This window comes from Aneurinibacillus terranovensis DSM 18919 (genome assembly GCF_000430625.1).
GTDB lineage: Bacteria > Bacillota > Bacilli > Aneurinibacillales > Aneurinibacillaceae > Aneurinibacillus_B > Aneurinibacillus_B terranovensis.
The window spans coordinates 35,769-93,009 of the sequence record NZ_KE387175.1 but is presented as its reverse complement, the minus strand read 5'-3'; the positions used below and the strand labels follow the sequence as shown (position 1 = coordinate 93,009).

Below are 57,241 nucleotides of genomic sequence, written 5' to 3'. Positions count from 1 at the left end.
TGTCTCGTCGCATACGGACGCTGGTCTTCCTTTGGGGAGCCGTCTCTTCGCCACCGCTGCAAGGTCCGTTGGGTCAGTCCTAACTCTAAGCAGGCCAGTCGTTCCTTGGCACCAGCTTGTACCGCTTCTTGGATCAGTGTAATGGCATGCTGTCGATCTGAGGCACTGATCATGCGTCCTCTTGGTCCCCCCAAATCGACTGGGCCTTTTTTCGCAGCACGAGTAGGGCTGCTGTCTCCGCTAATGCGGCTTCCTTCCGCTTCAACTCACGGGTTAGCGTCTTCATTTCCCGCTCTTTATTCCGAAGTTCCTTTTGCAGTTGAGACGCCTGCTGGGCAATCCCGCCATTGGCTTGCATACATGCATCACGCCAAGCTTCAATCTGCTCGGCAAACAACCCTTTAGCACGACAGTACTCGGACAACTCGATTTCGCTTAACGTAGCGGTCTCCACCACGATAGAAAACTTATCCCGACTACTCCATCTGTCTGGCTCTAAACCGCCTCCGGGAACAACGAACCCATTGGCTCTGGCTTCCTTCTGCCACTTATATAACGTTCCTTCTGACAGGCCACTGTCTCTAGCGATTTGACTTACAGGTTCATTATTTGGGGGCATCATTCGAAGTTGCATTTTCTGCTTTAATTCATCACTGTATCTAGCCATCGTCCGTCACCTCAACCTCTCTTTTTTTACTATACGTATTCATGAGGGGTACGACAACTATTGTGACACAGGGGGATCCCCAGGTTTGAAAATCTAGCAGTGTTTAACAAGGAACTGCTTGAGAAATGTGAGGCGGATGCACAAAGAGAACATTACCGCAAGGATGCTACCATAGAACAACTCTACAAACAAGATCAGGCAGCCCTTCTTAGCCTCCCTGCCGTACCGCTAGATGTTAGCAAATATACGACCATGAAAACCAATGGATATGGCCGGTTTTACCTGAACCATGGTTTGCATGAATATTCCGTATCGCCTAAATATGCTAATAGCAAAGTGCTGGTAAAAATTACAGCCAATGAAGTCATCCCTTTAGACGAAAGTCATCGGGAAATCGTTAGGCACGAGAGATTTTACGGCAATACCAAACAGCAAAGCATGAAATGGTTACCGTACCTTACCCAACTGGCTCGCAATCCCGGAGCGTTAAAATATACCGGTATATTCGAAATGCTGCCCGAATCTGTGAAGAGTTACCTGGATCGATGCAATAAGAGTGATAAGGGCAAAGTCTTACAAGCCATAGCTAGCCTGACGGAAAAGAGTGGATTTGAGTCTGCTGTAGAGACCGTGGATCATGCCCTACAGTATGGGGCAACGGACACCGACAGCCTGATTAATCTGCATCGTCGGCTTTATGGAAATGTAGTGGAGCTTGCCCCCATCCGTTTGGCTGGCAACATACCTGAGTTGACCAAGGTAATCCCCAACCTGGCAGCTTACGATGCAAAGCTTGGAAAGGTAGGTCGTTAACTAACTATGCTGACTCATGAAATAGCAGCCTATTGTAAGGCGTTGCGTTTAAGCCAAAACATTGCGGAGATGTCTGAAAAACTGCAAGCAGAGAGTCATCAGGAATACCTCTTGCAACTGTTGAAATCGGAGCTGGAGCACCGGGAACAGGCTCGGAAGGATAAACTGCTTAAAAATGCAGGTTTTTATAGCCTGAAAGTTTTTGAAGACTTCCGGTTTGATGAAGTAACCTTACCAGCAGGAGTGACACCTGAATACTTAAAAAACGTTGAGTTTCTGAATACCAAAACCAATCTCGTGATGTATGGCAATGTGGGGACGGGGAAAACCTTTCTGTCTATTGCGCTAGGGGTTGAGGCTTGTAAAAAAGGCATTGAAACACGATTCTTTCGAACAGCTGCCCTGGTTAATAAGCTTTCAGAAGCCAAGAAGAGCGGCACTTTGTCCGCATTCATGAAGCAAATAGCCAAAGCAGAACTTGTGGTCTGTGACGAGTGGGGTTACGTTCCCCTTGACAGGGTTGGAGCCCAGCTATTGTTTGAAGTGATCTCCGAATGCTATGAGCGGAAGACGCTGATCATCAACACGAATATTCAGTTTTCGCGGTGGGTTAACGTATTTTACGATGAACAAATGACAGGAGCCATATTGGATCGAGTATTGCACCATTGCCATCTGCTCTTGTTTCCAGGCTCAAGTCATCGAATGAGAGAATCGGGATTAGCACAATAAAAAATTGAGAGGGAAAAGCAATGAAAACAAAGAAAACAAAGAAAACAAAGAAAACAAAGAAAACAACCCTAACTAACCATTCAGAACCTATGATGGATGAAAACACACTGGAATGGATCCAAGACGAAGATACAGAAAAGCTCATTTCAGCGCTTGTAGGATACGCTAGGAGCCTTGAAATACAGGTTGTAGAGTTGCGTTGTCGAGTAAATAGGCAGATGGCTCTCTCCGGTCAAAAGATCCCCTTCCCTGAGCCATACAGCGACCTTTATGAGGCGTTTGATGATTATGCTGCCTATCCAAAATTCAAGCATCTCTTCAAATTGCTAGAGTAATGAACAGGTCGAATTGCCGTATGAAAGGGGAGCGAAATCGGGAAAGCGAAATATTTCCTTTCCTCTCAATCCTCAGTAAAAGCAAGAGATAGGAATAAGTTATCCACATGTAAATATTCAGGAGATAAACTTTCACACATGTGGATAACATCCAATTTCCAATGTAGATAATTCTTACAAATATGGAATATGAAATAACTACTTGAATACTGAAAAAATCATTGGTGACCCTGTAATGGTGAATAAAAAATTCCCCACCCTACACTGGGGAAAAACATTTGCAAAAATGAGGAATTTTCACTTGCAAAAAACACCAGGCATTCGTTCTAAGGCCGTCTTCTTCCACTGTCGTAGCTGATTCACATGGATCCCATGTTCTGAAGATAGTTCATTTAAGGTCTTTTTTTGGAGGTCCTTTTGTTGCGGGTTGGATTGGCAAATGGGGAGGCCTGACTGGTGGTTTTTGTTTTCTGGCTTCATTAGCCTGATTGGAGCCATACTTTCTTGGCGTATAAGAAAGCATACATTTTCTTACACGTACAAGGGCAGCTAAATCTTGAATTAATGAACAGAAACATCCTCTCATCCAATGATTGGATGTTTTTTTTAATATATATGAATTTCAGCCAACGGGGAATGTTTCTATGTGCATGCTCCAAATAACAAATATATTGAGCTTCAAAAAACTTTTAAAGTGGAATTTTTAAAAGTTTTTTTACATTTTTTTTATTGAAAAAAATAAAATAATCGGGTAGGATAAATTCATAGCAACTGATTAAGCGCTTCCCCAAAATTTATAGATCTGGGGTAAACGCTTATATTTGGAGATGGAATGTGAATCTGGCTATACATCCAAGTAAGGATTCGGGAAGGAGAATTGTGTTTTGGCGGAATTACTGAGACTAAAAAATATTTGTAAAGGTTTTGCCGGAATTCCTGTCTTGAAGAATATTGATCTCGACATTCAAGTGGGCGAGGTTCATGTGTTGCTTGGTGAAAATGGAGCCGGCAAATCGACTATGATTAAGATTATGACAGGAGCCTATACCAAGGATGAGGGGGAAATGTTTTGGGAAGGCAAAAAAGTGGAAATTAAAAATCCTTCCGATGCGATGAACATTGGAATTGCAACGATTTATCAAGAATTAAATGTAATTCCCGAACTAACAGTCTATGAAAACATCTTTCTTGGAAGAGAACTTAAACAAAATAGCAAGTTTTCGTTCTTGAATCGAAAAGACATGAAAAAGAAAGCGGTTCAATACTTACAACGTTTGGGTCAAGATATTTCCCCGGATGCCAAGGTTTCTTCGTTGGGGATTGGGCAGCAACAAATAGTGGAAATTGCTAAAGCGCTTACCATAGATGCGAAATTGATTGTCATGGACGAGCCAACGTCCAGTTTAAGCGCTTCCGAAGCTGAACAGCTTTTAGAAACGATTATGGAATTGCGTAAACAAGGAATCGCCATTGTATATATCTCTCACCGATTGGAGGAACTTAAACGGATCGGTGACCGCGTTACGATTTTGCGGGATGGAAAAACCATTGAGACTCTGCCTGTCAAAGAAACCAGCACAGATAAAATGATTCAACTGATGGTGGGAAGAACATTGGACGATAAGTATCCAAAAGAAATCTTCCAGTTGGGCACGGAAGGGCTGAGAGTGGAGAATCTTCGTTTGAAAGGATCACAAAAAGCAATCAGTTTTACTGCTTATCAGGGTCAAATCTTAGGGATATCTGGTTTGGTTGGGGCGGGTCGAACCGAATTGGCACGAGGCATTTTTGGGGTTAATCCCGTCGAAACCGGGAAGGTGTTTGTCTTTGGGCAGGAAGTGAACATTAAATCTCCGAAAGATGCCATTCAAGCGGGTCTGGCTTTTATCACTGAAGATCGAAAAGGCGAAGGATTGTTCTTGGATCAAACGCTCGAATTCAACATGTCGATCTCTAGTTTGAAAAAATTTAGAAAAAGCCTTTTCCTCCAACGGGAACAAATGAAAAAAAGCTCAGAGGGTTATATTCGCGAGCTGCAGGTTCGCCCTGGAGACATCCATAAACATGCCAGAAAATTAAGTGGTGGAAACCAGCAAAAGATTGTTATCGCAAAATGGTTGTGTACCGAAGCCAAGGTCTTTATTTTTGATGAGCCGACTAGAGGTATTGACGTGGGGGCCAAGGTAGAGGTATATCGCCTGATTAATTCCTTAGTGAAAAATGGATGCGTTGTCATTATTATATCTTCAGAATTACCTGAAATTCTAGGAATTTGTGATCGGATTCTGGTCATGAGTGAAGGGGAAATTACTGCGGATATCATGAGGGAAGAAGCTAATCAGGAGAAAATCATGAAAGCTGCTACAGGAGGGGTTTAAATATGTCAGAATTAGCGATGGATAAAAAGAAACCGTTTTCAAACAAGTTTTCCAAGGAACTGCTGAGCAAATTTGGCGCCTTGATTGGATTAGTTGGATTAGTCATAATTTTATCAATATTGAATAGCCGGTTTTTAACGATCAACAACATGATGAACATTGCTAGTCAATCTTCGATCAATGCCTTATTGGGTGTCGGAATGCTACTCCCGATTTTAACTGCCGGGATTGATTTGTCCGTCGGCTCCATTTTAGCCATTTCTATCATGACCATGGGAATTGTGGTTGTCAATTGGGGGATGAATTCCTTCCTTGGCATTCTTGTCTGTTTAGCAGTGGGGACGTTGTGCGGCTGGTTGAATGGAATCATGCTAACGAAACTTCGTCTGCCTCACCCATTTATCTCGACTTTGGGAACGATGAATGTTGCTCGTGGAATTGCTCTCATTGTTACGGGAGCGGCACCGATCGCTGGATTCCCTTTCGCGGTTCAATATGTGGGAAATCAATTTGTTGGTCCTGTACCTGTTAGTTTTCTGCTCGTTATCGTGACTTATGTCGTGTTTCATCTCTTTTTAACCCGAACAGCAACGGGCCGATACATCTATGCGATTGGCGGAAACAAAGAAGCGGCTCATTTATCGGGGATTAATGTGAATAAAATTCTTGTGATTGTCTACAGCTTAAGCGGTTTGATGTCCGGTTTGGCAGGTTTAGTCATGGTTGGACGAGTGAACTCCGCGTTTCCGCTGGCTGGTCTCGGATATGAGTTGGATGCGATTGCTGCGGTTATCATCGGAGGAGCCAGTTTCTTTGGTGGTGTGGGAACGGTTTGGGGAACGCTCATCGGAGCGATGATCATTGCCGTACTAAGAAACGGATTAAATCTGTTAAATGTTTCGGCTGATTTACAAATGGCTATTATTGGTCTAGTGATTATCGCTGCGGTATATGTGGATGTTCTCCGCCAACGCTCGTCGAAGAAGTAGCTAGGAAAAAACATACCTATCTAGGAGGAAACCATGAAAAAACAAATTCGTTGCGCAGTACTTGGATTGGGACGATTAGGATATTGGCACGCTGAAAATCTGGCGACAAAAATCAAAGGAGCCACATTGCAATGTGTTGCGGATCCTTTTGCAGGACAAGCGGAAAAAGTAGCGAGAGAACTGGATGCGAAACAATGGACACGAGATCCGAATGAAGTATTTGAAAATTCTAATATCGATGCGGTTATTATCGCCACGCCGACCAGTACGCATGCAGATATGATTCAAAAAGCAGCCAAGAACGGAAAGCATATTTTTGTAGAAAAGCCGTTAACAAATGATGTAAAAGAAGCGGATGAAGTCATCCGAATCATACAAGAAAACCAGGTCTTATGTCAGGTAGGTTTCATGAGAAGGTTTGATCCGGCCTATGTGGAAGCGAAAAGAAGGGTTTTGGCGGGAGATATCGGTACACCAATTTACTTTAAAGGGGTTTCAAGGGATCCGGGGTCGCCTCCAGCAGAATTTATTAAAAATAGCGGCGGGATTTTCTTTGATATGTCCATTCACGATTATGATGTCGCTCGATTCCTGCTAGGAGCGGAAGTAACGACCGTATCCGCCCATGGAAACGTTTTAGTCAATTCCTTCATGGAAGAATTTCATGATGTAGATCAATCGCTTACCTATATCACGTTTGATTCGGGAGCTGCTGCAGATGTGGAAGCCAGCCGAAATGCATTCTATGGCTACGATATTCGGGGAGAAATCATGGGAACGGAAGGCACGATTGTCATCGGATCTCTTCGTTACCATGATGTCCAAGTCTTAAACAAGAACGGCAGCACGCATGATATTGTTCCCGCTTTCCCGGAGCGGTTTAACAATGCCTATCAATTGGAAATGGCTCATTTTATCGATTGTTTAAGAAAAAACGAAGCGCCTGCCGTCACAGCGATCGATGGAAAAATCGCTTTAGAAATTGCCGCGGCCGCCAAAAAGTCTTTTGAAACTGGGCAAAAAGTGCATCTTCATTCTATCGGGTCAATGGTTTAACCGCTTGTTAGAAGCGTTAAATAACTAAATGAAACATAAAACAAATGGGGGTTTATCATGAAAAAATTTACAGTTCTTTCGATGGTATTAGCTTTATCTCTTTCCGGTTTAGTTGGTTGCAGCAGTTCGCAATCTTCTCAAGCCAACATTCCTTCCAATGGAGCTGGCGGCAGCAATAAGCCAAAGGTAGTTGTCGTGCTGAAAACGTTAAGCAGTCAGTATTGGAAATTTGTACAGGCTGGTGCGGAAAAGGCTTTCAAAGACCTGAATGTCGATGGTAAGGTTCTTGGACCTGCTGCTGAGTCTCAAATTATGGAGCAAGTCAATATGATGCAGGATGCGCTTAACCAAAATCCCAATGCTTTAGTGGTATCCCCAAGCCAGCCTTCTGCAGCGATACCGACGTTGCAGCAATACAAACAAAAAGGGATTCCGGTTTTACTTGTTGATACCGATGCGAAATGGGATGATAAAACCACATTTATTGGGACGGATAACCTGACAGCAGGGAAAAAAGCCGGTGAATTATTAGCATCTAAGCTGAAAAAGGGAGATAAAGTGGCTTTGATTGGGGGAGCTCTGGGTAATCCGGCTATGGATGACCGTGCAAAAGGTGCCAAGGAAGCTCTGGAACAATCTGGGATGGTAATTGTTGCCCAACAACCTGCGGACAGTGACAAAGCGAAAGCAATGACTGTCATGGAAAATATTCTGCAAACCCATCCGGATGTCAAGGGGGTTTATGCCGGTAATGATGATATGGCAATCGGTGCTTTACGAGCAACTAAAGATAAAGGATTGAATATCCCCGTCATTGGAACGGATGGTACCGTTGAAGCGGTTCAATCTATCTTGGATGGAGGTTTAGCAGGTACGATTGCTCAAAGTCCTTATGATATGGGGTATAAAGGCGTAGAGGATGCTGTAAAAGTGATTAAAGGTGAAAAGATCGATAAGCGAATCGATAGCGGTGTGGATGTGATCACGAAAGATAATGCTCAAAAGAAACTGGACTTTTTGAAAAGTATTTCTAAATAATTAATCGTCGTTCATGTCCAGTATACTGGGTATGTAGGGTAAGCGTTTAGCCCTATATACTTTAGTAGGTTTCAACATTGGACAACGATAAAGGTAGGGGATGGAGAATGGAAACAGTCAAAATCGGAATTATTGGAGCAGGAAGAATAGGTAAATTACATGCAGAAAATCTGGTGCGGATTCCGCAGGTGGAAATTAGAGCGATTTCAGATATTTTTCCCGATCAAATCCAATCCTGGGCAGAAAGCTTTGGCATCCCGAAAGTGATCAAGGATTATCAGGATATTTTGAATGACCCTGAAATTGATGCGGTTTTTATTTGCTCTCCAACGCATACGCATGTTTCCGTAATCACCGAAGCGGCGAAAGCGGGGAAACACATTTTTTGCGAGAAGCCAATCAGCTTTGATTTGGAGCAAACCCTACAAGCTCTTCAAGTGGTTCAAGAATGCGGGGTAAAGTTCCAAACCGGCTTTAATCGCCGATTTGATCATAATTTTAAACAAGTTCGCGAAATCGTAGAGGCTGGAAAAATAGGGGAACCTTATGTAATCAAGATTACCTCCAGAGACCCGGAAACTCCTCCAAGTGAGTATATTAAGGTGTCTGGCGGGATGTTTATCGATATGAGCATCCATGATTTTGATATCGCTCGCTTTTTATCCGGTAGTGATGTAGAGGAAGTCTATGCCCAAGGGGCGGTATTGGTCGACCCTGTCTTTGCGGAATATGGAGATGTTGATACGGCGATCATCAGCCTAAAATTTAAAAATGGTGCCCTTGGCATCATTGATAACAGCCGAAAGGCGGTTTATGGGTATGATCAGCGCGTAGAAGTATTTGGTTCCAAAGGCTGTGTTAACATTAAGAATGATCTGCCCAGCACTGCCGAAGTAAGTACAGTTGATGGGGTTATTGCGGATAAGCCGAAGTATTTCTTCCTGGAACGATATCGAGAGGCCTATGTAGAAGAAACCAAAGCGTTTATTGACAGCGTGTTATATGGTAAGGATGTTCCTGTGGACGGAAATGATGGTTTACAGGCGGAACTGATTGCTCATGCTGCGAAAAAATCGTTAGTAGAAGGCCGTCCGGTGAAGATCGCGCAAGTGACCCCGAAGGAAATTAACTTGGGTTAACGCTCCCTTGATTTCTTCAAAGAAGTTCCGCTTTCCTTTAAGCAAAGCGGAACTTCTTTCCTTCTTGACTTTCTTGCAGAGGGTCATGAAGAAAAAGGCTTCTTAGTTTTTAGATATATTATTGGTACTCCATGTACTTTCTCAGCTTTTATGATACCGTAATTTTTAAAAAAAACTTTATTTTTAAGAAAGTTAATCATATAATAGGTTAAGCGCTTACTCTTTAAGGAGGGGAGAATCTATGGAAAAGGTTCGATTGACAACCGCTCAAGCCTTAATTCGCTTTTTAAATCAGCAGCATGTTGAATTTGATGGAAGAGAGGAAAAATTCATAAAAGGAATCTTTACCATATTTGGCCATGGGAATGTACTCGGCCTTGGTCAAGCGTTAGAAGAAAATCCGGGAGACCTGGAAGTTTACCAAGGAAGAAATGAGCAAGGAATGGCGCAAGCCGCTGTCGCTTTCGCGAAGCAAAAGCATCGCAAGCAAATCATGGCCTGTACCTCTTCAGTTGGTCCAGGGGCAGCCAATATGGTGACCGCTGCGGCAACAGCTTCTGCGAATAACATTCCGGTTTTACTGCTTCCCGGCGATACATTTGCCACCAGACAACCGGACCCTGTTCTTCAGCAAGTGGAACACTACCATGATTTAACCATCACGACAAATGATGCATTCCGAGCAGTCAGCAAGTATTGGGATCGTGTGAACCGTCCGGAACAATTGATGACAGCTATGATCCAGGCTATGCGTGTTCTCACGGACCCAGCTGATACGGGAGCGGTAACCATTGCCCTTCCACAAGATGTACAAGGAGAAGTGTATGATTTTCCTGAGTATTTCTTCAAAAAGCGTGTGCATCGGATCGAACGCCGCATTCCGACCGTTTTAGATGTAAAAGATGCGGTGGAATTGATTAAAGCAAAGAAAAAGCCGATCATCATCTGCGGGGGGGGGAGTTCGTTATTCCGAAGCCGCGTACGCACTTAAGCGCTTTACCGAAAAGTTTAATATCCCATATGGCGAAACTCAAGCCGGAAAAAGCGCAATCGAGAGTTCGCATGCCTACAACCTGGGTGGGATCGGCGTCACCGGAAATCTGGCTGCCAACCTGATTGCAAAAGACGCAGATTTGGTAATTGGGGTGGGCACGCGCTATTCCGACTTTACGACGTCATCCAAGCAATTGTTCCAAAACTCTGAAGTGCAGTTTCTGACGATCAATGTTTCCGAATACCATGCATATAAGCTCGATGCGGCAAAAATCGTGGCGGACGCCAAATTGGCGCTGGAAGCCCTCGAATCCGAACTGGAAAAGATCGGATACCGCTCTCGCTACACGCATGAAATCGAAGCGGCGAAAGACGCGTGGAAGGCCGAGTTGAACCGCCTGAAGCAAATCCGCTATACAGGTCCGGGGTTTAAGCCGGAAGTAGCCGGCCATCTCGATGATGTGCTGCCCGAATTTGCCGAAGCGCTTCAATCCTGCCTAACGCAAACCGAAGTCATCGGCTGCGTGAACCAATTGATTGACGACGACGCGATTATCATTGGAGCATCGGGAAGCTTGCCGGGAGACTTGCAAAGAATGTGGGAGTCTCGCCGGCCTAACACCTACCATATGGAATATGGTTATTCCTGCATGGGCTATGAAATTTCTGGAGCCCTGGGGGTGAAAATGGCAGAACCGGACAAAGAGGTCTATGTGATGGTCGGGGACGGAAGCTACCTGATGCTGCATTCGGAATTGGTGACCAGCCTCCAGGAAGGGAAAAAAATCAATGTGCTCTTGTTTGATAATGCGGCGTTCGGGTGCATTAACAACCTCCAAATGGAGAATGGCATGGGCAGCTTCGGAACGGAATTCCGATATCGGAACCCTGATACCGGCCAACTGGATGGAAGATTGATCCCAATCGATTTTGCCAAAAGCGCGGCGGGCTATGGCGTGAAAACCTATAAGGTCAAGACTCTGGAAGAATTGAGGACAGCTATCGAAGACGCGAAAAAGCAAGCGGTGTCTACGTTGATTGATATCAAAGTACTGCCCAAAACGATGACCAGCGGGTATGAATCCTGGTGGCATGTGGGGATTGCGGGTGTATCAGGCAATGTAAAGGTTCAAAAAGCGTACCAAAATAAAGAGGACAACTTGAAGAAGGCAAGGCAATATTAAATTCCGAACGAGACTAAGATGTAGGCCCCTCGGTGCTTGAAAACTGAGGATCAAAATAAAGGGAAGTAGAGCGATAAAACATGTTTAAGAAAGATACCATAAAACTTGGGATTTCCCCCATCGCCTGGACTAATGATGATATGCCAGAGCTTGGAAAAGAAAATACATTTGAACAATGCATCAGCGAAATGGCACTTGCTGGATTTGTGGGAAGTGAAGTAGGAAACAAATATCCCCGGGATACCCAAGTGTTAAAGAAAGCGCTAGGACTGCGTCACTTGGAGATCGCGAGCGCTTGGTTCAGTTCTTTCGTAACGACGAAACCGCTTCAGGAAACAGTGGATGCTTTTATCCCACACCGTGACTTCCTTTATGAGATGGGAGCGAAAGCCATTGTGGTCTCAGAACAGGGACATAGCATACAAGGGCTCATAGATGTCCCGTTATTTCAGGAAAAACCGGTGTTTACAGAAGAAGAATGGAATCGTCTTGCCAACGGCTTAAATTACCTAGGCGAGTTAGCGAAAGAAAAGGATATGAGGATCGTTTATCACCATCATATGGGAACCGGTGTTCAGACCACCGCAGAAATTGATCGATTAATGGAGATGACTGATCCGGAGTTCGTCTACCTGTTATTCGATACAGGGCACCTTGTCTTCTCTGGAGAAAATCCTATGCACATTTTAGAAAAGCATATGTCGCGAATTAAGCACGTTCATTTAAAAGATATCCGACAGGAAGTCGTGGATCGTGTAAAGGCAGAAAATATAAGCTTTTTGCAAGCGGTAAAAGAAGGAGTCTTCACGGTGCCTGGAGACGGAGTGATCCATTTTGCACCGATCTTTACCTTTCTTGCCGAACAGGGATACGAGGGCTGGTTCGTTGTCGAAGCGGAGCAGGATCCTGCCAAAGCCAATCCGTTTGAATATGCTGTAAGGGCTCGCCGATTCATTCGGGAGACAGCCGGTATCTAGGATAAGTAACCAATAAGGAATATTTATCTCAACTATAAACACATTTTCAAATGGTGATAAAGCGCTTAATCATAAGAGCCAGTTTAAGTTGTCCCACCAAAATAGAAAAAAGGGGTGTCATAATGTCAAAACTCATTGTTCCTAGTCTGTTTGAACCTGATCATGATGGAAATGTGCTTACCATCACACCCGAGTTGGCAGGATGGAAGTATGTTGGATTTGAGGTTTACTTTTTGAAGAAGGGTCAAACATTGAAAAAGGAAACAGGGAATCAAGAGGCTTGCCTCGTTCTTCTAAGTGGAAAAGCAACCGTGGAGACAGCCAAAGAAACCTGGGAAAACATCGGACAGCGAATGAATGTGTTTGAAAAAATTCCTCCTTATTCTGTCTATGTTCCTTCCAACGACCATTACGAAATTGAAGCGGTCACGGATTTGGAACTGGCGATTTGCCTAGCTCCCGGTAAGGAAACCTATCCGGCCCGATTGATTGCCCCTGGACATGTGGGTGTTGAGACTAGAGGAGCGGGAAATATTGAACGGCAAATTCATAACATTTTGCCGGAAGGAAAAGAAGCGGACAGTTTACTCGTTGTGGAAGTGTTTACTCCGGAAGGACATTGGTCCAGTTATCCCCCGCATAAGCATGATGAAGATAACCTGCCGCATGAATCTTACCTGGAAGAAACTTATTACCATCGAATAAACCCGGGAAATGGGTTTGCGGTGCAACGAGTGTACACGGATGATCGATCTTTAGATAAGACGATGATCGTGAAAGATGGCGATGCCGTTCTGGTTCCGAAAGGCTATCACCCGGTATCGGCTCCTCCCGGATATGAAGTTTACTATTTAAACGTAATGGCGGGTCCTGTACGCACTTGGAAATTCCATAATGATGCCGATCATGAATGGATTCTGAAGCGAAACCATGTGACCAAGTAGTTTAAAAAAGAGGGAGATAGAACGATGAATCCTTTACGATTTGATACAGCAAAACCAACTGATTTGATCGCGATTGGACGATTATGCATCGACTTGAATGCCAATGAAACGAATCGTCCAATGGAAGAAACGATGACCTTCACCAAATATGTAGGCGGCTCACCTGCCAATATCGCCATTGGGGTGGCTCGATTAGGGAAAAAGGCCGGATTCATTGGTCGAGTCGCGGACGACCAGATGGGACGATTCATCCGAAACTATTTGAATAAGAATCAAATTGATATTTCTAACGTCGTTACAGATCAATCGGGCGCGGTAACCGGGCTTGCCTTTACGGAAATCAAAAGCCCAACGGATTGCAGCATTTTGATGTACCGTGATAATGTGGCTGACTTGAAGTTGGAATCGAAGGATGTCTCAGAAGAATATATCAAAAATTCGAAAGCCCTCCTCATTTCCGGAACCGCCCTGGCGAAAAGCCCATCCCGCGAAGCCATTTTTGTCGCCTTGGATTATGCGAGAAAGCATGATGTCGTTGTCTTCTTTGATATCGACTACCGCCCATATACCTGGACTTCTCCGGAGGAAACGGCGGTGTACTACAATCTAGCGGCAGAAAAATGCGACGTGATTATTGGAACTCGGGAAGAATTCGATATAATGGAATGCTTTGATCACAATCCCAACCGGGATGATACGGTTACTGCGAAGAAATGGTTTGATTATCACGCGAAGCTAGTAGTAATTAAACACGGAAAAGACGGATCGGCTGGCTATACGAAGGATGGAAAGATCTATCCGGGAACTATCTTCCCCGCGAAAGTCCTGAAAACCTTTGGAGCAGGTGATTCTTATGCATCCGCTCTCATCTATGGCCTAATGCAGGGTTGGAGTGTCGACAAAGCGATGGAATTCGGCAGTGCTTCCGCATCGATTGTTATTTCTAGCCACAGCTGTTCTGATGCGATGCCGACAGTGGAACAAATCAAAAGCTATATGGAAAAGTGCAAAAACGGAGAAATTGTCACGATTTAATCATTAAAAATGAAAATCAGAGAGGAGATTTTAGATCATGACATCTACAACTACAATACAAACCTTGAAAAACTTTATTGGCGGACAATGGGTAGAATCCACTTCCGGAAAATTGGATCCAGTTTATAACCCGGCAACTGAGGAAATCCTTGCATATGTTCCGATTTCTTTGAAGGACGATTTAAATCAAGCCGTTCAAGCAGCCAAGGAAACTTTTAAAACCTGGAGCCGGACTGCTGTACCTCGCAGAGCCCGCATCCTGTTCAAGTATCAACAGCTATTGGTGGAGCATTGGGAAGAACTTGCTCGCCTGGTTACACTGGAAAACGGGAAAAGCTACGGAGAAGCCTATGGAGAAGTGCTACGCGGGATTGAGTGTGTGGAGTTTGCAGCAGGCGCTCCTACCCTCATGATGGGGAAACAATTGCCGGATATTGCAACGAATGTGGAATCCGGGATGTATCGCTATCCGATTGGAGTCGTAGGGGGAATCACGCCATTTAACTTTCCGATGATGGTTCCTTGCTGGATGTTTCCATTAGCCATTGCCTGCGGAAATACCTTTGTTTTAAAGCCTTCCGAGCGGACTCCTCTATTGGCGGTTCGCCTGGCTGAACTGTTCAAAGAAGCTGGATTGCCGGATGGCGTTCTGAATATCGTTCATGGGGCTCACGATGTGGTAAACGGATTGTTGGAGCATCGCGATGTGAAAGCTATCTCGTTTGTGGGATCTCAACCGGTTGCGGAATATATCTATAAAACTGGTGCGGCTTATGGCAAGCGTGTGCAAGCTTTGTCGGGAGCGAAAAACCACTCCATTGTGATGCCGGATGCCAATTTGGATGACGCTGTAAATCAAATCATAAACGCCGCATTTGGTTCCGCCGGTGAACGATGCATGGCTTGCTCCGTCGTCGTGGCGGTTGGAGACATTGGGGATCAGCTTGTTGACAAGCTAGTACAAGCGGCAGATGAACTTCAAATCGGGGACGGACTGGAAGAAGGAGTCTTTCTTGGTCCTGTGATTCGGGACAGCAATAAAGAAAGAACTGTGAAATATATTGAGATCGGTAAAAATGAAGGAGCGATCTTGTTACGCGATGGACGTCAAGATGCAGCGACAAATGGAAAAGGATATTTTGTCGGACCCACGATCTTTGACCAAGTTTCCACCGACATGAAAATTTGGAAAGACGAAATTTTTGCCCCCGTCTTATCCGTTGTTCGTGTGAACACGCTGGAGGAAGCTATTGAGTTGACCAATCAATCCGAATTTGCGAATGGGGCTTGTATTTTTACCCAGAATGGTAGCAACGTTCGTCAATTCCGCGAAACGATCGATGCCGGTATGTTAGGAGTGAACTTGGGCGTTCCTGCACCGATGGCGTTTTTCCCGTTCTCCGGTTGGAAAAATTCCTTCTATGGGGATCTTCATACCAATGGTTCGGATGGTGTCGAATTCTACACTAGAAAGAAAATGGTGACCGCTCGTTGGTAATCGCCTTTTCTAAAACCGGGGGTTTCCCCTGGTATTCCTATACCTAAAGGATGTGGAGAATGAAACCAACCATTTACGATGTGGCCCGAGAAGCAGGCGTCTCTATTGCTACACTGACGATTCCCGATGATTTATCCCTTGTTGGATTTGACAATACCAATTTAGCGAAAAGCGTCGAACCTCCTTTAACCACCGTATCTCAACCGATCCGGGATATGGGACATCAGGTGGTTGATTTATTGATCCAACGGATTGAAGGAGTATGCACGATGAAAAGGCGGGTTGTCTTACTGCCGGAATTGGTTTTACGGAGTTCAACCCAAGCGTTTGTCTCCAAAGAGCGAGTGTGGGTTTAATTTGCACTGATAAGGAAGTGAGGATAAATGCCTTTTGTCTCAATGAAAGAGATGTTAAAACAGGCCTTAGAAAACAAATATGCGATAGGTCATTTTAACGTCAATAATCTCGAATTTGCCCAAGCGATCTTGCAGGCGGCACAGGAAGAAGAATCTCCCGTGATCCTTGCTGTCAGTCCGGGGTATATTCCCTATTTGGGGGGATTGAAAGTCGTGTCATTGATGGTCCGTGCACTTATCGAAGAATTAAAGGTCAGCGTTCCTGTTGCGTTGCATTTGGATCATGGTTCCTCGCCGGAAATGTGTATTCAAGCCATGGATGCCGGATTTTCTTCGGTGATGATTGATGCTTCACACCACCCTTTGGAACAGAATATCGCCACAACGAAAAAAGTGGTGGAGATTGCGAAGGTTTTAGGGGTTTCCGTGGAAGCAGAGTTAGGGCGAATCGGTGGACAAGAAGATGATTTAATTGTGGATGAAGCGGACGCAATGTATGCCATTCCGGAAGAGTGTGTTCGATTAGTCCAAGAAACAGGGGTAGACTGCATCGCACCGGCATTAGGTTCGGTTCATGGACCCTATAAAGGGGAGCCACGGCTGGGATTCTCCCAAATGGAGAAAATCGGGAAATTAACAGGTGTTCCCCTTGTACTACATGGCGGTACTGGTATTCCTACCCAGGATATTCAACGAGCTATTTCTTTAGGTACCGCCAAAATCAACGTGAATACAGAAAACCAACTGGCTTGTACGGAAACGATACGCCGTTTCCTATCAGAAAATTCAACGGATTATGACCCGCGAAAATATTTAGGCCCTGCAAGAGAAGCGGTAAAAGTAACGGTGAAAAGGAAAATGCGTGAATTCGGCTGCTCTCAAAAAGCATTCGGTTTAATTCCACTAGAGTTATAGAAAATTTTAGATACTTATCGATCTCCCCCATCCGATGGTAATCCACTAGATGGGGGGTGTCATTCATGAAGATAGGGAGATACGAAACAATGTATTATTCATAGGAAGAAACGAATCATCTTTAAAGCTTTTTCAAAATTAGTTCAATGAGGTAGCTATATGAAGTTAACTGTAAAGAAAAAATTAATCAGTGGATTTTTCGCCATTACAATTATTCTCGAGATTATCAATGGTATTTCTTATTCCTATATTAAAAAAATAAATGCCTCTTATTCCGATCTAGTAGATAGACGGGCACATATTTTAAGTCTTGCAAAAGATATTCAATATGATATTGCTCAAGAGGAAAAGTCTTTAACTGAGTATCTCTTAATGCCCAGCCAAATTGATTTGCTAAGTTTTCAAGAAAACAGTGAAAACCTAAATAAACATGTCAGTCAAGCATTAACATTGACAAAAGAAGATGTTAATATGCAGGGATTTAGAAAAATAGAGGAATTAAACCGTCAATACCAGAAAAACGCACAACAAGCCGTTGGAACACTTAAAACCAATCGTGTTGAAGCAATCCTGTTACTAAATTCAAAGGTTGATCCGATTAATCAAGAAATGACAATACAATCCTTTATGATTGCAAATGATGAACAAAAATTAATGGACGAAGGCTCGAAAAAAAACACGGAAACGGTGAATAAAATTGCTATGACCATTCTATTCATCAGTGTTATTGCGTTCATGTTAGCTATTTTAACAGGTTACTTGATCTCAAGATCCATATCTAAGCCCATTGTTTCCATGGCAAAAGAGGCGGAACGAATTGCTTCGGGTGACTTGTCTATTGAAGACATTCAAATTAAAAAGCGGGATGAAATCGGGAATTTAGCCCGTTCTTTTAATAAAATGGCCAAAAATCTGCGTGAGCTTATCTTAGAAATTAGTTTTAGTGCTGAACATGTGGCTTCCTTATCGAAAGAATTAACAGCAAGTGCCGAACATTCGAGCAAGGCAGCAGAACAAATTGCAGCTTCTATTCAAGAAATCGCCAGTGGTTCAGAAAGCCAAACACAGGGAGTAGAACAAAGTTCCAAATCCTTGAGTGAGATTACGCAAGGTGTTCAGCATATGTCCGAAAATGCCTCTATGATATCAGGTGCATCTATTCATACGATGAAACAAGCAGAGGAAGGTGGGGAATCCGTTGAAAAAACTTTGGCTCAAATGAATTCTATTCATCAATCGGTTTCTGAAACAGATATGACTATCCAATCTCTGCAACAACGTTCCGAGGAAATTGTGAAGATTGTAGATACCATTACGGGGATTGCAAGCCAAACCAATCTATTGGCTTTGAATGCAGCGATTGAAGCAGCTCGTGCGGGGGAATATGGGCGGGGTTTTGTTGTGGTTGCCGATGAAGTTCGTAAATTAGCTGAAGAGTCAAATATCTCCGCCAAACAAATTGTCGAACTCATCCAAGAAATTCAAAGGGATACCCAACGCTCTGTTCAAGCGATGAGTCATGTAAAAAATGAAGTCCAAGTCGGTATGGATGTTGCTTATGAATCCGAAGAAAAATTTAATCTTATTTTAGATTCCATGAAACAAATTACCCAGCAAATTCAAGAGATTTCAGCCACAGCCCAACATATATCGGCCGGTTCCAAACAGGTGGCATCTTCTGTGACAGAAATGACGCAGATTGCAAAAGAAGTATCAACCAATTCGCAAAATGTGGCAGCTTCAACTGAAGAACAATTATCTTCTATGACAGAAATCTCTGCCTCTGCCTTGTCTTTATCTAAAATGGCAGGAGAGTTGCAAATGATGGTAGGAAATTTCAAAATATAAACGACTGTGTATTCAACTGTTTTAGATCCGGGAATGTTCTTTCCCTGTGTCTATGTAGATGAACATCATTAGCTTCTTTATCATTTGGTTTGTGAAGGGATTGTTCATCTTCATCTATGAAATTCGGCAAAAAATAGCCCCTACCATTTTTATAGTTATAGTGATTTGGGGTGCCTTTATAGCTTTAGAATATGTGAATGAACCGCCTTAATTTATATAAAGCCGGTGCATGGAAGAACTTCTCATAACCAGTTATAATAGAGAGGTAATCTGGGGCTTTTCCCCGTATCCTAATGTAAAAAGTGGTGTGAGATGAAACCAACGATTTATGATGTTGCAAGGGAAGCCGAAGTCTCTATTGCTACGGTTTCGAAGGTTATTAATAATACCGGAAGAATCAGTGATAAAACGAGAAAAAAAGTGATGGACGTGATGGACAGACTTGGCTACCGACCCAGTATCGTGGCGTCTGCACTCACGGGAAAACGTACGTATACAATTGGCTTGCTTATCCCCGACCTTGCAAACCCTTTCTTTGCGGAAATTGCTAGAAGTGTGGAGAATCGAGGGCATGAATTAGGTTTTAGCATTGTCCTATGCAGTACCGATAATGATTCTAATAAGGAAGCGAAGTATATTGCTCTTTTACGGCAAAAAAGCGTGGATGGCATTATTCTGGCAGCCGGTTTTAACAATGATGAGATTTTAAAGCAATTAGTCGATGAGAAGTTTCCGATTGCTGTCATTTCGCAGGATATTCCATCGCTTGCCGCCGATAGTGTAACCGTGGATGACTATCTGGGGGGATATAAAGTCACTGAACATTTAATATCCTTAGGCCATAAAAGAATTGCAGTTTTTGCAGAGAATGCGCGAAGTAGCAAGGAACGGATTCGAGGCTATCGACAGGCGTTGACCGATGCTGGTCTGGACTTGGACGAACGTTTCATCTATGTCTGTGATTCGACCATTGAAGGAGGCAAACAACAAGCTCGGGAAATGCTTACGATTACAGAACGGCCTACTGCGATTTTTGCATGTAATGATTTATTAGCCGTGGGCGTCATGCAGGCGGCGCGAGAATACGGCCTTACTTTTCCAGATGATTTGTCGATTATTGGATTCGATAACACAATTCTTGCAACAAGCGTTAATCCCCCGCTAACGTCCGTGGCTCAACCGATTGAAGAAATGGGTCGCCAGGTCATGGATTTATTAGTACAGAGAATTGAAGGCGCGACAAACATGAAGAGACGAGTTGTGTTATTACCGGAAATGATTTATCGAGGTTCTACGAAGCCGCCCGTCATCCATTAATTGAAGAGAGTAACGAGCAAAGAGTGGATGGAGCGGCTGCTATGTATGCCGTTCGTGCGAAATAACGAAACATACGGAAAAAACCCGGAAGACGGCTACATTTCTCCGCCTTCCGGGTTTTTCTCATGTGCTGGCCATCATTACCGGGTATGAATTAAAAAAGAATATAAGCCCCAGGGCCAATGAGAGCCACGCCAATGGCAACGGCAATCAAAATAAGGTTATATTCAAAACCGTTTTCGGTTGCCCAATATCCATTTTTTCCGTGAACCGTAAAGATAGCGACTAACATCGTTACGACAATGAGAAAAGCACCAACTGGAGTCAAGACTCCGGCAGCAAACAAAATCCCTCCGACCAGTTCACCTGCTCCAGCCAAAAAGGCCATCAATACACCTGGTTTCACTCCGATGGATTCCAACCATCCTCCGGTTCCTTTTAACCCATATCCGCCAAACCAACCAAACAATTTTTGTGCACCGTGCCCCATAAATGTTAACCCTATGACCAAACGAATAAGTAAAAGTCCAAGATTGATCATCTTTTTGCCCTCCTAAATCTATTTTTGAATAGTTACTTACTATATACAATTATAATAAATTATTAACTTACTTTTGTAAAGTACAAATAAACAATTTAGAGACAAAATCCGCAGCCTGGCGAAAGTGCAGCTACCCCTATGCAGGTCTTTAATCATAAATAAATCTAATTCTAATAGTAAATTAATCTTTTCGACTTATAGTAGACACGTAATACATATAAAGTAAAGGCATCAAAAGGTTTAAACCAAAAATGAAATATATGGGAGGAAAGCAAAATGAAAAAGAAAGTAGTGGCTTTTGCTGTATTTGCGTCTTTATCCGTGTTATCTTCTTCTGTATTTGCTGATTCAACGAACGGAACAGCGGTTAATAATGCAACTACAATCATTACTTCTGATGTATCTACTGCTGATGGTGCAACCACTCCTGCCCCCCCAATTACAGTAACTCTGCCGAAAGCTGGTAAAACAGTTAACCCACAAGTTCAAGCCATTAAACAAATTTATGCCCAAATTGTTCAACTTCGCCAGCAAGACAAACAAATGGATACCCAATTGAAGGCTCAAACAACAAAAAATGAAGATTTACTCAAAGGGCAGAAGGCTGCTCACAAAGACGACCATTCTGCTATAAAAACTCAGCTTCAATCTTTAGCTCAGCAAGGAAAGAGCATTCGTGATGACCTAAAAGCTCAATACGATTTAGCAAAGGCAGCCAAAAAAAGCAAAGATAAAACTGCACTTGCTGCCATTCAGGCTAAAATTAAGGATGACAACAATCAATTAAAAGCTTTAAGAAGCCAATATCAACAAGTTTTGGCTTCTCGAAAAGATGGGGTTAGCGATAACAAACAATCTTTTGCCTCTATACATACCTTATGGGTACAGGAAAAAAATCAATGGGCTTCTATTAAACCATTAGAAGCTAAAAAGAAATCCCAATGGGATACGTTCCGTCAAGCAATGAAAGCAAAAAACTATGCCGCAGCTGCCACCGCGCTTAACCAAATCGTTGAATTAAAACAACAAATTTTAACTAGTAAGCAGCAAATTCTAACAACCAAGCAAAGTGTAACGGCAGCTTTAAATGTAATCATTAGTGGTTCGGCTACTACAGAACCAGCTCCGACTCCAGCTCCCCAGCCTACTACAGCTGATTCAATCAATGTACAACCAGCTGCCACAACACAGAATTAAGAGATAACTAAAAAGCCGTTCCATACACGGAACGGCTTTTTAAATTGCCCGCAATAATCTCTTTTTTGCAGAACGTATATTAATAAAGGTGTACTGGATTGAAGCATTAGCTTAACATTTATTTAGTAATGTCTTAAAGTTTTAGGAAGATAAAATGTGATAAGATTTTTTTATTGTTAAATATATAACGAAAGGTTGGATTTTATTTTGAACACTATTCAAACTTTGATTTTTGCAATCATTCAAGGAATAACCGAATTATTTCCAATTAGTAGTGTAGCCCATGGTGTGCTGACACCATATGTGTTTCACTGGAATTTGGATCAGCAATTTCTCCAAGAACATTTCCTGCCATACGTTGTTATGCTTCATTTAGGAACAGCGATTGCCTTGCTTTTGTTTTTTTGGAAAGAGTGGGTTGAGATCATTAAATCTATTTTTAGCGGCAGTAAAAAAGTTTTGTTCATGGTTATTGTTGCAACAATACCTGCAGCCTTGATAGGCCTTATCTTTGAAAAACCGCTACGACATATATTCAGTAACGTAACCAGTGCATCTATTTTTTTGATTATCAACGGCTTTCTCCTTTTTTTCGGAGAGAGGCTTCGTTCGAAAGGCAGTAAAGAAATTGAGGATTTAACCGTTGGACAAGCTGTTATGATTGGCTTATTTCAATCGCTTGCCCTAATCCCAGGCTTTTCTCGTTCTGGATCTAGTATGACGGCCGGTTTTTGGATGGGATTAAAGCATGAAGCGGCTGCGCGTTTTTCTATGTTGTTAGCCACTCCAATCATTGCAGGAGCTAGCATAGTTGAGATTCCTAAAATTTTAAAATCTGGTACGCATGGCTTGCTGCAAATGTCTCTGCTTGGCGGTTTGATGTCCGGGATTTTTGCTTTTCTAAGTGTTTGGATTTTAATGCGATGGTTCAAGACGCATGAAATCAATGCAATGCGCCCGTTTGCGTACTATTGTTGGGTAGTAGGTATTTTGGTATTACTTAGTACATGGATTTAGAAATGCGTTTCTCGCCTGTAAAACAGCTCTCAGCCAACGATGATGCCTTATTTGCGGAAGGCAAAATCAAACGGCGCGTTTATCATTGCGATTGATCCGCGTGTGACAGGGACAACCAAAATCGCCGATCTCCACCTGCAGATAAAGCCGGGAGCAGACACAGCACTCGTGAACGGCATGTTGCGAATCATCCTTGAGGAAGGGTACGATGACCACCGGTTCATTGCTGAACATACAACCGGATGGGAAGAACTGCTTGCTTATCTTAAAACCGTTCGGCATTCTTAACAGTTAATGGTAAGCAGCAACGTAGTAGTGTAATTACGCTCTATTTATAAGCGGCCAAAAATTTGAATTACCTAAAAAAGCAAGCCGAAATATCCGGCTTGCTTACAATGTTTTTCCAGAGGCATTGCCGGGCTTCGCTATTTCGCTTGCTTGGGAACGCATCCGCAGATTTACGATTACGAACCACAGAACAAGGAACATAAAGATGATAACCCCAACAATTTCAAAATCTACCTTGGAATTCGGATAGAAGTATGTAAACGCTTCATAAAGAGAAACCCCATAGGCGAGTGCCACAATTACCCATCCCATGATTCGTGAGGTCGATTGCCCCAGTTTATTCGATTGGGTCATCATTCGATAGACAATCATCGAATCGATTGTATCCGTAATCATCATTCCAACCATAAACGTAACCCCTAAAATATAAGGCATATATTTGGTTGAATGTCCGGCTGCAAGCGCCCATACCGATGTTTGGCTTACCGTATCAGCGGCTAACGCGAACAGGCCCCCAACGAGAATGACGAGAAAAGGGTTGGACGTCTCCTGAATGAAACGGGGGAGAAATTTCCCCTTGATTCCCTTCGGTTGAAAGTTTGTTTGAGCCGATTTTCTGCTTACAAGATTGTAGACGTTTAATGTGCCAATAAGAAGCAGGGAAATTACGGAAATCCACGTGACCATACTGTCGAAGTAATCCGGAAACGTGAATTTTCGGCTGAACATCGCCAAAATAATGGATACGCTTGCAACAACGAGACCGTGTCCGAAAGAAAACAGCGTGCCTACCCAGCGGGATATGGAACTCCCTATCCGCCAGTTATAGCGGGTTAGCCCGTCAATGCAGGCCAGATGATCCGCGTCCAATCCGTGCCTGAGCCCTAATACAAATACGAGAAAAAGCAGCGATACATTTTCCATAAACTACTTACACCTTTCCTTTCCGCGAAGGTTGTTTGGCGTGGGCATCTAGGTAGGTCTCCTGGCTCCCGGATCATCGAACTCTAATCGCCTTCCCCAGTGGTCGAGTGGCATCGTTGAAAAGAGAACTCCCCGGTTACAGTGGCGGGACCGCTCGGGATTTTCACCCGATTCCCTGTTACGCCTTGTTTTTACAAAGGCACCTAGCCGCCTGCATTTTCTAATTTTTACATTTGATTTTTGGCGTGAGCCAAGTTGTCTGAACTAGTTTGTCTGTTCTCTCGGATAGGATAACAGAAAAAATTTCATTTTGCTAGGAAAATTTAGGACGACAATTTAGCAGTGGACAAAACGAAAGCTTTTCTCCTACAATGAACCGTATTACAACGGCATACGGTTTGATACGGATACTTGAAGAACGGGGAAGGGAAGTGTCAGAATGAAAGCAATTATGCTGCAAGGAACCTCGTCGGATGTGGGGAAAAGTGTTTTATGTACGGCGCTGTGCCGGATTTTCTATGAAGACGGCTGGAGGGTGGCTCCGTTCAAATCACAAAATATGGCTTTGAATTCTTATATCACGAGAGACGGCAAGGAGATTGGGCGTGCGCAGGGAGTTCAGGCGGAGGCTTGCCGGGTGGAAGCGACAGCGGATATGAATCCAATTCTGCTAAAACCGAAAAAAGATATGGTGGCTGAAGTGATTGTAAGGGGCGAACACTATGCGGATATGGAAGCGAGTGCCTATCGCAACGACTATGTACCAAGAGCTCTTCCGATTCTGCAGGAATCGCTCGGGCGCCTCGCAGAAGAGTACGAAGTCCTCGTCATTGAAGGAGCGGGCAGCCCTGCTGAAATTAACTTAAAGGACCGCGATATTGCTAACATGCGGGTAGCGAAGCTTGCCGATGCGCCTGTCATTCTTGTGGCGGATATCGACAGAGGCGGGGTTTTTGCTTCACTGGTGGGAACGTTGGAATTGCTCGATGAAGAAGAACGCGCTCGGGTAAAAGGGTTTATCATTAATAAATTTCGCGGAAAATTCTCTATCTTGGAGCCGGGACTCGCCTGGTTGGAAGAGCGGACAGGCATTCCGGTACTGGGTGTCATCCCGTATGCAATGACCGGGATTGATGCAGAAGACTCCCTTGCCCTGACATCTTTACAGCTGAAAAAGCAGGATGAGGCTGCGGACGCATTAAAGGTAGCTATTATCAGGCTGCCGCACATCTCCAATTTTACAGACCTTGACCCGTTCTATGACGAGCCGGGAGTTACCGTTCGGCTCGTCTCTTCCCTGGCGGATTGGAAAGCCGCGGACGTCATTATTATTCCGGGGACAAAAAACACAACCGATGATTTGCACTGGTTGAAAACGACGGGGATTGCGGCCTTCATTCGTGAAGCGGCGAATGAAGGGAGGTGTGTCGTGGGCATTTGCGGCGGTTACCAAATGCTCGGACTTACTTTACATGACCCCGATGGCATCGAATCAAACCATGCCAAAATGAATGGGCTTGGTCTCCTTCCCATCCATACCACCTTTCAGGCGGGAAAACGAACCGTCAGAGTGCAGGGAAAAGTGTGCACAGGTTTTGCGGAAGGGTGCCATGTGGAAGGGTATGAAATCCATCTTGGGCAAACGGTTAGGGAGGCTGGAAGTTCTCCAATGTTTGCGTTGGAAGGTGAGCGGACCGATGGAACGATAACGGAAAACGAAAAGGTATGGGGAACTTACCTGCACGGGATTTTTCACAACCGTTCGTTCACGCGCGCATGGCTGAATACCATCCGGACCGATAAAGGATTGCCTGTCGTACAGGATGAAGTGGAAGCGGAGTCCGTCCGCAGGGAGGCCAGCTATGCTTCGCTTGCAGCCCTCGTACGACAGCATCTCGATATGGAGAAGGTATATGAGATTATGCGCATGACAAAAAGTAAGAGGCCGATGACAACAGCATCTCCTGTAGACAAATAGAATAATTATGAATTATGATTAAGTACATAAAAATGAATAGATAAGCAGTAGAGGAATGTAATGCACATTCACACAGGGAAGAACGGTGCAAATCCGTCGCGGTCCCGCCACTGTAAAAGACGAGCGATTCATAAGGCCACTGGAGAAATCCGGGAAGGCATGAATCGCGTTTGAGTCTTAAGCCAGGATACTTGCCTGCTGCTGGATGGACCCATCCTACGGGGATATAGGAGAGGTGTTCTGCTACATTTCTGTGTATAAACTGCTTGTAACGTTTAAACATACGAAAAAGGACGTCTCTTCCGGGAGGCGTCCTTTATTATTTTTTCCAAAAAACCTTGAGGTGAGAAAATGGAAAACAAAAGAGGAAAACTGCTCATCATCGGATTCGGACCGGGAAGTTTTGACCACATTACCGAGCGAGCGCGGAAAGCGATTGAAGAAAGCGAAGTGATCCTCGGGTATACCACGTACGTTGATCTTGTGCGTGGGCTCCTGCGTGAGGATCAGCAGATTGTTCAGACAGGGATGACGGAAGAGGTAAGCCGTGCACAGGAGGCCGTCCGCCAGGCGGAGCTTGGAAAGGTCGTTGGCGTTATTTCCAGCGGGGACGCCGGGGTGTATGGAATGGCCGGACTTGTGTATGAAGTTCTCATGGAAAAAAACTGGTCGGAAAGGGACGGCGTGACCGTTGAAGTGATTCCCGGTATTTCTGCGATTAACTCCTGCGCGTCCCTATTGGGTGCCCCGGTGATGCACGATGCCTGTACGATTAGCTTAAGCGACCATTTAACACCGTGGGAGCTTATCGCCAGGCGGATCGAAGCGGCAGGGGAGGCTGACTTCGTCATTGCGCTCTATAACCCGAAGAGCGGACGGCGGACCCGCCAGATTGAGGAAGCGCAGAGAATTCTTTTACAATACCGTTCGCCCCGGACGCCTGTCGGTCTTGTGAAAAGCGCCTACCGTGACCGCCAGTCGGTCATCGTTACTGATCTGGAGCATATGCTTGACCATGAAATCGGGATGCTGACCACTGTTATCATCGGGAACAATTCAACCTCAGTGTATGACGGAAAAATAATCACCCCGCGCGGATACCAGCGAAAGTATACACTGGATGCCGAAAAACAGACGCTTGCCCCCCACCAGCGCCTGCGCGAAGAGAACGAGCCGTGGGCACTGCATACAGTGGGGGCGGATAAAAAAAACGAAAAGAGTTCCCCCCGTTTCCTGGCTGAGGAAGCGTTAAGCAGGCTTCAGGGGACGAAAGGAGCTTCAGTATCTGTCCCGGCTGTTCCTGCTGCCCCGCGGGCTTTCGTTCAGGAATCGATTTTTGAATTTGCCGTGTCACCTGGCGTGGCAAACAAGAAGATAACGTCCGCCCAACTGATCGCGCTGGCTGAAATCGTTGGGGAAAATGGCACGATGGAATATACGCCGCACCACCAGATTAACGTCAGTGTTCCGACGGATTGTCCTGAGGTGATCACCGGGAAATTGCGGGAAACGGGGCTGATTGTCCTGCCGGTGGGAGACGTGGTGAGCATTAAAGCGTGCGATTTTTGCAACGGTGAAAAAACGGATGCGATGCCATATGCTGAAAAGCTGCAGGAACTTATGGGCGGCATGAGTGTGCCGAAAGAATTAAAAATTGGAATTAACGGCTGCGGCATGTCCTGCTACGGGGCGGTCACGGAGGATATCGGCCTTGTTTATCGCAAGGGAAAATTTGATTTGTTCCTCGGGGCAAAAACAACCGGCCGTAATGCCCATGTGGCACAGCCGGTAGCGGAAGGGATTGAACCGGATGAAATCGTTGAAACGTTGGAAAAAATTATGCGGAAATATAAGGCAGAAGGGCATCCGAATGAGCGGTTCTATAAATTTTTTAAGCGAGTAAAAGAAATTGAAGGGTTTAGACACGAGGACGCGCCGGTTCAGGTTTTAGTAGAAGCTGTGTGCGGGGATTAAAAAAATTGATAAAGCGAGGGGAACCGATGAAAGCTGTATTATTTGTGGGGCATGGAAGTAAGGATCCGCAGGGAAATGCAGAGATTCTTGCGTTTGTTGAAAAGTTCAAAGGTGAACTGGATGTTCCAATCATTGAAACGTGTTTTCTTGAATTTGCACACCCGGGGATTAACGAGGGAATTGACAACTGTTTGAAGCAGGGGGCTGCTGAGGTTGTCGTGATTCCGATGATGCTTTTCCCCGCCGGCCATTCCAAAATCCATATTCCGGCGGCGATTGACCATGCACGCGCACACTATCCGCATGTTTCGTTTACGTATGGCCGGCCGATTGGCATTCATGATGGAGTGTTTTCCATTCTGGAGGCGCGTCTGAATGAAGCCGGCTTTAACACAGAAGAAGAATCAGGCGATACAGCGATTCTTATCGTTGGCAGGGGAAGCAGTGATCCGGATGCAAACGGTGATGTATACAAACTTTCACGCTTATTGTGGGAACGCCTGCACGTACGGTGGGTTGAAACGTGTTTTATCGGTGTCACGGCTCCTTCCGTCGAAGAAGGAATCGAGCGGTGCCTGGCACTTGGGGCCAAGCGGGTCGTCCTCGTTCCTTACCTGCTCTTTACCGGCATCCTGATGAAGCGGATGGAAGAGAAGCTGGTAACGTTCCGGTCCGCCTATCCTGACCGTGCGTTTGTGATGACGGAATACCTGGGCTTCCATCCAGCCCTGCATGAGATTTTTCTTGAACGGGCCCGTGAAGCGCTCCAGGATGAAGTGAAAATGAACTGCGATACATGCCAGTACCGTTTATTTGCGGTCAAACAGTTGAATTTACACCATGACCATGATCATGACCATGGTCACTACCATCATGATCATGGTCACCACCATCATCACGGGGATCACCATGATGATCATGCCCATGAACTTCATCATGAACACGACCACCACCACTCCCATCAGGACCCCGAACGTTCCGGTGATGCAAAAGAAAAGGAGACGGTCTAATATGGTCCTCGTTCTTGCGGGAACAAGTGATGCGAGAGAATTGGCGCTCACGATTCAACAAGCAGGCTACGAATTGCTTACAACCGTGGTGACGGACAGTGCGGCAAAGAGCATGCAGGAGGCCGGGTTGCCCGTGCGTGTCGGGCGAATGAATGCGGACGAAATCCGGCAGTTGATACAGGAAAAAGGGTTTACGTGTGTGGTGGATGCGAGTCACCCGTTTGCCGAAGAGGCGTCCCGCAACGCACTGGAAGGCGCTCATGCAGCAGGAGTCCCTTTCATTCGCTACGAGCGCGCTTCAGCGGATGGGAGCATTCACCCGCTTGTGACTGTGGTGGAGGATTATGAAGCAGCTGCCGAACTGGCTGCCCGGCACAAGGGAGTTGTCATGCTAACAACCGGAAGCAAAACGCTGCAAATTTTTACGAAAAAATTGCTTGGGCTTCCTGATTTGACACTCGTAGCCCGTATGCTGCCGCGCAAAGATAACATGGAGAAATGCGAACAGCTTGGGGTCGAGCAGAAAAACATTATCGCCTTACAGGGGCCCTTTTCCAAAGAACTCAACATGGCGTTGTATAAGCAGTACGGCACGACTCTTATGATTACGAAAGAAAGCGGCAAAGTAGGTTCTGTCGATGAAAAGGTGGAGGCTGCTGTTGAATTGGGTATCCCGATTGTTATGATTGCCCGGCCAAAGATCGATTACGGCACGGTGTTTTCCGGCTTTGACGATATCTTGTATGCTTTGCGCGAAAAAATAGGGGAGGGGAAAAACCATGAACTTTCATACAGACTTTACACCGTTAACCGTACAACCGCAGGAGATTGAAGGGAAAAGTTTTGAAATGATTACCGAAGAGCTCGGGACGCATCCTTTCACCGAAGAGCAGTATCCCGTTGTACAGCGGGTTATCCACGCATCCGCCGATTTTGAACTGGGAAGAAGCCTCGTGTTTCACCCCGAGGCGATCGAAGCCGGGATTCGCGCCATTCGCGAAGGCCGGAAAGTAGTAGCCGACGTGCAGATGGTGCAGGTGGGAATCAGCAAGCCGCGCCTTGAAAAGTTTGGCGGGAGTGTCCATGTGTACATTTCGGATCGTGACGTGATGGAAGAAGCGAAGCGCCTGAATACGACGCGCGCGATTATCTCGATGCGCAAAGCAGTGAAAGAAGCGGACGGCGGCATCTTTGCCATCGGGAATGCGCCAACAGCCCTGCTTGAATTGATTCGTTTAGTCAAAGAAGGTCAGGCGCGCCCGGGCCTTATCGTCGGTGTGCCGGTCGGTTTTGTCTCGGCTGCCGAGTCGAAAGAAGAACTTGCCAAGCTCGATATCCCCTATATCACGAATATCGGCCGCAAAGGTGGAAGCCCGGTCGCTGTCGCCGCTGTCAACGCCCTCTCGATTTTAGCGGAAAAGCGGGGATAGACATGGAAAAAGATCCGGCAAAAATGCGGCATGGCTATACAACGGGATCGAATGCAACGGCTGCTGCGAAGGCCGCCCTCCTGTCGTTACTTCATCAGGAAGAAATCAAAGATGTAAAAATCATTCTTCCGACGAACGACATTGTTGGTTTTCATATGGAAAGTGTCGAGTTTACAGAGGAAAGCGCATCAGCAGGTGTCATTAAAGACGCTGGCGATGACCCGGACGCTACCCATCGTGCGCTGATCGTTTCGACGGTAAGCTGGCGGAATGAACCAGGTATTGAGATTGACGGCGGCGTAGGGGTTGGCCGCGCTACAAAACCCGGTGTGCCTGTACCGGTTGGCGAAGCTGCGATTAATCCTGTTCCGCGTAAAATGATAGAGGAAACGGTGCTGTCCGTACTGAGGGACTATGAAATCAGCCGGGGTGTGCGCGTGATTGTTTCGGTTCCGAAGGGGGAAGAAATTGCCAAGAAAACGATGAATGCGCGCCTTGGCATTATCGGCGGCATTTCGATTCTCGGAACGAAAGGAATTGTTTATCCTTTCTCCAGCGCGGCTTATAAAGCGAGCATCGAACAGGCTGTAAATGTTGCTGTACTTGCCGGCTGTGAGCACCTTATCGTAACAACCGGTGGCAAAAGCGAGAAATTCGCGATGCAACTGTATAAGGAATACCCGGAAGAAGCCTTTATCGAAATGGGAGACTTTGTCGGTTTTACATTAAAAGTGTGCAAATCGCACGCGGTCAAGCGGATTACACTGGTCGGAATGATGGGTAAGTTCTCTAAAGTCGCACAGGGGGTTATGATGGTTCATTCCAAGAGCGCCCCAGTCGATTTCGGCTTTTTGGCCCGCCTGGCGGAAGAGGCCGGTGTGCCTGAAGAGATCGTCGCGCAGGTGAGGGACGCAAACACCGCCTCACAGGTAGGGGACATGATGCAGCAACTGGGGTACCCGTCGTTTTTTGAAAAGTTGTGCCATTCTATTTGCGAGTCCTGCCTGAAGGAAATGGGCGGCGGAGTGGACGTGGAAGCCGTCGTGATTACCATGAAAAGTGAAATGTTGGGAAGGGGGAGGATCCCTTGCGATCGACCATTAGAGTCATAGGAATAGGAGACAGTGGAAGCGACAGTTTGCTTCCTTTATATAAGAAGTGGATTGAAGAAAGCGAACTGCTTGTCGGAGGAGAAAGGCATGTAAGTTTTTTTCCTGACTACCATGGAGAAATTCTTCCGATCAAAGGCGGGCTTACGGCTATTGTGGAACGAATCGGGAAAGCCGGTAAAAATACTGTCGTCCTCGCTTCCGGAGACCCGCTGTTTTATGGCATCGGTTCTTATCTCGCGAAAAAGCTGCCTGTTGAAATTTACCCGGGCATAAGCTCGATCCAGCAAGCTTTCGCCTTGATGAAGGAAAGCTGGCACGACTGCACGTTTCTTAGCGTGCATGGGCGGAGCATGGGAGGGCTTGCCCAGAAAGTGGACGGCCTCGATAAAGTGTGTTTGCTTACGGATGCGGAAAACAATCCAGGAGCCATCGCACGCTACCTGCTTTCTTTTGGTATGACCGAATACAACGCGTTCGTTGCCGAGAACCTGGGCGGGGCGGGTGAGCGGACTTCGTGGATGACCATTGAAGAAATGTCCGAACGGGAGTTTTCGCCCCTGAATCTTGTTGTGTTAAAGCGTGTCTCCCCGTCACCGTACTGGCCGCTCGGTATCCCTGATGAAGCGTTTGCCCAGCGAAAGCCGGACAAAGGACTCATTACAAAAAAAGAAATCCGGGTGCTTAGTTTGGCTGCTCTGGAATTGAAAAACGACAGTACGGTTTGGGATATCGGAACATGTACGGGGTCGATGGCGATCGAAGCCGCACGTTTGTGCAGGGAGGGTTCCGTATTTGCGATCGAGAAAAATGAAGCCGACCTGGAGAACTGCCACGAGAATATGCGCCGTTTTCGGACGGACTTTACCGCTGTTCACGGGAAGGCGCCGGCCGGGCTGGAAACGTTTGACGACCCGGACGCGGTTTTTATCGGTGGCAGCGGCGGCGAAATGAAAGAACTGCTCCATGTTTGCTGTTCGCGCCTGAAACCTGGCGGGCGTATTGTGCTGAATGCAGCAGCGATTGAGACACTGTATGAAGCGATGCAGACGTTTGCGGAAGAAGGCTATCAAACGTCGGTCACACTTGCCCAAATCTCAAGGAGCAAACCGATTTTACATATGAACCGATTTGAAGGATTGAATCCTGTTTATATCATAACGGCATCCCGTAAGGAGGAGATGTAGGTGGCGACTGGCACAGGAACATTGTATGGAGTAGGTGTGGGGCCGGGTGACCCGGAACTCATTACCGTAAAGGCGTTTCGCATCATGAAGGAATCGCCGGTCATCGCGTATCCGAGAAAGCGCAAGGGAAGCAAAAGCTACGCGTATCTTATTGCCGAGCAGTATATCGATCAGCATGAAAAAGAAATGCTTGGTCTTATTTTTCCGATGACGAAAGATCAGGCCGCTCTGGATCGCGAGTGGAATCATACGGTACAGGAGGTATACGAGCGCCTGGCTAAAGGTCTGGATGTCGCGTTTATCACCGAAGGAGACCCCCTTCTTTACAGTACGTTTATTCATATGATGCGTTTGATGCAGGAGCAGCATCCGGACGTAAAGGTTGTTTCGATTCCGGGTATTTCGTCCGTAAATGGGGTCGCTTCGCGGCTTGGCCTTCCGCTTGCCGACGGGGATGAGCATGTCGCCATCATACCGGCAACGGATGATAAAGAGAAGATGAGAGACGCTCTGACAAACCACGATTGTGTTGTTTTTATCAAGGTGGCGAAAGTCATCGATATGATGGTTGACTTGCTGCAGGAATTAGGGCTGGCAGACAAAGCGTCGGTCGTAACGAAAGTCACGTCCGGCGAAGAAGTGATATGGCCGGATGTAACGGAACTCAAGGGGCTGGAACTGGAATACTTAACGTTAATGGTGGTGAGAAAATGAAAGTGTACATCATCGGGGCAGGTCCGGGAGATCCGGACTTAATTACGGTCAAAGGTTTAAAGCTTCTCCAGCAGGCGGATGTCATTCTCTGGACGGACTCCCTTGTGAATGAAGCGCTGATCAACCGGGCGAAGCCGGACGCCGAGGTGTTGAAGACCGCCGGCATGACACTTGAGGAAATGGTAGACATTATGGCTGAGCGGGTAAAGCAGGGGAAGGTCGTGGTTCGTGTCCATACCGGGGATCCTGCCGTATACGGCGCGATTCTTGAACAAATGGTACTTTTAAAGCAGCAGGGAATCGAGTATGAAATCGTCCCCGGTGTTAGCTCCGTATTTGCCGCGGCAGCTGCGCTCGGGGCCGAATTAACCGTGCCGGATTTAACGCAGACATTAATTTTGACGCGCGCGGAGGGACGCACGCCCGTGCCCGAGCGGGAAAAATTAAAGGATTTGGCTTCCCACCACTGCACAATCGCCCTGTTCCTCAGCGCGACCCTTGTAAAAAAAGTCGTGGAAGACTTCCTTGCAGCCGGGTGGAGGCCGGACACTCCGGTTGCTGTCGTGTACCGTGCAAGCTGGCCGGACCAGAAAATTATCCACTCCACGCTTGAGCAATTAGCTGACGATATGCGGGAAAACGGCATCCGCTCCCATGCGATGATTCTGGCTGGCTGGGCGCTGGATCCGGAGATTACGGACAAAAATCAATTCAGATCGAAATTGTATGATGCGGCGTTTACCCACCGCTTTCGCCGGGGTGTTTCATCATGAAAGAAGCCACAACCGGAACCACAATCATTCCATTAACGGAAGGCGTCATTCCGTCCGTCAAACAGACAGGGAAATACGCGATCGTAGCGATTACGCGCCACGGGGTGGAGATGGCGCGTTCGCTTTATTCCAGGTTTCCCGATGCGGACTTATACTATATGAACAAATTTGAACGGGGAGATGAAGCGGACAAAGGAATTCAACTGTTTTCCGGCAGTGTGCGCCTTCTCTTCCCGGCGCTTTTCCCCGTTTACGATGGATTGATTGTGTTTATCTCTCTCGGTGCGGTTGTCCGGATGATTGCCCCTTTATTGAAGGACAAGAAAGTCGACCCCGGTGTCGTCGTGGTTGATGACCGCGCCGAATTCGCAATCAGCGTGTTATCCGGCCACCTGGGCGGTGCGAACGAATTAACGCGGGAAGTCGCAGCGATGCTTGGTGCGCAACCGGTGATCACAACCGCTTCGGATGTGCAAAAAACGATACCGGTTGATTTGTTCGGCCGGCGGTTTGGCTGGGAGTGGGACCCCGTGTCCGAGAAAAAATTAACGCCTGTTAGCGCGTCTGTCGTTAACGAAGAACATGTAGCAATCGTGCAGGAATCGGGGGAAAAGAACTGGTGGATGCATGAGACGCCGATGCCTGCGTCACTAAAACGATACGGCTCGATAGAGGATGCCCTCGCCGCCCAGCCGAATGCGGCGCTCGTTGTCACCCACCGCCTGCTTTCGCATGACGAAGAAGCAATTTTGCATAACGGGGTGCTGTACCGGCCGAAGGTGATTGTGCTTGGCATCGGCTGCAACCGGGGGACTTCAGCGGATGAGATTGAAGGGGTTATCCAACGTGCGCTGGATGATTTGCAGTTTTCTATTCGGAGCGTAAAGGCTATCTGCACCATCGATCTCAAAAAGAATGAAGAGGGATTGTTGGAAGTTTGCAGAAAATATGGCTGGGAATTCGTCTATTATACGCCAGAACAACTGAATGAAATGCATATCGAGCAGCCGTCGGAAACGGTTTACAAGTATACCGGTGCCTTTGGGGTGAGCGAGCCGGCCTGCAGGAGGTATATCAACAACAACGATCCGCTAGAACTAATCAAACGAAAATCCGGGAATGTAACGATATCGGTTGGCGTTCTTTCTTATTAAAATATAGGAGTGGAATCTTTGGGTAATAAACGTATAATTATTGCAGGGACAGGAAGTGGAGCGGGCAAGACGACGATCACACTCGGCTTAATGGCAGCGTTAAAAAGAAAAGGGTTCGTCGTACAGGGATTTAAATGCGGACCGGATTATATTGACCCTGCTTACCATACTGCAATTACAGGCCGGCCCTCGCGCAACCTCGATAGCTGGATGCTGTCGGAAGACGTGGTTCGACGAGTTTTCCATAACGGAAGCAGTGAGGCCGATATTTCCATTATTGAAGGCGTGATGGGCCTGTATGACGGCAAAAGCCCGACAGAGGATACCGGGAGTACGGCTGAGATTAGCATCATAACCCGAACGCCTGTTGTGCTTGTGATAAATGTCCACAGCATGGCGCGCAGTGCGGCCGCCGTGGTGAAAGGATTTCAACTGCTAAATCCTGCCGTTTCCATTGCCGGTGTCATTGCCAATCATGCAGGGAGCCTTGGACACGGTCAACTGATTAAACAGGCGGTTGAACAGGAGTGCGGCATTCCATTACTGGGCACTATTGTACGGAACCCGGACATTCAAATTCCCGAACGGCACCTGGGTCTGCTTCCCGCGGTGGAACGCGGGGAACTGCAGCCGCTGTTCGACCGGGCCGGCGATATTATTTCCGAACAAATTGATTTGGACCGGCTCCTGGAAATAGCGGATACCCCGCCTTTGCCGGTACCGGAATCCGCCCGGCATACGGCTTCGGAAGCAAAATCGCCTGTTGTCCGGATTGCGGTAGCCAAGGATGCCGCCTTCAATTTTTACTATCCGGAAAATATCGAGATGCTTGAAGCTCATGGAGCCGAGGTTATATATTTTAGCCCGCTGGCCGGGGACACCGTACCTGATGATGCGGACGGACTTTATATCGGAGGCGGCTTTCCGGAAGAGTTCGCTGCCGTGTTAGCGGAAAAAAGCGAGAGCCGGGCTTCCATACGCATGGCCATCGACCGCGGTACGCCAACGTTCGCCGAGTGCGGAGGATTTATGTTTTTAACGGATGAGATTGTGACAAGTGACGGCCAAACGTACCCGATGGTCGGTATGATACCCGGACGCGCGTGCATGCAGGCAAAGCGGGCTGCACTCGGGTATCGGGAAGTTACGGGGACGGAAGGAAATTTTTTGCTCGGACCGGCGCAGACGGCGCGCGGCCACGAATTTCACTATTCTACGTTTGAGCCTGCAGGGCAGCTGCCGGCGGCCTATGAAACGAAAGGTAGATTTGGCAGCAAGCCGGAGGGAATACTGAAAGAAAACCTTGTCGCCGGATACACGCACATTCATTTCGCTTCTCAACCTGAACTGGTTACGCGCTGGATTACAGCATGTTTAACGTTTAAAAAAGCGCATCCTCAACAGAATGCATGGTAGAAGGGGAAAAAGATGAAAACAGGCAAAGTTTACTTAGTCGGGGCAGGACCCGGAGATGAAAAATTAATGACCGTCCGTGGAATGGAATGTTTGCGGCAGGCTGACACGATCGTGTATGACCGCTTGGCCAATCCCCGCCTGCTTACATATGCGAAGCCGGGTGCAGAATTTATCTACTGCGGAAAGCTGCCCAAGCGGCATACCCTACGGCAGGAAGGAATCAACGCCCTCCTTGTTGAAAAAGCAAAGGAAGGAAAAAACGTTGTCCGGCTAAAAGGCGGGGATCCTGCGGTGTTTGGCCGTGTTGGCGAAGAAGCTGCGGAACTTGCCGCCAGCGGGATTGCGTACGAAATCGTGCCCGGCATTACGGCCGGGATAGCAGCTCCAGCGTACGCCGGCATCCCTGTCACGCACCGCGAATACGGGACAACTTTTGCGATGGTTACAGGCCACGATAAGTCGATCGACGGGCGCCCTTCTATCCATTGGCCTTCCCTCGCTAGGGGCATCGATACGATTGCTTTCTATATGGGGGTTTCCAACCTGCCATACATTTGCGAACAGCTTATTATGCACGGGAAAAGTCCCGAAACACCGATCGCCCTTATCCGGTGGGGGACAATGGGCCGGCAGCAGACGCTGGAAGGGACACTGGAAACCATCGTGAAAAAAGTCGCGGAATCTGACTTTACGAATCCGGCCATTATTATTGTGGGTGAAATTGTAACCTTGCGTGAAAAAATAAAGTGGTATGAAAAAAAGCCGCTTTTTGGGCGGCAGATACTCGTTGTGCGAACCGGAGGTGTAGCGGGCCGGATCGCGGAAGCATTATTGGACCAGGGAGCGGATGTTATCGAGTACCCCTACTTCTTCACCCGGCCCACATGCGGCGAAAAAGCGGAAGAAGTATTCGCCAGAATCGGCATGTTTGAACGAATTTTATTTACGTCCCCTGACAGCGCCGCTTTCTTTTTCAAAGTTTTTTTTGAAAGCGGCAGGGATATCCGCTCTATGCAGGCACAGCTGTATACTCTTTCTGGTCGGACGAAGAAGAAACTGCGCGCGCTCGGACTTGCTTCAGAAGACGCGGCAAGCATGGCGGGAGAGGGTAAGCTGCTAATCGTAGGAGATACCTCTTCCCTGTCGGATGAAAAGCGGTATCGTGCGGCGTGGGGGGGATGTGAAATGCTGGCTGTTTATGAAAAAGAAGAGTCTAAAGAATACGGGAAAAGGATGCTTTGGCTGCTTCAGGAGGAAAACGTGGACACGGTTATTTTCCCCAGCGCGGCTTCTGTTCGGACGCTTACCGATTCCCTCAGCCGTTCGGGCATGCGTGTGGATGATGTTCTATCCACCGCCGAGATCGTGTGTATGGGGGAAAAGTCAGCCCAGGCTGCGAAAGAAGCTGGATATCATGTGGAGCATATCCTGCGATCTCCCAACCTCGATGATTTGGTCGCATATCTTACAAATAAGTAGTAAATTCGAAAACCAAACATATCATTATGTTTGGTTTTTGTTTATTAATAAATAAAATTGCAACTTTTTTTAGAAACGATCGAGGAAATTTTCTAACTGGTTTGGATCTTGAAAATTACCAAATAATAACTTGTGAAAAGAATAAAAATAATATGATAATATTGAAGTATTAACCGGAAAGGATGAGAATGATGGTAATATGCCCGACCTGCGGAAAAAGAGATGACTATGCACGTACCGCTAACCAATGCACTGAATGTCATACGATATGGTGCGATTCTTGTACGAATCCTTTGGATGGGAGTCCGGTTCATGAATGTCCTAACTGCAAAAATAAAGCGCATACAAGAGTTTATGTTGATTCAGTAGCCGTAAGAGCGAGAGTAAAAGTGTAAGTATGAAAGAAAAGTGACATATGAACTTTGTCTGGTCAGACTAAACGGTCGCCCGACCAAGAGTTTAAAAACATGGTGATTCAATCGCAGGTATTCCTGCTTGCTGAATCACCATGTTTTTTTATAAACGAAAAAATGGCTAAAACTTTAGAATTCCTTTACATGAAATCAATCTTTAGAAGGGAATGAACAAGTACAATAAATGTAGATAAACAAGGGGAACACCGACTCATTATTTGTATTTGGAGGAATGAATCGTGTTAAAAAAACGCGAGTTATCGGATTGTCGTGTTTTGTTTGAATTAATGAGTGACCCCGCCGTCTTTCCCTTTGTACGTCATCGGGCCAATTCCTATGAAGAATTCTTATTTATAACAAAACAAATCATGGAACAGGAAGAGCTGGGTGCATTGATATCCCGCACCATTCTTGATGAGTATGGGCATCCAATTGGACTTATTAATTTATATGATATTCAGAACCGGGCGGGATTTCTGGCTACATGGATTGGCAAGGAATATTTCGGAAAAGGGTATAATCAATTCGCTAAAGAGGCTTTTTTAAACGAACTGTTCTATGAACATCAGATTGAAACGGTTTATATGCGAATCCGTAAAGAAAATGTGCGTTCCCGAACAGCTGCGGAGAAGCTGCCTTACTGCGAAAGACATAATGAAAAGCCGGAGCATTTATGTATGAATGATAATGCAAGTTTGAATCAATACGATTTATATCTTATTCAAAAATCCAGTTATATCATGCATTTAGAAGGTCAAGCAGCCATGATTGATGTTGTATGACATCAATCATGGCTGCTTTTTGTTATATGGTTTGAATAATTCGCATCCCGCTGGAAAATCTGCTACGATAAACATATACATAGGGATGTGAGGAGGAATAACATGAGCAAAGAGAATTCGTTTGATGTTGTGTCCAAAGTTGATTTGTCGGAAGTAACGAACGCCGTCAATCAGGCGATGAAGGAAATTGAAACGCGCTATGATTTTAAAGGAAGCAAAAGTGATATTACGCTTGAGCAGGATGAACTTGTCGTTGTATCTGACGATGAGTTTAAACTTGAGCAGGTGAAGGATGTATTAAACGGAAAATTAATTAAACGCGGAATTTCGCTAAAGAGTGTCACATACGGAAAAGTAGAGCCGGCTTCAGGTGGCACGGTTCGCCAGCGCGGTAAAATCGCGCAGGGAATTGATGCGGAAAATATGAAAAAGATTAATAAAATCATTAAAGATTCAAAGGTAAAGGTAAAAAGCCAGATTCAGGATGACCAGATTCGTGTAACAGGCAAAAGCCGGGACGAGCTGCAGCAAATCATCGCGCTGTTAAAAGGTGCGGATCTGCCACTTGATCTTCAGTTTATTAATTTTCGCTGATTTCATTGTCATGATTTACCAGGAAGCTTCTTTATTTTCCTTGGCGCTTAAGCGAACACTAAGCTGAAGCGGAAAATCAAAAAGGGAAAGGTGGTCCATCATGCTGACAACTACTGAGAAGCCGGTGAAGCAATTGAGCAAGCCGTTCGAACCTGACCTTGTGTTTTTCGAGCCGGGGGCTTTGGATTACCCGCTCGGAAAAAGATTGATGAAACGCTTCGAGATGCTTGGTATTCCTATTCGCATGACTACTTCTCACAATCAGGTGAGGGGAATCCCCGGGGAGAACGACCTTCAGCAATACCGCAACGCCAAGCGCACGCTTGTGGTCGGGGTGCGAAAAACACTAACCTTTGATACCTCCAAGCCGTCTGCCGAGTACGCAATCCCGATCGCCACCGGGTGCATGGGGCACTGCCACTACTGCTATCTGCAAACCACGATGGGCAATAAACCGTATATCCGCGTATATGTGAACATCGATGATATTCTTGCGAAGGCAAAAGAATACATGGAGAAAAGAAAGCCACAAATTACCCGATTTGAGGCGGCCTGTACATCCGATCCGGTCGGAATTGAACACATTACAGGAAATTTAAAACGCTGCATTGAATTTATGGGACAGCAGGAATATGGCCGTCTTCGGTTCGTAACGAAATTCGCGCATGTGGATCCTTTACTGGATGCCGTTCATAACGGAAAAACCAGGTTCCGATTCAGCATTAACGCGGATTACGTAATTAAAAACTTTGAACCTGCCACATCCCCCTTCCTGGAGCGGATTCAAGCGGCCGGGAAAGTGGCGGGTGCAGGGTATCCGCTCGGTTTTATTGTAGCGCCGCTGTACCGTTTCGACGGCTGGCAGCAAGGCTACCGGGAGCTGTTTGAGCGCCTTAGTGACACCCTGCCCGACGAAGCCGGAAGCGATTTAACCTTTGAACTCATCCAGCACCGGTTTACCAAAACAGCGAAGAACATCATTCAAAAGCACTATCCGAATACGAAATTAGAAATGAACGAAGAAGAGCGCCAGTATAAGTGGGGGAGGTACGGCCGGGGAAAGTATGTTTATAAAAAGCCCGACGCCGCAGAGCTTCAGGAAACGATTGAGCAGTACATTTATCAGCACTTTCCCGCAGCGAAAATTGAGTATTTTACCTGATAGCCTTGCATGTCTTTTTGAAAGTACGGTATGATTAAGGGACGGCGAACAAGAAGTGTGCAAAAGGTTCGTTAGGATGGGGGAACGGCTGTGGCAACGCCAAGCATGGAAGATTATTTGGAGAGAATCTACACATTAATACAAGAAAAAGGATATGCCCGTGTTTCAGATATTGCAGAAGCACTAAATGTCCATCCATCTTCCGTAACGAAAATGGTTCAAAAACTTGACCGGAATAACTATCTTGTATATGAAAAATATAGGGGTCTTGTTCTCACAACAAAGGGGAAAAAGATGGGAAAGCGGCTTGTCGATAGGCATGCGCTGCTTGAGGACTTCTTGCGCATCATCGGGGTGTCCGAGGAAGTTATTTATGATGATGTGGAAGGCATTGAACATCATTTAAGCTGGGATTCCCTGACCTGTATCAGCTGCGTGGTCCAGTATTTTCAGGAAGACAGCAGCCGCATAGAAAATTTGCGTCGGATTCTTGAACTTGAAAATAATACGGAAGTCTAATAAAAACTGCCATCCGGCAGTTTTTTTACATTCACACTTCTTAATGTATACATTCGGGAGTACATTGGTAGCAAAGGAGGTGTGAATAGTGAAGCAGCTTGATGCCGTATTCGAAGGAGGCGGGGTGAAAGGAATTGCTTTCGTTGGCGCTATCAGTGAGTTTGAGAAACAGGGTTTTTCGTGGAATCGCGTTGCGGGTACATCTGCGGGGGCGATTATTGCAAGCTTGCTGGCGGCGGGCTATACTGCGGAAGAGCTTGCTGTATTAATGAAAGACTTTCACTATGTAGCCCTGAAAAAAAAGTTGGGGGTGGCGCATGTGCCGCTTCTTGGCCCGTGGCTGTACCTCTGGATGCATAAAGGGTTGAATAACGGTGATTATCTTTTTCACTGGATGAAAAAACAGTTGAGGCAAAAGGGGATTGAGACGTTTGCGGACATGCGGGAAGGAAAACTAAAAATAACCGCTTCGGATATTACAAATGGACGGCTTCTCGTACTGCCTGACGACGCAGAGAAAATCGGCTATACGCCCCGATGTCTTTCGATAGCCCTGGCGGTGCGGATGAGCGCAAGCCTTCCTTTTTATCTGCAGCCGGTGATTTTAAAGCAAAACCGCAAGTTAATTTATATTGTTGACGGTGGCATTCTTAGTAACTTTCCCCTCTGGATTTTTGGGGAAAATCATGTGTCATCTTATCCGACCATTGGATTCCGGCTATCCGCCGGCTATCAGATGGAATCTGTTAATTACATTCATAATTTTCCTGCTTATGTTCATGCCATGCTTAAAACGATGCTTATGGCGCACGACCAGCGCTATGTAGAAAAGCAAAATGCGGCGCGTACCGTATTTATTCCGACGGACGGCATTACGTCTTCCAAATTCGACCTCTCGTTAACCGACCGCGGAAGATTATATACATCGGGAGAGCAGGCAGCCAAACATTTCCTCACCCGCATTCATACACTGCGTAAACCAAAAACCTCTTGACGTTATCGATCAAGAGGTTTTTGTTTCATTCGTTTTCGGTTTATTCTTTTTACCTTCTATGACCCGGAAAGGATGGTCGCGCCGGGCCGATGCCTTTAACCGGTTCATCTTTTTAAATTTTGCAGCAGATACATGGGGTGCAGGCTGCTCTGTACCTTGTTTTTTGATTCGGTTTTTTTGCTGTCTCAGCGCCTTTTGGTAACCGGAATCGGTGGTTCCCTGTGTGCGGGATGGAGACAAACGTGTAAACACAAAATAGAAGACTCCTGCAAAAATAACGGCAGCGGCAATGGTTTTTACAAGGCTCCATGGATCGTGAGCCAACTGCGACAGAAGGCCAATTCCAACAAGAATGAACAGTACAGCCGCAGTGATTTTAGATTTCCACGACACCCTAACACCCCATTTCTAAGTTAATCATTGTCTTCAGCCAATCGACACCATACAATCAGTGTTTCCTTCATCAAGCTGGCGCATGCGCATAAAAGAGGCAATCGCTACTTCAACTTGCATATCATCCGGCTCACGGGTCGTGAGCTTCTGCAGCCAAAGACCCGGATAGCCGAGAATGCGCAAAACTGGAATGTTCCTTAGTTTATTGGTGGCCTGGAGCGTTTCATAGGAAACGCCAATGACAACAGGCAGCAGAAAGATACGCTGATAAATCCTTTGCCATAACGTATCGTAATGGAAAAAGGAATAAACAATGACACCTACAAGCACGGAGAAAACAAGAAAGCTGCTTCCACAGCGGTAATGCAGAGTAGAAAAACGCTGTACATTCTGTACAGTTAATTCTACCCCGGCTTCATACGCGTTAATCACTTTATGTTCGGCACCGTGATATTGAAAAAGGCGCTTAATCATCGGTGTTTTGGCGATAGCGTAAATGTATCCGAAAAGAAATACGATTTTAATGGCTCCTTCAATCAGATTTTGAAGGATGTTATTGGATACAAGATGTTGGAACAGCACGCTTGCGAGGATGGCAGGTACTACGGTAAACATAAGCTTACCGAAAAGAAAAGACAAGACTCCAACGGCTGCGACGCCCAAAATCATAGTAAGCTTAGATGGTTTTTGTGTTGGATCGGATTCCTGTTCACCTGATTCGACCTCATACTTCTCGGTTGAAAAGTTCAAGTGTTTTGCTCCATTGGCACTGGCGAAGATAAGCCCTACAATCCCGCGGATAAAAGGAATGCGTTTGAGGGTTTTTACCCATGGACTTTCCGTTTTTTCTTCATGATAATACTCAATAGAATTGTCTTTACGCCTGACAGCAGTAACACTGTATTTCCGGCCGCCAAACATCACGCCCTCAATAACAGCCTGACCGCCATATGCAAGCGGGATTTGTTTTGGCAATGTTAACACCTTCCTTACAAGTATTTTACCGTATTTCGAAGGCTGTTTCTAGCAAAAAAGAGCAAATATGAAGGCGATTATGTGTTAGGTATTGCTATTTGGCGTAGAGCATGAGTAATATGGAGAGAGGGGGGTAAAAGATATGAAAAAATTAGCAGCAGGTATGATGATAACATTAGTATTTGGATTAACCGCGTGCGGCAGCAGTTCTGACACTGCTTCGAGCAAACCGGCGGACCAGGCGCAAAGTACGAGCGCTGGAAGCAGTTCATTAAGCAGCAGCACAACGACTACCGGCGGTGGCGATGCAAAAGCCATCATGGCCAAAAGTTCATGCGAAAGCTGCCATGGCCAAAATCTTCAAGGCGGGGCAGGTCCTAACCTGCAAAAGGTTGGCAGCAAGCTGTCCGAAGAACAAATCGTCAAACAAATCAAAAATGGCAGCGGCAGCATGCCTGGCGGCCTGATTAAAGATGATAAAGATATTCAAACGGTAGCAAAATATTTATCACAACAAAAATAAATAGAGAAGATTTATACATAACACTACACAGTGGTGCTGGGCATCTTTTATCCGAACAAGGGGTAAAAGATGCTTTTCCTTTTCAAAAGGGTTTCCTATGGTAAAATATTTCATATAAAATGGTGAGCCAATAAAAATGATGGAAAGCTGATGAAGAGGAGAATGATGATGACAAATATTCTTGTTGTAAACGGACCGAATTTAAATATGCTTGGTAAAAGAGAGCCAAGCGTGTATGGAACGGAAACGCTTGCTGATATTGAACGGCAGCTGCGTATTGCAGCCGATGAGTTAGACGTTCGGATTGATTTTTTTCAATCGAATGTAGAAGGAGAGATTATTAATCGGTTGCACGACGCGTTTGGTGTATGTGACGGAATTGTGATAAACCCCGGTGCTTTCACCCATTACAGTTATGCGCTGCGGGATGCGCTGGCCACTATCAGTGTACCCTTTATTGAAGTTCATATTTCAAATATTCATGCGAGAGAAGCTTTTCGCCATCTGTCTGTCCTGGCGCCTATCGCTGTCGGGCAAATAACAGGCCTCGGTACATATGGATATGAACTTGCACTCCGGGCTATAGTAAAGACAGCCAAAAAATGAGTAAAGGATGATTCAATTGAGGACTAGGATTGATAGAATTCGTCAACAACTGGCGGAACGTGAGCTTGATGGGCTGCTGATTACAGACCCTTTCAACCGCCGTTACATTTCAGGGTTTACAGGCTCATCCGGCTATTGCCTTGTCACGGTAAACGGTGCGGAACTTATAACCGATTTCCGGTATGTTGAGCAGGCAAGCAAACAGGCAGCCGAGTTTGAGATCATCCGCCATCCGGCCGACATTATGGCCACCGTTGTTGAAAGAGTCCGGCACCACGGGGTGAAAAAACTCGGGTTTGAAAAAAATGATTTAACGTATACCCTTTTTGAAGGGCTGGAAAAACTCGCCCAGGGTGTTAAACTCGTGCCAACATCCGGAATCGTCGAAAAGCTTCGGCTAATTAAAACGCCGGAAGAAATTGCGATTATTAAAGAGGCGGCCTTGATTGCCGACCAAACATTTATGCACATTCTCACATTCATTCAGCCAGGTATGACGGAACTGCAGGTAGCAAATGAGATGGAGTTTTATATGCGCTCGCACGGTGCGGTGTCCTCCTCCTTTGACACGATCGTTGCATCCGGTCCGCGTTCCGCCCTGCCGCACGGTGTTGCGTCCGATAAAGTGATCGGGAAGGGAGACATGATTACACTCGATTTTGGCGCATACTATAAAGGATACTGTTCGGACATTACCCGAACAATCGCGGTAGGCGAACCTGATGAAAAGCTTAAGGAAATTTACAGCATTGTGCTGAAAGCACAGCTTCATGGAGTGAATCATATAAAACCCGGCATGAGCGGCATTGAGGCCGATGCGCTGACGCGTGACATGATTAAAGAGGCCGGGTATGGTGAATACTTTGGCCACAGTACAGGACATGGAATAGGCCTGGAAATTCATGAAGGCCCTGCGCTTTCCGTAAAGGGCGAAAATATTCTCCACCCGGGCATGGTTGTCACATGTGAGCCCGGCATTTATCTTCCAGGCGTGGGTGGGGTACGTATTGAGGATGATATCGTTATTACGGAAACCGGCTGTGAAATCATCACCAAATCACCGAAGGAACTTATTGTTCTCTAACCCCCTTTTTATGATATAATCTGATAGTTAAGGTTATTAGTCCTATTATCGCAGGAGGTTTATTCATGATTTCAGTTAACGATTTACGTCCGGGTGTTACGATTGAAACGGACGGGGATATTTATTCCGTTATCGAATTCCAACACGTTAAGCCGGGTAAAGGCGCAGCGTTTGTACGGACAAAGCTTCGTAACTTACGGAGCGGTGCCATTAAAGAGACGACATTCCGCGCGGGTGAAAAAGTTTCCAAGGCCCTTATTGAGACAAAGGAAATGCAATATTTATACGCTTCAGGCGATGAGCATGTATTTATGGATACGTCTACATATGACCAGATTACACTGCCAACGAGCCGGATTGAGCACGAATTAAAATTTCTTCTTGAGAATATGAATGTAAGCATTGTCACATTTGAAGGGGAAATTCTTGGGGTGCAGGTTCCGAATAACGTAACGCTTGAAGTCGTGGAAACAGAGCCAGGCATTAAAGGGGATACTGCTTCCGGCGGTACGAAACCGGCTACACTGCAGACCGGCCTTGTTGTCCAAGTGCCGTTCTTTATTAACGTTGGAGATAAACTTATCATTGATACGCGCAACGAAGCGTACGTTTCCCGTGCATAATATAAAACGATGGATAATAACCCCCCACGGCTGTGGGGGGTTATCGTGTGTATGGTGGCAGCTACGATGAGAGTGCTGATTTAGACGTAGAATTGCCGGACGGCATCAGAAGCGTATCAGAGCGAAGCCCTCTCCGTAAGCATTCAAGCGGGTATATATCATCCGTTTGAATATTTCCCAGGTTAACGTTTCGTCCGAAAAAGTGAATAAAATCGATTTGCTGATTTTTTTGCGGTGCTTCCCAGATCAACCGGTCTCTCACTTCCGGTCCAATGATTCGTCTGATTGCGGTTAAAAATTCGTAGTCCGGCTCTCCCTCGCTGTTGTAAATTCCGACATTGGCCCCTGATTCCCTGCCTTCTACAATGACATAGGAGGCTCCACAATCGATATCCGAATAGAGTGTACGCTCCAATTCATCGATCGTTAGGTGAGACCCGCTTGCTTTCTTTCCGCATTCGGCAAGCACGGTAAACCCTCTTTGTCTGCATTCTTTGATTATCCGCCGACGTTCTCCGACGGAAAGGGAAATCGTGCCATCCGATATTTCAAGGCAGCTAAAACCAAATTCCTCAAGGGATACCAGGTATTCTGAGAAGAGGCCATTCAAATAGGCAATTTCAAAAAAAGTACCGCCTGGATAGAGCGTAATTCCCGCTGCTTTGGCCAGCGCTATTTTTTGTTTTAACGTTTCAACCGGATAAAGAACAGCTGTGCCGAATCCCAGCTTGATGAAATCTATATAAGGAGTAGCATAAGAAAGGATTTCCTCGAATACCAGAGGCCCGATTCCTTTATCAATCAACATCGTCATCCCTGTATTTCTTGGTTTTGCCTCTCTTGTCTGTGACGGATCAAGAAGCAGTGAATTCCACAGCGGTGTGTTCAGGATGTTCACAGAAGTCTCCCCCCTCGCTTTCTTGAGGTATTAGGAAAGGATGTCTTTCCTGTACGCATTAAGAGCAACAAGGCTGTCGCCCGGTTTCTTTACAAACATCGTATGCAGGGGCATCTACCTATGTTAATCTAAAAAATCCTCAACAAGCATATTAAACGTCGAAATATTCCTCTTTGACGATGATTTGGATGAGGAAGAATATGATGAGGCTGATGACGACATGAATGATTGTGAGGACGATGTAGAGCAAATCTATATACTGAGCAATAGAAATTAATACGGTAACAGTGGTGGGCCATGGACTGGCCCATTTTTTTGTGTCATAAAGTGGCCAGGCACCCCATAAGAATGTGATAGGACTAGTTAAAGGGGAGAAAGAATGGTGATAGGTGACGTAACACGTGTGCTTCCCGACCGGATACGCCGGTGGGTGGGAGATTTTCCGTCCGATGTACAGAACAAAGTTGAAGAAATCCGATTGCGCATAAACAGGCCGGTGGAGTGTATTGTTGGCGGGCGCTCTTTTTTTATAACAGGGGAGGGAAGTCTCGTACCATCGGATGAGCAGACCGCAGCCTTCACGAGGGAAGAGGCCGTCCAATTAATGAACCGTTTAAGCCTGCACTCCCTCTATACAATGGAAGAAGAAATGAGGCGGGGCTATATTACCATTTCCGGGGGTCACCGGGTCGGTATCGCCGGAAAGGTTGTTTTAGAAGGCGGCAGCGTAAAGTTGATCCGGGATATCACCAGTTTTAATATTCGTATTGCGCGAGAGCAGCCAGGTGTGGCGGAGCGCGTTCTGCCGCTTCTCGTTAACGAACAGGTTATTCGCAGTACCCTGATTATTTCTCCCCCCCAGTGCGGGAAAACAACGTTGCTGCGGGACTTGGCCCGCCTCCTGAGCACGGGGACCAGCCGCCTGCCCGGCAGGAAGGTATCGATTGTTGATGAACGCTCGGAAATTGCCGGGTGTGTTGGAGGAATCCCGCAAAAAAATGTCGGCCCGCGGACGGATGTGTTGGATGGCTGTCCAAAAGCGGAAGGCATGATGATGATGATTCGTTCGATGTCACCGGATGTGCTCATTACAGACGAAATTGGGCGAGCGGAAGACGGCTACGCACTGGAAGAAGCGATTCACGCAGGCATCAGTGTCATCACTACCGCCCATGGCAAAGATTTAAAAGATATTATGCGCCGCCCGACATTATCCCGCATTGCGCAATCCGGGGTGTTTGAACGCTATTTGATACTGGGGCGCCGGCCGTCAATTGGCAGCATTCAGGCGGTGTACGATGAGAACTTCACGGAGCGGAGAAAGGAAAGGATGCTATGTTGAAGCTTATCGGTGCTGCGATTATCCTTCTCTCCACCACCCTGGCGGGGCTAAGAGTGGCTGGCTATTTTGCCCGACGCCCCCTGCAGATTAGGCAGCTGCGCACCGCCCTTAAAATCCTCGAAACGGAAATTGTGTACGGGGCTACGCCTCTTTATCAGGCTCTTGAACATATTGCAAACCGGCTCCATGGTGAAGTGTCCCGGTTGTTTAAAACGGCTGCCAGGCTTCTTGATAACAATGATGAGCTCACTACGTATGAATGCTTCCGCAAAGCCATTGAGCAAACATGGCCGCATACCGCCATGAAAGCTCCCGAAAAAGAGATGCTGCTGCACCTGGGAACTGTACTCGGGCAAAGCGACAGGGAGGATCAAAAGAAGCATATCGAATTAACCATCATCAACCTGCACAGCGAGGAAAATCAGGCAAAAGAAAACCAGGCAAAGTATGAAAAAGTTGCGAAAAGCCTTGGGTTTCTCGGAGGGCTCTTGGTTGTCATCTTACTATTTTGAAGAGGTGAGGAAACATGGGATATGACGTGAACGCCATTTTCCAAATTGCAGGAATCGGCATCATTGTCGCCATGATTCAGACCGTTTTAAAGCAGGCGGGAAAGGATGACTGGGCACAGTGGGTGACGCTAATCGGCTTCATTGTTGTACTGTTCATGGTTGCAACGTTTATTCATGATTTGTTTCAGGAAATTAAACGTGTCTTCTTATTTAAATAAGGGGGCCGCATACAATGGAAATTATCCAGATTGTCGGGCTGGGCATTGTCGCCACCATCTTAGCCCTGATTGTTAAAGAACAAAAGCCGATCTTTGCTTTTATGCTCGCCACGTTTACCGGTGTGATTATTTTTCTCTTTCTCATCGGTAAGATATCTGATGTGATCCGTGTGCTGGAACGGATGGCGATGCAGGCCAATCTTAATATGGTATATCTCGATACCATCCTTAAAATTATCGGCATCGCTTATATCGCCGAATTCGGCGCACAGGTCACGCGCGATGCCGGACAGGGAACCATCGCCTCGAAAATTGAACTGGCGGGTAAAGTGCTCATCCTGGTCATGGCCATCCCGATTCTTTCTGTGATTATCGAAACGATTATTAGACTGCTTCCTTCTTAGCAAAGGTTGTGAATCCGTATGTGGCAAAAATGGCTGTTCTTATTACTGGCAATCGCTCTATTCGCTGAACTGGGCGGTTCGGCGCAGGCTGCCTCCGAACAGATTTCTTCCGAACAGACTTCAGTCCAACAGGCGGCACCGGAGCAGGGAGCATCCGTACAGGAAAAAGTGGTCGGCAGTCAACTGAATCGGCTCGACACTACACAAATTGAAGATTTCTGGAAAAACCTGCTCCAGAAATACAACGGATACCTGCCCGAAGTTCAATCAAAAAGCGTGTTTGAAATGCTGTCGGGCAACTCCTTTAGTTTTTCTAACGTTACAAAAGGGTTATTGAATTTTTTATTTCATGAACTCCTGATAAACGGGAAGCTGCTCGGTTCCATTCTTATTATCACGGTATTCGCGATGGTTCTGCAAACGCTGCAAACCGCTTTTGAGAAGAATACGGTCAGTACCGTTGCGTACGCTATTTCATATTTGGTGCTCATTATTTTGGCGATTAACAGTTTCCGTATCGCGACCCAACTGGCGGAAAATGCGATTTCCGAAATGGTCCAGTTCATGCTTGCATTGATGCCGCTCGTTCTGGCTTTGCTCGCTTCCACCGGGAATATCACGTCGGTCGCGATGTTTCACCCGATGATTGTGTTTTTAATCAATACAAGTTCAATGCTCATTTATACCATTATTTTTCCGTTGCTGTTTCTTTCGGCGGTGTTAAGCATTGTCAGTACATTCTCTGTGAAATACCAACTGACGAAGATGGCGCAATTGCTGAAAACCGTCAGCATGGGCTTGCTTGGCAGTTTCTTCACTGTTTTTCTCGGCGTCATCTCGCTTGAAGGAGCAACCTCGGCCGTGACGGACGGGCTGGCCATTCGAACCGCCAAGTATGCGGTCGGCAACTTTATCCCGGTTGTTGGCCGAATGTTTGCCGATGCAGCGGACACGGTAGTCGGAGCATCCTTATTGGTAAAAAATACGGTGGGTGTTGCCGGTGTTGTACTCCTTTTGCTCATCGCCGCTTTTCCCGCCTTAAAAATTTTAACACTTGCCTTTATTTATAATGTGGCTTCCGCTATCATGCAGCCGCTGGGAAACAGTCCGATTATTTCGTGCCTGTCCATCATCGGAAAAAATTTAATTTTTGTTTTCGCCGCGCTGGCAACGGTCAGTCTCATGTTTTTTTTGGCGATTACCATTATTATTTCGGCGGCTAATGTGTCGGTTATGGTTCGGTAAGGGGGTGGGCATTTGATTGCAATGATTACACTCTGGCTGAAACGGCTGATTTTGCTTGTGCTGATGGCTACATTTCTGGATATGCTGCTGCCCAATAACGCCTATCAGCGATACGTCCGGCTTGTCATGGGCCTCTTAATCCTGGTGACCCTGATTACTCCGATTCTCGATTTTTTTAATAAAGGAGTCACTGTTGAATCGCTCGCCTCTTCCTACGGGAAAAACAATACATTTGCTCTCGATTCAGCCAGAATGGACGCGCTGACGAAACAGCTCATGTCCACCCAGGATGAATCAGCGGAACGATATGTCGAAGAACAGGTCGGGCAGGCGGTAAAAAAGCAGGCGGAGGAGGAATACCGTGTTCAGGTTGATTCTGTTCAGGTGACCGTTAACAAGGGACCAGACAAAGAAAAGGCCCCAATTTCAAACATTACAGTGGTTTTAAAAAAAAGCAATGATCGTTCTAGTGAAGGCACCACCCAGAGTGCATTTATGAAACCGGTGGATCCCATTAAAATCGAAATCCACGTAGGGGATAATGGACAAACACACCAAAATTCGGTAGCGGCTATGCAGACAAAATCACTGCTTGTTAAAAAAATGGAGTCTGGTTTAACCGCATCCTGGAACGCTCCGGTTCGTGTTCTTCTGCCGGGGACAGGGGAGGGGGAATAACGTGTCACAGGAAAAACGGGGATGGAGGCAGTTGTTTAATCAATCGGGTGAAAAACGCATCAACGGATTTCAATGGCTGATTGTAATCGGCGGAATCGGGGTTGGTATTATGCTGTTAAGTACGTTCTTAACGTCACAGCACGAAGCGCCTTCCCAACCGCCTAACCAGGCCACGCCGGTTTTCGGGCAAAAAGCGCCCGAATCGTACACAATGGCTGACTATGAAGCGATGTACGAAAAAAAGCTCAAAGCTGTGCTGACGAATATAGAAGGGGTCAGCGATGTCACGGTTATGGTCAACGTCGATTCAACCGAGGAAACGGTTGTGGAAAAAAACCGGACGCAGCATACGCAGACAACGAAAGAGTCCGACAAGGGTGCGACAAGGGAAGTTACCGACCAATCAAATGAAGAGCAGGTAGTGATGAAAAAGCAGGACAATAATGAGGAGCCGGTTGTTGTCAAAACGATCGCCCCAAAAATCCGGGGGGTTATTGTCGTCGCAAAGGGTGCTGAAAACATGCAGGTGAAAGCGTGGATTTTGGAAGCCGTCCAAAAAGTTCTGGCGGTTCCATCCTATAAAATTTCAATTTTGCCAAAAAAATGATTGAGGGGGTTATTGTATGGTACTAAAGAAGCAAACCGTATGGCTTTTGTCTATGTTGACCATTCTTGTCGTGTTATCCGCCTATTATCTGGTACAAGGCCCTACAAAGCAGGTTCCGGTCGTTTCAAAAGACAAACAGGATAGCGTTCCGGCGGATATGAATTTCGGTGCGACCGTAAAAACAAAGCAAACATCAGTCGACAAGGGGCCGGCACCGACGCAAACGGATGATTATTTTATAAGCTTTAAAATGAATCGTGACGCCGAACAGTCGCAGGAGATGGATCAATTCCTGCAAGTGATGCAGAGCAGCAGTGCCCAGCCAACGGCAATTGCACAGGCGAAAAAGAAGTATGAAGAATTAGCTGCGCTGCAGGATATGCAAAATCAGGTGGAAGAATTAATCAAGTCGACAGGCCACTATAAAGACGCGATTGTTATTGCAAAAGATGATATGGTGCATGTCATCGTCCAGGCGAAATCCCTGCCGAAAAACAAGGCTGTTGATATTATCGGCCTGGTGAACCAGCAGATGAAGGTGCCGAGCAACAATATTATCGTTAGCTACAAGCCCTAATATCGAGAGAAAGACAGGTGCGTTTTTGCGCCTGTCTTTTTTTCGTGATGTATCCCCTCCTACTGTGCATGTGCCCGTGATGTTTCGGGCCGGTCCCCACATCCCGCGTCAATTGTTCGAATAGAGAGCGTACTACAGAAAGAGTTTGAAGGGGCGATATTTTTCTCAATATATTAATAATTTAAATTCCCACTAGTACGAACCCGATCTGTTTATGCTATAATATGAGTTGTTATGTAACAAGTCCATACATAGAAAAAGTGAGTTAGGAGTGGAACCACGAAATGTTCAAGATTCATGAAATTAGAGAAATCATCAAGCTTATTGACCAGTCCACTATTACCGAATTTAAAGTCGAAGAAGATGGAACGAAGATTTGCATAAAAAAAGGGGTTGAAGGTGTTCCGGCGGTCGCCGTGCGCACCGTTGAGGCAGCGCCTGTTCCGCAGGCGGCTCCGGCTCCGGTGGCTCCACAGGTTTCGGCACCAGCTGCGCCTCAAGCTCCTGCACCCGTACCGCAGGCGGCTCCGGCGGCTCCCGCTCCAAGCGCAAGCGCTGATGTAGACGACGCCAATTTCCACAAAATCACTTCGCCGATGGTAGGAACGTTCTATAAGTCACCGGAACCGGGTGCTCCTGATTATGTATCGGTTGGAGACAAGGTGAAAAATAATACGGTCGTTTGCATTGTGGAAGCGATGAAGCTCTTCAATGAAATTGAAGCCGAGGTAACCGGTGAAATCGTAAAAATACTCGTCGAAGACGGACAGCTTGTTGAGTATGGACAACCTCTCTTCCTTGTGAAGGCAGAGTAGGGAGGAGCCTCTATGTTTAAAAAGGTATTGATAGCCAATCGTGGAGAGATTGCGGTCCGGGTCATCCGGGCGTGCCGTGAACTGGGGATTAAAACAGTTGCTGTATTTTCCACAGCCGATCGGAATGCGCTTCATGTTCGCCTCGCGGATGAAGCGTATTGTATAGGCCCTACAGCTTCCAAAGACAGCTATTTAAATTTAACCAACATTATGAGCGCAGCAACGATGACAGGTGCGGATGCCATCCACCCGGGATACGGCTTTCTTGCGGAAAATGCCGATTTTGCGGAGATTTGTGCAGCGTGCAACATTACCTTCATCGGACCAGACCCGCAGGCCATTACAAAAATGGGGGATAAGAACATTGCCCGCGAAACGATGAAAAATGCCGGAGTTCCGATCGTTCCGGGAACGGACGGCTTGATCGAAGATATTGATGAAGCGGTGAAAATCGCGGAAGAAGCGGGGTATCCCGTTATTATTAAAGCAACGGCCGGCGGCGGCGGCAAAGGCATGCGGGTCGCCCGCAACGAAGAAGAACTGGTTACTTCTGTCCGCCAGGCGCAGAAGGAAGCAAAAGCCGCGTTTGGTAATCCCGGCGTCTACCTCGAAAAGTATTTAGAGGATACACGCCACATTGAAATCCAGATTATCGCGGATAAACATGGAAACGTTTGTTATTTGGGAGAGCGTGACTGCTCTATTCAGCGCCGTCACCAAAAGCTTGTTGAAGAAGCACCGTCCCCGGCCCTGAATGAAGAAACTCGCCATCAGATGGGGGCCGCAGCAGTGGCCGCGGCCAGAGCCGTTAACTATCACGGTGCCGGAACGATTGAGTTCTTGCTTGATTCTTCCGGAAAATTTTATTTTATGGAGATGAATACGCGGATTCAGGTGGAACACCCGGTTACCGAGTGGATTACAGGCATCGATTTAATCAAAGAACAAATTATGGTTGCCGCCGATTACCCGCTTTCCTTCTCTCAGGAAGATGTAAAAATCAACGGGTGGGCGATCGAATGCCGTATTAATGCCGAGAATCCGGCGAAAAACTTTATGCCATCCCCCGGTAAAATTAATATTTATCTTCCGCCGGGCGGGTTTGGGGTGCGTGTCGACAGCGCAGCTTATCAAGGCTATGAAATTTCCCCGTTCTATGACTCGATGATTGCGAAAATTATCGTTTGGGGCAAAGACAGAAATGATGCCATTCAACGTATGAAGCGGGCCCTGTCAGAAACTGTAATCGAAGGAATTCACACCACGATTCCTTTCCACTTAAAACTGCTGGAACATGACAAGTTTGTTGAGGGTGACTTTAATACGAAGTTTCTTGAGACACATACACTTCCAATAGAGGAATAAAAAAACACCTCCTTTAAAGCATTAAAATTGTCTTATAGCGTAAGCGTTGCTATAATAGGCGTATACATATGCTTTAGAGGAGGTGTTGTTTTTGGATCCGAGTATAAACGGACAACTGCAACTGGATTTAGGTAAAATTGAAATTGCACCTGAAGTGATAGAAGTGATTGCTTATATGGCAACCTCTGAAATTAATGGGGTTACCGATTTGCGAAGCGGACTGGTTGGAGACCTGGTAGAACGGCTGGGACGTAAATCAAGCGGGCGCGGCGTCAAGGTTGATATAACCGAGAAGGAAGCGACCGTCGATGTATATATTATTGTGGAATACGGATACCCCATTCCGGATGTCGCCCACAAAGTGCAGGAGAATGTAAGCAATTCTATACAGAATATGACTGGATTGAATGTAACGCAAGTTAATGTACATATTGTGGATGTTCAGCTTAAGCAGGAAAAGAAAGTCGTTCCTGTTATCGAAGACGTTCACCGAGTTCGTTAGCAAGACCCCTCTGGGGTCTTGCTTTTACAAAGGAGGGTATATGTGAATCTATTTGACCGGTTTGTCTTAACCCTTTACAGTCTGGCCCTCGTCGTCATCTCCCTGTTTGTTATGGCGATGAGCCTCAATCTTATTTCGTATCAATGGATTGTTAATGGCATTGAGGATGTATACTCATCAACTCAAACGAGCCTCATTTATTTTGTAGCCGCGGTGATTTTTTTAATCATCAGTGTCAAATTCCTGCTTACCAGCCTGCGGGGAAGCGGACAGCGGAGGGATGCGGCTTCCCATACCGTGCGCAAGCCTACCGAACTCGGCGACGTGCGGATTACGTTAGAAACACTGGAAAGCCTTGCTTTGCATGCAGCGCGGCGAGTGCGCGGCGTGCGCGACTTGAAAGTAAAAATAAGGCCGGAAGAAAGTGGAACGTTTGTCCATGTCCGAACGCTGGTTGACGGTGAAACACCGATTCCTGACCTGATTGCGCAGGTACAGCAAAAGATTAAAGAACATGTGGAATCAATCGCGGGAATTACCATTACTGAAGTCACTGTGACTGTAACCGATGTGGCTTCCGGAGCAGGCGGACGCGTGCGCCGGGTAGAATAGAGGGGTGCCTATGTTCTGGCAGTTCATTCAGGAAAACAGGGGAAAAGCGTTAGGAGTAACGGCTGGGTTTATTTTTGGCCTTCTATTTTTATTGGTAGGCTTTTTTAAAACGATTATTTTTGCCGTGTTTGTGGCAGCCGGGTTTTATTTGGGAAGTAAATTTGATAATAAAGAGGACTTGGGGGAAGTGCTCGACAGGATCCTCCCGGGTAAGTTTACGAAAAAATGATGGCCTCAAAATGGCGCCGGACTTTTTTCGATTACGAAGACCACTTCAATGGGTGGTCTTTTTTTATCGTTAAGGAAAGTATATGTTGCTTTACAGTGTTAAAGCAACATATACTTTCTTCCATTGGTCACCTGAGAAAAACTCACGGGGGTGTGCCGAACGTT

Annotated in this window: 59 protein-coding genes, 2 pseudogenes and 2 riboswitches; of the genes and pseudogenes, 55 read left to right on the top strand and 6 right to left on the bottom strand. The window is 46.2% G+C overall.

Annotated elements, in window-relative coordinates:
* Positions 1-169: 169 nt before the first annotated feature.
* Positions 170-667, bottom strand: coding sequence for a transposase (locus tag H525_RS0119825; RefSeq protein WP_027417625.1), 498 nt, complete (start codon positions 665-667; stop codon positions 170-172).
* Positions 668-742: 75 nt separating this feature from the next.
* Here H525_RS0119825 and H525_RS24895 point away from each other — a divergent pair.
* The 18 genes and pseudogenes from H525_RS24895 to H525_RS29755 all read left to right on the top strand — a co-directional run.
* Positions 743-1,480, top strand: a pseudogene (locus tag H525_RS24895) (IS21 family transposase); the annotation flags it as partial.
* Positions 1,481-1,486: 6 nt separating this feature from the next.
* Positions 1,487-2,212 (top strand): IS21-like element helper ATPase IstB, encoded by a 726-nt coding sequence (gene istB, locus H525_RS0119815; RefSeq protein ID WP_027417624.1) that lies wholly within the window; start codon positions 1,487-1,489, stop codon positions 2,210-2,212.
* 20 nt (positions 2,213-2,232) lie between these two features.
* Positions 2,233-2,547 carry a hypothetical protein gene (locus H525_RS0119810; RefSeq protein ID WP_027417623.1) on the top strand — a complete coding sequence of 105 codons (315 nt, stop codon included), beginning with the start codon at positions 2,233-2,235 and terminating at the stop codon, positions 2,545-2,547.
* An 884-nt stretch (positions 2,548-3,431) separates the two neighbouring features.
* Positions 3,432-4,925 carry a sugar ABC transporter ATP-binding protein gene (locus tag H525_RS0119805; protein WP_027417622.1) on the top strand — a complete coding sequence of 498 codons (1,494 nt, stop codon included), beginning with the start codon at positions 3,432-3,434 and terminating at the stop codon, positions 4,923-4,925.
* Between the two features lie 2 nt (positions 4,926-4,927).
* Positions 4,928-5,914, top strand: a complete 987-nt coding sequence (locus H525_RS0119800; protein ID WP_027417621.1) for an ABC transporter permease — start codon at positions 4,928-4,930, stop codon at positions 5,912-5,914.
* A gap of 33 nt (positions 5,915-5,947) precedes the next feature.
* A complete protein-coding gene (gene iolG, locus H525_RS0119795) occupies positions 5,948-6,970 on the top strand; it encodes an inositol 2-dehydrogenase (protein WP_027417620.1) in 1,023 nt (340 codons plus the stop codon).
* 57 nt (positions 6,971-7,027) lie between these two features.
* Positions 7,028-8,008 carry a sugar ABC transporter substrate-binding protein gene (locus H525_RS0119790; RefSeq protein ID WP_027417619.1) on the top strand — a complete coding sequence of 327 codons (981 nt, stop codon included), beginning with the start codon at positions 7,028-7,030 and terminating at the stop codon, positions 8,006-8,008.
* A 107-nt stretch (positions 8,009-8,115) separates the two neighbouring features.
* Entirely contained in the window at positions 8,116-9,147 is a 1,032-nt protein-coding gene (gene iolG / locus H525_RS0119785; RefSeq protein WP_027417618.1) for an inositol 2-dehydrogenase, read from the top strand.
* 241 nt (positions 9,148-9,388) lie between these two features.
* Positions 9,389-11,324: pseudogene (iolD, locus tag H525_RS24890) on the top strand (3D-(3,5/4)-trihydroxycyclohexane-1,2-dione acylhydrolase (decyclizing)).
* An 80-nt stretch (positions 11,325-11,404) separates the two neighbouring features.
* Entirely contained in the window at positions 11,405-12,301 is an 897-nt protein-coding gene (gene iolE, locus H525_RS0119775) for a myo-inosose-2 dehydratase (RefSeq protein WP_027417617.1), read from the top strand.
* Positions 12,302-12,423: 122 nt separating this feature from the next.
* A complete protein-coding gene (gene iolB, locus H525_RS0119770) occupies positions 12,424-13,245 on the top strand; it encodes a 5-deoxy-glucuronate isomerase (RefSeq protein WP_027417616.1) in 822 nt (273 codons plus the stop codon).
* Between the two features lie 24 nt (positions 13,246-13,269).
* The gene (gene iolC / locus H525_RS0119765; RefSeq protein WP_027417615.1) at positions 13,270-14,280 is read left to right on the top strand and encodes a 5-dehydro-2-deoxygluconokinase; all 1,011 of its coding nucleotides are present in this window, start codon (positions 13,270-13,272) and stop codon (positions 14,278-14,280) included.
* A gap of 37 nt (positions 14,281-14,317) precedes the next feature.
* Positions 14,318-15,778: a CoA-acylating methylmalonate-semialdehyde dehydrogenase gene (locus tag H525_RS0119760; RefSeq protein ID WP_027417614.1), complete on the top strand. Its 1,461-nt coding sequence runs from the start codon at positions 14,318-14,320 to the stop codon at positions 15,776-15,778.
* A gap of 59 nt (positions 15,779-15,837) precedes the next feature.
* On the top strand, positions 15,838-16,134 hold the full coding sequence (locus tag H525_RS0119755; protein ID WP_027417613.1) for a substrate-binding domain-containing protein: 297 nt from the start codon (positions 15,838-15,840) through the stop codon (positions 16,132-16,134).
* A 27-nt stretch (positions 16,135-16,161) separates the two neighbouring features.
* Positions 16,162-17,049, top strand: coding sequence for a class II fructose-1,6-bisphosphate aldolase (fba, locus tag H525_RS0119750; RefSeq protein WP_027417612.1), 888 nt, complete (start codon positions 16,162-16,164; stop codon positions 17,047-17,049).
* Between the two features lie 159 nt (positions 17,050-17,208).
* A complete protein-coding gene (locus H525_RS0119745) occupies positions 17,209-18,897 on the top strand; it encodes a methyl-accepting chemotaxis protein (protein ID WP_027417611.1) in 1,689 nt (562 codons plus the stop codon).
* A gap of 312 nt (positions 18,898-19,209) precedes the next feature.
* Positions 19,210-20,214, top strand: coding sequence for a LacI family DNA-binding transcriptional regulator (locus tag H525_RS0119740; protein WP_027417610.1), 1,005 nt, complete (start codon positions 19,210-19,212; stop codon positions 20,212-20,214).
* Positions 20,215-20,367: a hypothetical protein gene (locus H525_RS29755; protein WP_211237045.1), complete on the top strand. Its 153-nt coding sequence runs from the start codon at positions 20,215-20,217 to the stop codon at positions 20,365-20,367. It abuts the gene before it with no gap.
* 1 nt (position 20,368) lies between these two features.
* Here H525_RS29755 and H525_RS0119735 read toward each other — a convergent pair whose 3' ends face one another.
* On the bottom strand, positions 20,369-20,755 hold the full coding sequence (locus H525_RS0119735; protein WP_027417609.1) for a DoxX family protein: 387 nt from the start codon (positions 20,753-20,755) through the stop codon (positions 20,369-20,371).
* A gap of 276 nt (positions 20,756-21,031) precedes the next feature.
* Here H525_RS0119735 and H525_RS0119730 point away from each other — a divergent pair, with 276 nt between their 5' ends.
* From H525_RS0119730 to H525_RS0119720, 3 genes are all read left to right on the top strand, one after another.
* Complete coding sequence (locus H525_RS0119730) at positions 21,032-21,952, top strand: hypothetical protein (RefSeq protein ID WP_027417608.1); 921 nt, start codon at positions 21,032-21,034, stop codon at positions 21,950-21,952.
* Between the two features lie 207 nt (positions 21,953-22,159).
* Positions 22,160-22,969 (top strand): undecaprenyl-diphosphate phosphatase, encoded by an 810-nt coding sequence (locus H525_RS0119725; protein ID WP_027417607.1) that lies wholly within the window; start codon positions 22,160-22,162, stop codon positions 22,967-22,969.
* 39 nt (positions 22,970-23,008) lie between these two features.
* The gene (locus tag H525_RS0119720) at positions 23,009-23,257 is read left to right on the top strand and encodes a molybdopterin-dependent oxidoreductase (protein WP_035102086.1); all 249 of its coding nucleotides are present in this window, start codon (positions 23,009-23,011) and stop codon (positions 23,255-23,257) included.
* A gap of 102 nt (positions 23,258-23,359) precedes the next feature.
* On the opposite strand, the gene H525_RS24885 is transcribed toward H525_RS0119720, so the two are convergent.
* Complete coding sequence (locus H525_RS24885; protein WP_051331179.1) at positions 23,360-24,181, bottom strand: HoxN/HupN/NixA family nickel/cobalt transporter; 822 nt, start codon at positions 24,179-24,181, stop codon at positions 23,360-23,362.
* A gap of 34 nt (positions 24,182-24,215) precedes the next feature.
* Positions 24,216-24,403, bottom strand: a riboswitch (cobalamin riboswitch).
* 217 nt (positions 24,404-24,620) lie between these two features.
* Here H525_RS24885 and H525_RS0119710 point away from each other — a divergent pair.
* From H525_RS0119710 to H525_RS0119620, 17 genes are all read left to right on the top strand, one after another.
* Positions 24,621-26,159 (top strand): cobyric acid synthase, encoded by a 1,539-nt coding sequence (locus H525_RS0119710; protein WP_027417605.1) that lies wholly within the window; start codon positions 24,621-24,623, stop codon positions 26,157-26,159.
* Positions 26,160-26,191: 32 nt separating this feature from the next.
* A riboswitch (cobalamin riboswitch) is annotated at positions 26,192-26,372 on the top strand.
* A 138-nt stretch (positions 26,373-26,510) separates the two neighbouring features.
* A complete protein-coding gene (gene cobJ, locus H525_RS0119705; RefSeq protein ID WP_027417604.1) occupies positions 26,511-28,133 on the top strand; it encodes a precorrin-3B C(17)-methyltransferase in 1,623 nt (540 codons plus the stop codon).
* A 26-nt stretch (positions 28,134-28,159) separates the two neighbouring features.
* Positions 28,160-29,143, top strand: a complete 984-nt coding sequence (locus H525_RS24880) for a sirohydrochlorin chelatase (RefSeq protein WP_051331178.1) — start codon at positions 28,160-28,162, stop codon at positions 29,141-29,143.
* A 1-nt stretch (position 29,144) separates the two neighbouring features.
* A complete protein-coding gene (gene cobK / locus H525_RS0119695; RefSeq protein ID WP_027417603.1) occupies positions 29,145-29,975 on the top strand; it encodes a precorrin-6A reductase in 831 nt (276 codons plus the stop codon).
* Positions 29,923-30,573: a precorrin-8X methylmutase gene (locus H525_RS0119690; protein ID WP_027417602.1), complete on the top strand. Its 651-nt coding sequence runs from the start codon at positions 29,923-29,925 to the stop codon at positions 30,571-30,573. Before cobK ends, H525_RS0119690 begins: the two co-directional genes overlap by 53 nt.
* 2 nt (positions 30,574-30,575) lie before the next feature.
* Positions 30,576-31,685, top strand: a complete 1,110-nt coding sequence (locus H525_RS0119685) for a cobalt-precorrin-5B (C(1))-methyltransferase (protein ID WP_027417601.1) — start codon at positions 30,576-30,578, stop codon at positions 31,683-31,685.
* On the top strand, positions 31,661-32,869 hold the full coding sequence (locus H525_RS0119680; RefSeq protein ID WP_035102083.1) for a bifunctional cobalt-precorrin-7 (C(5))-methyltransferase/cobalt-precorrin-6B (C(15))-methyltransferase: 1,209 nt from the start codon (positions 31,661-31,663) through the stop codon (positions 32,867-32,869). The genes H525_RS0119685 and H525_RS0119680 overlap by 25 nt, the downstream gene beginning before the upstream one ends.
* Positions 32,870-33,583 (top strand): precorrin-2 C(20)-methyltransferase, encoded by a 714-nt coding sequence (gene cobI, locus H525_RS0119675; RefSeq protein ID WP_027417599.1) that lies wholly within the window; start codon positions 32,870-32,872, stop codon positions 33,581-33,583.
* Positions 33,580-34,356 (top strand): precorrin-4 C(11)-methyltransferase, encoded by a 777-nt coding sequence (gene cobM / locus H525_RS0119670; RefSeq protein ID WP_027417598.1) that lies wholly within the window; start codon positions 33,580-33,582, stop codon positions 34,354-34,356. Before cobI ends, cobM begins: the two co-directional genes overlap by 4 nt.
* A complete protein-coding gene (locus tag H525_RS0119665) occupies positions 34,353-35,510 on the top strand; it encodes a cobalt-precorrin 5A hydrolase (RefSeq protein WP_035102081.1) in 1,158 nt (385 codons plus the stop codon). Before cobM ends, H525_RS0119665 begins: the two co-directional genes overlap by 4 nt.
* Before the next feature lie 18 nt (positions 35,511-35,528).
* Positions 35,529-36,926: a cobyrinic acid a,c-diamide synthase CobB gene (locus tag H525_RS0119660; RefSeq protein ID WP_027417596.1), complete on the top strand. Its 1,398-nt coding sequence runs from the start codon at positions 35,529-35,531 to the stop codon at positions 36,924-36,926.
* A gap of 12 nt (positions 36,927-36,938) precedes the next feature.
* The gene (cobA, locus tag H525_RS0119655) at positions 36,939-38,405 is read left to right on the top strand and encodes a uroporphyrinogen-III C-methyltransferase (RefSeq protein WP_027417595.1); all 1,467 of its coding nucleotides are present in this window, start codon (positions 36,939-36,941) and stop codon (positions 38,403-38,405) included.
* Positions 38,406-39,057: 652 nt separating this feature from the next.
* Positions 39,058-39,600 carry a GNAT family N-acetyltransferase gene (locus H525_RS0119645; protein WP_027417594.1) on the top strand — a complete coding sequence of 181 codons (543 nt, stop codon included), beginning with the start codon at positions 39,058-39,060 and terminating at the stop codon, positions 39,598-39,600.
* A 102-nt stretch (positions 39,601-39,702) separates the two neighbouring features.
* Positions 39,703-40,194, top strand: a complete 492-nt coding sequence (locus H525_RS0119640; protein ID WP_027417593.1) for a YajQ family cyclic di-GMP-binding protein — start codon at positions 39,703-39,705, stop codon at positions 40,192-40,194.
* Positions 40,195-40,294: 100 nt separating this feature from the next.
* Complete coding sequence (splB, locus tag H525_RS0119630; protein ID WP_051331177.1) at positions 40,295-41,356, top strand: spore photoproduct lyase; 1,062 nt, start codon at positions 40,295-40,297, stop codon at positions 41,354-41,356.
* A 90-nt stretch (positions 41,357-41,446) separates the two neighbouring features.
* The gene (gene mntR, locus H525_RS0119625) at positions 41,447-41,875 is read left to right on the top strand and encodes a transcriptional regulator MntR (RefSeq protein WP_027417591.1); all 429 of its coding nucleotides are present in this window, start codon (positions 41,447-41,449) and stop codon (positions 41,873-41,875) included.
* Positions 41,876-41,963: 88 nt separating this feature from the next.
* The gene (locus H525_RS0119620) at positions 41,964-42,869 is read left to right on the top strand and encodes a patatin-like phospholipase family protein (protein ID WP_027417590.1); all 906 of its coding nucleotides are present in this window, start codon (positions 41,964-41,966) and stop codon (positions 42,867-42,869) included.
* 9 nt (positions 42,870-42,878) lie between these two features.
* On the opposite strand, the gene H525_RS0119615 is transcribed toward H525_RS0119620, so the two are convergent.
* Both H525_RS0119615 and H525_RS0119610 read right to left on the bottom strand, forming a co-directional pair.
* Positions 42,879-43,262, bottom strand: a complete 384-nt coding sequence (locus H525_RS0119615) for an SA1362 family protein (protein WP_027417589.1) — start codon at positions 43,260-43,262, stop codon at positions 42,879-42,881.
* Positions 43,263-43,295: 33 nt separating this feature from the next.
* Positions 43,296-44,237, bottom strand: a complete 942-nt coding sequence (locus H525_RS0119610; RefSeq protein WP_027417588.1) for a DUF1385 domain-containing protein — start codon at positions 44,235-44,237, stop codon at positions 43,296-43,298.
* A gap of 142 nt (positions 44,238-44,379) precedes the next feature.
* Between H525_RS0119610 and H525_RS0119605 the strand changes: the two genes are divergently transcribed.
* The 4 genes from H525_RS0119605 to efp all read left to right on the top strand — a co-directional run bounded on the left by H525_RS0119605 (position 44,380) and on the right by efp (position 47,073).
* Positions 44,380-44,760: a c-type cytochrome gene (locus tag H525_RS0119605; RefSeq protein WP_027417587.1), complete on the top strand. Its 381-nt coding sequence runs from the start codon at positions 44,380-44,382 to the stop codon at positions 44,758-44,760.
* A gap of 168 nt (positions 44,761-44,928) precedes the next feature.
* Entirely contained in the window at positions 44,929-45,366 is a 438-nt protein-coding gene (gene aroQ, locus H525_RS0119600; RefSeq protein WP_027417586.1) for a type II 3-dehydroquinate dehydratase, read from the top strand.
* Positions 45,367-45,382: 16 nt separating this feature from the next.
* A complete protein-coding gene (locus tag H525_RS0119595) occupies positions 45,383-46,450 on the top strand; it encodes a M24 family metallopeptidase (protein ID WP_245590537.1) in 1,068 nt (355 codons plus the stop codon).
* A gap of 65 nt (positions 46,451-46,515) precedes the next feature.
* Entirely contained in the window at positions 46,516-47,073 is a 558-nt protein-coding gene (efp, locus tag H525_RS0119590; protein ID WP_027417584.1) for an elongation factor P, read from the top strand.
* A 61-nt stretch (positions 47,074-47,134) separates the two neighbouring features.
* Here the strand turns inward: efp and comA are convergent, their stop codons facing one another.
* On the bottom strand, positions 47,135-47,971 hold the full coding sequence (gene comA, locus H525_RS0119585) for a phosphosulfolactate synthase (protein ID WP_051331176.1): 837 nt from the start codon (positions 47,969-47,971) through the stop codon (positions 47,135-47,137).
* A 385-nt stretch (positions 47,972-48,356) separates the two neighbouring features.
* Here comA and spoIIIAA point away from each other — a divergent pair, with 385 nt between their 5' ends.
* The 13 genes from spoIIIAA (at position 48,357) to H525_RS0119520 (ending at position 57,077) form a co-directional block, all read left to right on the top strand.
* Entirely contained in the window at positions 48,357-49,313 is a 957-nt protein-coding gene (spoIIIAA, locus tag H525_RS0119580; protein ID WP_027417582.1) for a stage III sporulation protein AA, read from the top strand.
* A complete protein-coding gene (spoIIIAB, locus tag H525_RS0119575; RefSeq protein ID WP_027417581.1) occupies positions 49,307-49,825 on the top strand; it encodes a stage III sporulation protein SpoIIIAB in 519 nt (172 codons plus the stop codon). Before spoIIIAA ends, spoIIIAB begins: the two co-directional genes overlap by 7 nt.
* Before the next feature lie 14 nt (positions 49,826-49,839).
* Positions 49,840-50,043 (top strand): stage III sporulation protein AC, encoded by a 204-nt coding sequence (gene spoIIIAC, locus H525_RS0119570; protein WP_027417580.1) that lies wholly within the window; start codon positions 49,840-49,842, stop codon positions 50,041-50,043.
* A 14-nt stretch (positions 50,044-50,057) separates the two neighbouring features.
* Positions 50,058-50,447, top strand: coding sequence for a stage III sporulation protein AD (gene spoIIIAD, locus H525_RS0119565; RefSeq protein ID WP_027417579.1), 390 nt, complete (start codon positions 50,058-50,060; stop codon positions 50,445-50,447).
* An 18-nt stretch (positions 50,448-50,465) separates the two neighbouring features.
* A complete protein-coding gene (spoIIIAE, locus tag H525_RS0119560; RefSeq protein WP_027417578.1) occupies positions 50,466-51,692 on the top strand; it encodes a stage III sporulation protein AE in 1,227 nt (408 codons plus the stop codon).
* A gap of 21 nt (positions 51,693-51,713) precedes the next feature.
* A complete protein-coding gene (gene spoIIIAF, locus H525_RS0119555; protein WP_245590538.1) occupies positions 51,714-52,370 on the top strand; it encodes a stage III sporulation protein AF in 657 nt (218 codons plus the stop codon).
* A 1-nt stretch (position 52,371) separates the two neighbouring features.
* Positions 52,372-52,977, top strand: a complete 606-nt coding sequence (spoIIIAG, locus tag H525_RS0119550) for a stage III sporulation protein AG (RefSeq protein WP_051331175.1) — start codon at positions 52,372-52,374, stop codon at positions 52,975-52,977.
* Positions 52,978-52,993: 16 nt separating this feature from the next.
* Positions 52,994-53,554, top strand: coding sequence for a SpoIIIAH-like family protein (locus H525_RS0119545; protein WP_027417575.1), 561 nt, complete (start codon positions 52,994-52,996; stop codon positions 53,552-53,554).
* A gap of 284 nt (positions 53,555-53,838) precedes the next feature.
* The gene (gene accB, locus H525_RS0119540; RefSeq protein ID WP_027417574.1) at positions 53,839-54,369 is read left to right on the top strand and encodes an acetyl-CoA carboxylase biotin carboxyl carrier protein; all 531 of its coding nucleotides are present in this window, start codon (positions 53,839-53,841) and stop codon (positions 54,367-54,369) included.
* 12 nt (positions 54,370-54,381) lie between these two features.
* Positions 54,382-55,734: an acetyl-CoA carboxylase biotin carboxylase subunit gene (gene accC, locus H525_RS0119535; protein WP_027417573.1), complete on the top strand. Its 1,353-nt coding sequence runs from the start codon at positions 54,382-54,384 to the stop codon at positions 55,732-55,734.
* A gap of 91 nt (positions 55,735-55,825) precedes the next feature.
* Positions 55,826-56,236 (top strand): Asp23/Gls24 family envelope stress response protein, encoded by a 411-nt coding sequence (locus H525_RS0119530; protein ID WP_155837458.1) that lies wholly within the window; start codon positions 55,826-55,828, stop codon positions 56,234-56,236.
* A gap of 42 nt (positions 56,237-56,278) precedes the next feature.
* The gene (amaP, locus tag H525_RS0119525; RefSeq protein WP_027417571.1) at positions 56,279-56,848 is read left to right on the top strand and encodes an alkaline shock response membrane anchor protein AmaP; all 570 of its coding nucleotides are present in this window, start codon (positions 56,279-56,281) and stop codon (positions 56,846-56,848) included.
* Positions 56,849-56,858: 10 nt separating this feature from the next.
* Positions 56,859-57,077, top strand: coding sequence for a DUF2273 domain-containing protein (locus H525_RS0119520; protein WP_027417570.1), 219 nt, complete (start codon positions 56,859-56,861; stop codon positions 57,075-57,077).
* The last annotated feature ends 164 nt before the right edge of the window (positions 57,078-57,241 follow it).

Bases quoted from the DNA above. Each gene is read 5' to 3' on its own strand.
- H525_RS0119825 (WP_027417625.1), bottom strand. From the start codon at position 667: ATGGCTAGATACAGTGATGAATTAAAGCAGAAAATGCAACTTCGAATG.
- istB (WP_027417624.1), top strand. From the start codon at position 1,487: ATGCTGACTCATGAAATAGCAGCCTATTGTAAGGCGTTGCGTTTAAGC.
- H525_RS0119810 (WP_027417623.1), top strand. From the start codon at position 2,233: ATGAAAACAAAGAAAACAAAGAAAACAAAGAAAACAAAGAAAACAACC.
- H525_RS0119800 (WP_027417621.1), top strand. From the start codon at position 4,928: ATGTCAGAATTAGCGATGGATAAAAAGAAACCGTTTTCAAACAAGTTT.
- iolG (WP_027417620.1), top strand. From the start codon at position 5,948: ATGAAAAAACAAATTCGTTGCGCAGTACTTGGATTGGGACGATTAGGA.
- H525_RS0119790 (WP_027417619.1), top strand. From the start codon at position 7,028: ATGAAAAAATTTACAGTTCTTTCGATGGTATTAGCTTTATCTCTTTCC.
- iolG (WP_027417618.1), top strand. From the start codon at position 8,116: ATGGAAACAGTCAAAATCGGAATTATTGGAGCAGGAAGAATAGGTAAA.
- iolE (WP_027417617.1), top strand. From the start codon at position 11,405: ATGTTTAAGAAAGATACCATAAAACTTGGGATTTCCCCCATCGCCTGG.
- iolB (WP_027417616.1), top strand. From the start codon at position 12,424: ATGTCAAAACTCATTGTTCCTAGTCTGTTTGAACCTGATCATGATGGA.
- iolC (WP_027417615.1), top strand. From the start codon at position 13,270: ATGAATCCTTTACGATTTGATACAGCAAAACCAACTGATTTGATCGCG.
- H525_RS0119760 (WP_027417614.1), top strand. From the start codon at position 14,318: ATGACATCTACAACTACAATACAAACCTTGAAAAACTTTATTGGCGGA.
- H525_RS0119755 (WP_027417613.1), top strand. From the start codon at position 15,838: ATGAAACCAACCATTTACGATGTGGCCCGAGAAGCAGGCGTCTCTATT.
- fba (WP_027417612.1), top strand. From the start codon at position 16,162: ATGCCTTTTGTCTCAATGAAAGAGATGTTAAAACAGGCCTTAGAAAAC.
- H525_RS0119745 (WP_027417611.1), top strand. From the start codon at position 17,209: ATGAAGTTAACTGTAAAGAAAAAATTAATCAGTGGATTTTTCGCCATT.
- H525_RS0119740 (WP_027417610.1), top strand. From the start codon at position 19,210: ATGAAACCAACGATTTATGATGTTGCAAGGGAAGCCGAAGTCTCTATT.
- H525_RS0119735 (WP_027417609.1), bottom strand. From the start codon at position 20,755: ATGATCAATCTTGGACTTTTACTTATTCGTTTGGTCATAGGGTTAACA.
- H525_RS0119730 (WP_027417608.1), top strand. From the start codon at position 21,032: ATGAAAAAGAAAGTAGTGGCTTTTGCTGTATTTGCGTCTTTATCCGTG.
- H525_RS0119720 (WP_035102086.1), top strand. From the start codon at position 23,009: ATGATGCCTTATTTGCGGAAGGCAAAATCAAACGGCGCGTTTATCATT.
- H525_RS24885 (WP_051331179.1), bottom strand. From the start codon at position 24,181: ATGGAAAATGTATCGCTGCTTTTTCTCGTATTTGTATTAGGGCTCAGG.
- H525_RS0119710 (WP_027417605.1), top strand. From the start codon at position 24,621: ATGAAAGCAATTATGCTGCAAGGAACCTCGTCGGATGTGGGGAAAAGT.
- cobJ (WP_027417604.1), top strand. From the start codon at position 26,511: ATGGAAAACAAAAGAGGAAAACTGCTCATCATCGGATTCGGACCGGGA.
- H525_RS24880 (WP_051331178.1), top strand. From the start codon at position 28,160: ATGAAAGCTGTATTATTTGTGGGGCATGGAAGTAAGGATCCGCAGGGA.
- cobK (WP_027417603.1), top strand. From the start codon at position 29,145: ATGGTCCTCGTTCTTGCGGGAACAAGTGATGCGAGAGAATTGGCGCTC.
- H525_RS0119690 (WP_027417602.1), top strand. From the start codon at position 29,923: ATGAACTTTCATACAGACTTTACACCGTTAACCGTACAACCGCAGGAG.
- H525_RS0119685 (WP_027417601.1), top strand. From the start codon at position 30,576: ATGGAAAAAGATCCGGCAAAAATGCGGCATGGCTATACAACGGGATCG.
- cobM (WP_027417598.1), top strand. From the start codon at position 33,580: ATGAAAGTGTACATCATCGGGGCAGGTCCGGGAGATCCGGACTTAATT.
- H525_RS0119665 (WP_035102081.1), top strand. From the start codon at position 34,353: ATGAAAGAAGCCACAACCGGAACCACAATCATTCCATTAACGGAAGGC.
- cobA (WP_027417595.1), top strand. From the start codon at position 36,939: ATGAAAACAGGCAAAGTTTACTTAGTCGGGGCAGGACCCGGAGATGAA.
- H525_RS0119640 (WP_027417593.1), top strand. From the start codon at position 39,703: ATGAGCAAAGAGAATTCGTTTGATGTTGTGTCCAAAGTTGATTTGTCG.
- splB (WP_051331177.1), top strand. From the start codon at position 40,295: ATGCTGACAACTACTGAGAAGCCGGTGAAGCAATTGAGCAAGCCGTTC.
- H525_RS0119605 (WP_027417587.1), top strand. From the start codon at position 44,380: ATGAAAAAATTAGCAGCAGGTATGATGATAACATTAGTATTTGGATTA.
- aroQ (WP_027417586.1), top strand. From the start codon at position 44,929: ATGACAAATATTCTTGTTGTAAACGGACCGAATTTAAATATGCTTGGT.
- efp (WP_027417584.1), top strand. From the start codon at position 46,516: ATGATTTCAGTTAACGATTTACGTCCGGGTGTTACGATTGAAACGGAC.
- spoIIIAB (WP_027417581.1), top strand. From the start codon at position 49,307: ATGTTGAAGCTTATCGGTGCTGCGATTATCCTTCTCTCCACCACCCTG.
- spoIIIAC (WP_027417580.1), top strand. From the start codon at position 49,840: ATGGGATATGACGTGAACGCCATTTTCCAAATTGCAGGAATCGGCATC.
- spoIIIAD (WP_027417579.1), top strand. From the start codon at position 50,058: ATGGAAATTATCCAGATTGTCGGGCTGGGCATTGTCGCCACCATCTTA.
- spoIIIAE (WP_027417578.1), top strand. From the start codon at position 50,466: ATGTGGCAAAAATGGCTGTTCTTATTACTGGCAATCGCTCTATTCGCT.
- spoIIIAF (WP_245590538.1), top strand. From the start codon at position 51,714: ATGATTACACTCTGGCTGAAACGGCTGATTTTGCTTGTGCTGATGGCT.
- H525_RS0119545 (WP_027417575.1), top strand. From the start codon at position 52,994: ATGGTACTAAAGAAGCAAACCGTATGGCTTTTGTCTATGTTGACCATT.
- accB (WP_027417574.1), top strand. From the start codon at position 53,839: ATGTTCAAGATTCATGAAATTAGAGAAATCATCAAGCTTATTGACCAG.
- accC (WP_027417573.1), top strand. From the start codon at position 54,382: ATGTTTAAAAAGGTATTGATAGCCAATCGTGGAGAGATTGCGGTCCGG.
- H525_RS0119520 (WP_027417570.1), top strand. From the start codon at position 56,859: ATGTTCTGGCAGTTCATTCAGGAAAACAGGGGAAAAGCGTTAGGAGTA.